This is a genomic window from Rubrimonas cliftonensis, from assembly GCF_900107585.1.
Classification (GTDB): Bacteria; Pseudomonadota; Alphaproteobacteria; order Rhodobacterales; family Rhodobacteraceae; genus Rubrimonas; species Rubrimonas cliftonensis.
Map to the genome: position 1 here is coordinate 1 of NZ_FNQM01000009.1, position 55358 is coordinate 55358.

At 73.0% G+C, this 55358-nt stretch carries 53 protein-coding genes (1 of these 53 running past the window's edge); 27 read left to right on the forward strand and 26 right to left on the reverse strand.

Annotation, left to right across the window (positions count from 1 at the left end):
• The 4 genes from BLW43_RS13790 to BLW43_RS13805 form a co-directional block, all read right to left on the reverse strand.
• Positions 1–1164 (reverse strand): FecR domain-containing protein (locus BLW43_RS13790; RefSeq protein WP_093254327.1); only part of this gene is annotated, 1164 nt, incomplete at its 3' end.
• A gap of 182 nt (positions 1165–1346) precedes the next feature.
• Positions 1347–1526: a hypothetical protein gene (locus tag BLW43_RS13795; protein WP_093254329.1), complete on the reverse strand. Its 180-nt coding sequence runs from the start codon at positions 1524–1526 to the stop codon at positions 1347–1349.
• 72 nt (positions 1527–1598) lie between these two features.
• The gene (locus tag BLW43_RS13800; RefSeq protein WP_093254331.1) at positions 1599–1841 is read right to left on the reverse strand and encodes a hypothetical protein; all 243 of its coding nucleotides are present in this window, start codon (positions 1839–1841) and stop codon (positions 1599–1601) included.
• 241 nt (positions 1842–2082) lie between these two features.
• A complete protein-coding gene (locus BLW43_RS13805) occupies positions 2083–4116 on the reverse strand; it encodes a 4Fe-4S binding protein (protein WP_093254332.1) in 2034 nt (677 codons plus the stop codon).
• Positions 4117–4208: 92 nt separating this feature from the next.
• Between BLW43_RS13805 and BLW43_RS13810 the strand changes: the two genes are divergently transcribed.
• From BLW43_RS13810 to BLW43_RS24610, 9 genes are all read left to right on the forward strand, one after another.
• The gene (locus tag BLW43_RS13810; protein WP_093254334.1) at positions 4209–4898 is read left to right on the forward strand and encodes a DUF3305 domain-containing protein; all 690 of its coding nucleotides are present in this window, start codon (positions 4209–4211) and stop codon (positions 4896–4898) included.
• Positions 4895–5836, forward strand: a complete 942-nt coding sequence (locus tag BLW43_RS24605) for a DUF3306 domain-containing protein (protein ID WP_093254336.1) — start codon at positions 4895–4897, stop codon at positions 5834–5836. The genes BLW43_RS13810 and BLW43_RS24605 overlap by 4 nt, the downstream gene beginning before the upstream one ends.
• Positions 5837–5974: 138 nt before the next feature.
• Complete coding sequence (locus tag BLW43_RS13820; RefSeq protein ID WP_093254337.1) at positions 5975–6607, forward strand: TorD/DmsD family molecular chaperone; 633 nt, start codon at positions 5975–5977, stop codon at positions 6605–6607.
• A gap of 43 nt (positions 6608–6650) precedes the next feature.
• Positions 6651–6836: a hypothetical protein gene (locus BLW43_RS13825; RefSeq protein ID WP_093254339.1), complete on the forward strand. Its 186-nt coding sequence runs from the start codon at positions 6651–6653 to the stop codon at positions 6834–6836.
• A 141-nt stretch (positions 6837–6977) separates the two neighbouring features.
• Complete coding sequence (locus BLW43_RS13830) at positions 6978–9896, forward strand: formate dehydrogenase subunit alpha (protein ID WP_093254341.1); 2919 nt, start codon at positions 6978–6980, stop codon at positions 9894–9896.
• A gap of 16 nt (positions 9897–9912) precedes the next feature.
• Positions 9913–10506, forward strand: a complete 594-nt coding sequence (gene fdh3B / locus BLW43_RS13835) for a formate dehydrogenase FDH3 subunit beta (protein WP_093254343.1) — start codon at positions 9913–9915, stop codon at positions 10504–10506.
• Between the two features lie 121 nt (positions 10507–10627).
• Positions 10628–11851: a formate dehydrogenase subunit gamma gene (locus BLW43_RS13840; protein ID WP_093254345.1), complete on the forward strand. Its 1224-nt coding sequence runs from the start codon at positions 10628–10630 to the stop codon at positions 11849–11851.
• Entirely contained in the window at positions 11848–13158 is a 1311-nt protein-coding gene (locus BLW43_RS13845) for a c-type cytochrome (protein ID WP_093254346.1), read from the forward strand. The genes BLW43_RS13840 and BLW43_RS13845 overlap by 4 nt, the downstream gene beginning before the upstream one ends.
• A 45-nt stretch (positions 13159–13203) precedes the next feature.
• Complete coding sequence (locus BLW43_RS24610) at positions 13204–13332, forward strand: hypothetical protein (protein WP_281243531.1); 129 nt, start codon at positions 13204–13206, stop codon at positions 13330–13332.
• Between the two features lie 30 nt (positions 13333–13362).
• Here the strand turns inward: BLW43_RS24610 and BLW43_RS13850 are convergent, their stop codons facing one another.
• From BLW43_RS13850 to BLW43_RS13860, 3 genes are read right to left on the reverse strand one after another with little or no spacing between them, the layout of a single operon-like run.
• Positions 13363–14556 carry an osmoprotectant NAGGN system M42 family peptidase gene (locus tag BLW43_RS13850; protein ID WP_093254348.1) on the reverse strand — a complete coding sequence of 398 codons (1194 nt, stop codon included), beginning with the start codon at positions 14554–14556 and terminating at the stop codon, positions 13363–13365.
• Positions 14557–14585: 29 nt separating this feature from the next.
• Positions 14586–16388: an N-acetylglutaminylglutamine synthetase gene (gene ngg, locus BLW43_RS13855; RefSeq protein ID WP_093254349.1), complete on the reverse strand. Its 1803-nt coding sequence runs from the start codon at positions 16386–16388 to the stop codon at positions 14586–14588.
• A gap of 4 nt (positions 16389–16392) precedes the next feature.
• Positions 16393–18168, reverse strand: a complete 1776-nt coding sequence (locus BLW43_RS13860; RefSeq protein ID WP_093254351.1) for an N-acetylglutaminylglutamine amidotransferase — start codon at positions 18166–18168, stop codon at positions 16393–16395.
• 66 nt (positions 18169–18234) lie between these two features.
• Here BLW43_RS13860 and BLW43_RS13865 point away from each other — a divergent pair, with 66 nt between their 5' ends.
• The 9 genes from BLW43_RS13865 (at position 18235) to BLW43_RS13905 (ending at position 25308) form a co-directional block, all read left to right on the forward strand.
• Positions 18235–18780: a MarR family winged helix-turn-helix transcriptional regulator gene (locus BLW43_RS13865; RefSeq protein ID WP_217632184.1), complete on the forward strand. Its 546-nt coding sequence runs from the start codon at positions 18235–18237 to the stop codon at positions 18778–18780.
• A 137-nt stretch (positions 18781–18917) separates the two neighbouring features.
• Positions 18918–21170, forward strand: coding sequence for a hydrogen gas-evolving membrane-bound hydrogenase subunit E (mbhE, locus tag BLW43_RS13870; protein ID WP_093254354.1), 2253 nt, complete (start codon positions 18918–18920; stop codon positions 21168–21170).
• Positions 21167–21580 carry an MnhB domain-containing protein gene (locus tag BLW43_RS13875; protein WP_093254356.1) on the forward strand — a complete coding sequence of 138 codons (414 nt, stop codon included), beginning with the start codon at positions 21167–21169 and terminating at the stop codon, positions 21578–21580. The genes mbhE and BLW43_RS13875 overlap by 4 nt, the downstream gene beginning before the upstream one ends.
• Positions 21580–21960, forward strand: a complete 381-nt coding sequence (locus BLW43_RS13880) for an NADH-quinone oxidoreductase subunit K (protein WP_093254358.1) — start codon at positions 21580–21582, stop codon at positions 21958–21960. Before BLW43_RS13875 ends, BLW43_RS13880 begins: the two co-directional genes overlap by 1 nt.
• Positions 21957–23450, forward strand: coding sequence for a proton-conducting transporter transmembrane domain-containing protein (locus tag BLW43_RS13885; RefSeq protein ID WP_093254359.1), 1494 nt, complete (start codon positions 21957–21959; stop codon positions 23448–23450). The genes BLW43_RS13880 and BLW43_RS13885 overlap by 4 nt, the downstream gene beginning before the upstream one ends.
• Before the next feature lie 16 nt (positions 23451–23466).
• On the forward strand, positions 23467–23940 hold the full coding sequence (locus tag BLW43_RS13890) for a Na+/H+ antiporter subunit E (RefSeq protein WP_175478913.1): 474 nt from the start codon (positions 23467–23469) through the stop codon (positions 23938–23940).
• Positions 23937–24242 carry a monovalent cation/H+ antiporter complex subunit F gene (locus tag BLW43_RS13895; protein WP_093254362.1) on the forward strand — a complete coding sequence of 102 codons (306 nt, stop codon included), beginning with the start codon at positions 23937–23939 and terminating at the stop codon, positions 24240–24242. Before BLW43_RS13890 ends, BLW43_RS13895 begins: the two co-directional genes overlap by 4 nt.
• The gene (gene mnhG / locus BLW43_RS13900; RefSeq protein ID WP_093254364.1) at positions 24239–24640 is read left to right on the forward strand and encodes a monovalent cation/H(+) antiporter subunit G; all 402 of its coding nucleotides are present in this window, start codon (positions 24239–24241) and stop codon (positions 24638–24640) included. The genes BLW43_RS13895 and mnhG overlap by 4 nt, the downstream gene beginning before the upstream one ends.
• Entirely contained in the window at positions 24637–25308 is a 672-nt protein-coding gene (locus BLW43_RS13905) for a cupin domain-containing protein (RefSeq protein ID WP_093254366.1), read from the forward strand. The genes mnhG and BLW43_RS13905 overlap by 4 nt, the downstream gene beginning before the upstream one ends.
• Positions 25309–25450: 142 nt before the next feature.
• On the opposite strand, the gene BLW43_RS13910 is transcribed toward BLW43_RS13905, so the two are convergent.
• Complete coding sequence (locus BLW43_RS13910; RefSeq protein WP_093254368.1) at positions 25451–28225, reverse strand: ATP-binding protein; 2775 nt, start codon at positions 28223–28225, stop codon at positions 25451–25453.
• Between the two features lie 222 nt (positions 28226–28447).
• Between BLW43_RS13910 and BLW43_RS13915 the strand changes: the two genes are divergently transcribed.
• Genes BLW43_RS13915 through BLW43_RS13925 form a run of 3 tightly spaced genes read left to right on the forward strand, consistent with a single transcriptional unit; the run spans position 28448 to position 31406 of the window.
• A complete protein-coding gene (locus BLW43_RS13915; RefSeq protein ID WP_093254369.1) occupies positions 28448–30091 on the forward strand; it encodes an OpgC family protein in 1644 nt (547 codons plus the stop codon).
• A complete protein-coding gene (locus BLW43_RS13920) occupies positions 30088–30795 on the forward strand; it encodes a RibD family protein (RefSeq protein ID WP_093254371.1) in 708 nt (235 codons plus the stop codon). Before BLW43_RS13915 ends, BLW43_RS13920 begins: the two co-directional genes overlap by 4 nt.
• Positions 30792–31406 carry a cytochrome b gene (locus BLW43_RS13925; RefSeq protein WP_093254372.1) on the forward strand — a complete coding sequence of 205 codons (615 nt, stop codon included), beginning with the start codon at positions 30792–30794 and terminating at the stop codon, positions 31404–31406. Before BLW43_RS13920 ends, BLW43_RS13925 begins: the two co-directional genes overlap by 4 nt.
• A gap of 51 nt (positions 31407–31457) precedes the next feature.
• Here the strand turns inward: BLW43_RS13925 and purD are convergent, their stop codons facing one another.
• Entirely contained in the window at positions 31458–32714 is a 1257-nt protein-coding gene (gene purD, locus BLW43_RS13930) for a phosphoribosylamine--glycine ligase (RefSeq protein ID WP_093254518.1), read from the reverse strand.
• A gap of 113 nt (positions 32715–32827) precedes the next feature.
• Between purD and xseA the strand changes: the two genes are divergently transcribed.
• The gene (gene xseA / locus BLW43_RS13935) at positions 32828–34438 is read left to right on the forward strand and encodes an exodeoxyribonuclease VII large subunit (RefSeq protein WP_093254374.1); all 1611 of its coding nucleotides are present in this window, start codon (positions 32828–32830) and stop codon (positions 34436–34438) included.
• 119 nt (positions 34439–34557) lie between these two features.
• Here the strand turns inward: xseA and folK are convergent, their stop codons facing one another.
• The 7 genes from folK to BLW43_RS13970 all read right to left on the reverse strand — a co-directional run bounded on the left by folK (position 34558) and on the right by BLW43_RS13970 (position 38978).
• Positions 34558–35049, reverse strand: coding sequence for a 2-amino-4-hydroxy-6-hydroxymethyldihydropteridine diphosphokinase (folK, locus tag BLW43_RS13940; protein ID WP_093254376.1), 492 nt, complete (start codon positions 35047–35049; stop codon positions 34558–34560).
• On the reverse strand, positions 35039–35407 hold the full coding sequence (folB, locus tag BLW43_RS13945) for a dihydroneopterin aldolase (protein WP_093254377.1): 369 nt from the start codon (positions 35405–35407) through the stop codon (positions 35039–35041). Before folB ends, folK begins: the two co-directional genes overlap by 11 nt.
• A complete protein-coding gene (gene folP / locus BLW43_RS13950; RefSeq protein WP_245731050.1) occupies positions 35404–36255 on the reverse strand; it encodes a dihydropteroate synthase in 852 nt (283 codons plus the stop codon). Before folP ends, folB begins: the two co-directional genes overlap by 4 nt.
• Positions 36252–37247: an adenosine kinase gene (locus BLW43_RS13955; RefSeq protein ID WP_093254379.1), complete on the reverse strand. Its 996-nt coding sequence runs from the start codon at positions 37245–37247 to the stop codon at positions 36252–36254. The genes folP and BLW43_RS13955 overlap by 4 nt, the downstream gene beginning before the upstream one ends.
• Before the next feature lie 19 nt (positions 37248–37266).
• Entirely contained in the window at positions 37267–37911 is a 645-nt protein-coding gene (gene nth, locus BLW43_RS13960) for an endonuclease III (protein WP_093254381.1), read from the reverse strand.
• A 67-nt stretch (positions 37912–37978) separates the two neighbouring features.
• On the reverse strand, positions 37979–38341 hold the full coding sequence (locus BLW43_RS13965) for a cupin domain-containing protein (protein WP_175478916.1): 363 nt from the start codon (positions 38339–38341) through the stop codon (positions 37979–37981).
• A 121-nt stretch (positions 38342–38462) separates the two neighbouring features.
• Positions 38463–38978: an FxsA family protein gene (locus BLW43_RS13970; protein WP_093254383.1), complete on the reverse strand. Its 516-nt coding sequence runs from the start codon at positions 38976–38978 to the stop codon at positions 38463–38465.
• A gap of 152 nt (positions 38979–39130) precedes the next feature.
• On the opposite strand from BLW43_RS13970, the gene BLW43_RS13975 reads away from it, so the two are divergent.
• A complete protein-coding gene (locus BLW43_RS13975) occupies positions 39131–39805 on the forward strand; it encodes a Tim44/TimA family putative adaptor protein (RefSeq protein ID WP_093254521.1) in 675 nt (224 codons plus the stop codon).
• Between the two features lie 267 nt (positions 39806–40072).
• The gene (locus tag BLW43_RS23600; protein WP_175478917.1) at positions 40073–40525 is read left to right on the forward strand and encodes a Smr/MutS family protein; all 453 of its coding nucleotides are present in this window, start codon (positions 40073–40075) and stop codon (positions 40523–40525) included.
• A 228-nt stretch (positions 40526–40753) separates the two neighbouring features.
• Here the strand turns inward: BLW43_RS23600 and yghX are convergent, their stop codons facing one another.
• Both yghX and dapB read right to left on the reverse strand, forming a co-directional pair.
• Positions 40754–41644, reverse strand: coding sequence for a YghX family hydrolase (gene yghX / locus BLW43_RS13985; protein WP_093254386.1), 891 nt, complete (start codon positions 41642–41644; stop codon positions 40754–40756).
• 103 nt (positions 41645–41747) lie between these two features.
• Positions 41748–42587, reverse strand: coding sequence for a 4-hydroxy-tetrahydrodipicolinate reductase (gene dapB / locus BLW43_RS13990; protein ID WP_093254387.1), 840 nt, complete (start codon positions 42585–42587; stop codon positions 41748–41750).
• A 263-nt stretch (positions 42588–42850) separates the two neighbouring features.
• Between dapB and BLW43_RS13995 the strand changes: the two genes are divergently transcribed.
• Complete coding sequence (locus tag BLW43_RS13995; protein WP_093254389.1) at positions 42851–44242, forward strand: aminotransferase; 1392 nt, start codon at positions 42851–42853, stop codon at positions 44240–44242.
• A 262-nt stretch (positions 44243–44504) separates the two neighbouring features.
• Here the strand turns inward: BLW43_RS13995 and BLW43_RS14000 are convergent, their stop codons facing one another.
• The 7 genes from BLW43_RS14000 to BLW43_RS14030 form a co-directional block, all read right to left on the reverse strand.
• On the reverse strand, positions 44505–45251 hold the full coding sequence (locus BLW43_RS14000) for a HugZ family pyridoxamine 5'-phosphate oxidase (protein ID WP_093254391.1): 747 nt from the start codon (positions 45249–45251) through the stop codon (positions 44505–44507).
• A 67-nt stretch (positions 45252–45318) separates the two neighbouring features.
• Positions 45319–46308 carry a glutathione S-transferase family protein gene (locus BLW43_RS14005; protein WP_093254392.1) on the reverse strand — a complete coding sequence of 330 codons (990 nt, stop codon included), beginning with the start codon at positions 46306–46308 and terminating at the stop codon, positions 45319–45321.
• A 96-nt stretch (positions 46309–46404) separates the two neighbouring features.
• Positions 46405–47514, reverse strand: coding sequence for a hypothetical protein (locus BLW43_RS14010; protein WP_093254394.1), 1110 nt, complete (start codon positions 47512–47514; stop codon positions 46405–46407).
• Between the two features lie 66 nt (positions 47515–47580).
• On the reverse strand, positions 47581–48255 hold the full coding sequence (locus BLW43_RS14015) for a histidine phosphatase family protein (RefSeq protein ID WP_093254396.1): 675 nt from the start codon (positions 48253–48255) through the stop codon (positions 47581–47583).
• Positions 48252–49349 carry a glycosyltransferase family 4 protein gene (locus BLW43_RS14020; protein ID WP_245731051.1) on the reverse strand — a complete coding sequence of 366 codons (1098 nt, stop codon included), beginning with the start codon at positions 49347–49349 and terminating at the stop codon, positions 48252–48254. Before BLW43_RS14020 ends, BLW43_RS14015 begins: the two co-directional genes overlap by 4 nt.
• 3 nt (positions 49350–49352) lie before the next feature.
• The gene (locus BLW43_RS14025; RefSeq protein ID WP_425441184.1) at positions 49353–50606 is read right to left on the reverse strand and encodes a glycosyltransferase; all 1254 of its coding nucleotides are present in this window, start codon (positions 50604–50606) and stop codon (positions 49353–49355) included.
• A gap of 113 nt (positions 50607–50719) precedes the next feature.
• Positions 50720–51940, reverse strand: a complete 1221-nt coding sequence (locus BLW43_RS14030) for a glycosyltransferase family protein (protein ID WP_093254400.1) — start codon at positions 51938–51940, stop codon at positions 50720–50722.
• A 171-nt stretch (positions 51941–52111) separates the two neighbouring features.
• Between BLW43_RS14030 and BLW43_RS14035 the strand changes: the two genes are divergently transcribed.
• Complete coding sequence (locus tag BLW43_RS14035; protein WP_245731052.1) at positions 52112–54565, forward strand: mechanosensitive ion channel family protein; 2454 nt, start codon at positions 52112–52114, stop codon at positions 54563–54565.
• 133 nt (positions 54566–54698) lie between these two features.
• Here the strand turns inward: BLW43_RS14035 and BLW43_RS14040 are convergent, their stop codons facing one another.
• Complete coding sequence (locus tag BLW43_RS14040; RefSeq protein WP_093254401.1) at positions 54699–55013, reverse strand: hypothetical protein; 315 nt, start codon at positions 55011–55013, stop codon at positions 54699–54701.
• A gap of 187 nt (positions 55014–55200) precedes the next feature.
• On the opposite strand from BLW43_RS14040, the gene BLW43_RS14045 reads away from it, so the two are divergent.
• Positions 55201–55358 carry the start of a helix-turn-helix transcriptional regulator gene (locus tag BLW43_RS14045; RefSeq protein WP_093254402.1) on the forward strand. It continues 712 nt past the right edge of the window, so only the first 158 of its 870 coding nucleotides appear in the window; the start codon lies at positions 55201–55203; its stop codon lies off the right edge, out of view.

Below are 55358 nucleotides of genomic sequence, written 5' to 3' on the forward strand. Positions count from 1 at the left end.
GCCTGCGTCGCCTTTGCCGCCCGCGTTGCTGGCGCCGCCTGCGTCGCCTTTGCCGCCCGCGTTGCTGGCGCCGCCCGCGTCGCCTTTGCCGCCCGCGTTGCTGGCGCCGCCTGCGTCGCCTTTGCCGCCCGAGTTGCCTTTGCCGCCCGCGTTGCTGGCGCCGCCCGCGTCGCCTTTGCCGCCCGCGTTGCTGGCGCCGCCCGCGTCGCCTTTGCCGCCCGCGTTGCTGGCGCCGCCGTTGCTGCTGGCGGGGCCGCCCGTGCCCGCGCTGCTGCGGCTGGCGCCTCCGGCGTATCCGCCCTCGACTGCGGAGCTTCGATCGCCGGCGGAATCAGAGCGGTCGGATGATTGCGAATCCCCGTCGCCGGACCCGCCGCCATATCCCGAACCCGAGCCGCCGCCGGACGCCCCCGCCGTCGATCCGCCGCCGGTGGCGGCCGAGCCGGACGCGGCCGCTCCCGAGGAGGACGCGGCGTCGGCGCTTGCGGCGCTTGCCGCGCTCCGGCCGGCGGCCGCCGCCGCAGTCGCCGCGGCGGCCCGACCCGACGGGGCCGAGCTTGCGCCCGCATAGGAGCCGGGCTGCGCGCGACCCTCGCTGACCGACACGCCTCGGCCGCCGTCGACGCTCTCCGCCCGATTCCCCTCCGCCACGTCCCGCGAGGCGCCGGAAGGCGTCGAGACCGAGACGACGCCCGAGAAGACGTCGACGCGCGCGCTCTCCGCCGTCGCATCGACCGTGAAGCCGGTGCCCTTCACGACCGTCGTCAGGCTGGGCGTCACGACGGTGAAGCGCCCGGCCGCGCGCTTGCCGACCTCGAAGGTGACGCGGCCGACCGGCTGCTCCACCACCTCGTCCACCGCCCCGCCCGTCAGCTCCACGCGTGTGTCGGCTGCGATCTCCATGGCGTCGAAGCCTTTGGCGAGCAGCGCGAAGCCGCCCGGACCGGTGCGCACCTGCGCGCCCACGGGCAGAACCTTCAGCGCCGCCACGGGCGCCCATCGCGCATTCGGACCGGGCGCCAGAACCTCGACCGGCCCCTCGGCCTTCAGCACCGCCCAGCCATCCTCCGCCGGCGCCGGCAGCGACGACAGCAGGAGGAACCCGACCGCGAGCGCGCTCCGGCGCAGGCCGCGCAACGCCGGCCGGTGACGCGTCACGTTCATGAAGTGCCTCGCAGTCGGTGTCATCTCGACCACCATTCTTCGGACTGCGGGGCTTCGATTCGGTGAACGCTGGGTCCAGCCGCGCGCCTCGGCCGGATGCGGCTCCTGCGCCCGGTCCGATGGCCCTGATACGTGGGAGAATGCGGAGACGTCCGCCGGAGCCGGCGATCAGCGCGGTCGGATCAACCGTCGCGCCGCTCGCGAAGCGACTTCAGCAGGGCATGTTTTTTCTTCTGCAAATCGGCGCCGGACTTCGCCATGACCTCTGACATCGAGTATCTTCTGTTGTCGCATCGCTCCATCAGCGCCTTTATCTGGCTGAATTCGATGTCAAGGTCGATCAGTATGCCGAGTTCGTCCACATGGTTTGTGATGTTGACGATGTCGGATTGTCTGCCTGCTGAATGCCCATGTCTGTAGTCTCGTATACTAATTTACAACGAGTATTCGTCATGTCTGCCGATTGCGTCCTTCCCCAGTTTGTTCCAGTAGAAGAGGGGCGGTCGCGCCGTCGCCACGAGGACGTCGATCAGGTGCTGGGTGTTATATTTGACGAAAGTGCCGTATCCGAAGGTGATCGGGGCATTCCGCGGTTTCCGGTTCATCTGTGATACGAAGCTGGGCGGCGGCGGCGTGTCCACGATCTCGAAGTCGTCCAGGTCGGAGTCGTCTGGCATGGTTCGGGTTCCTGGGGCTGGCGCGCGCCTGCGCGACGGCCGCGCGGGAGATCTCGCGGCGCCGCAGCGCCGACGGGCGTTCGAGGCGATCGGCGACCGCGGCGCACGCGGTCGGCCCGTCCCGACTGGCGGACGCCGGGATCGTGCGCGATCAGGGTTAACGAGATGCCGTCGCGCCGCGGGCCCCTCCCGCGGACCGGCGGCGGCGGCCGCCGCCCTCCGGCTCGGGCCGCAGGCCGCGTCAGTCGTCCAGCTTGCGTTCCGCCTCCCGCGCGGCGCGTTCCGCGAGGTCGTCGTCGGTGGTGCGCATCCGGGGCCGGTCGGCGAGGCGGAAGGGCGAGTTCTCGCTGTGATACTGCGCGCGAACGCGGCAGTCGTCGCACATCCGGATCAGCCGCGCATTGTCGGACTGCGTGAACATCCAATGCTTGCCGGAGAGCTTCTCGGTGATGCGCTCGATCGTCGACTTCACGCCGAACAGCGCCCCGCATTCGATGCAGGCGAAGGGCTCCTCCTCATGGAGCGTCCGCGGCGACAGCGCGGCGTTGGAGAGGTCCATGCGCGGCTCCAGCGTGATCGCGCGTTCCGGGCAGGCGGCGGCGCATATGCCGCACTGGACGCAGGCCTCCTCCTGGAAGCGCAGCTCGGGTCGGTCGGGGTTGTCCATCAGCGCGCCCGTGGGGCAGAGCGAGACGCAGGCGAGGCACAGCGTGCAGGCGTCGGTGTTCACGAGCACCGCGCCATAGGGGGCGCCCTGAGGCAGGGGGATGACGCGGTCGGGCTCCGGGCTGAGCCCCTTGGCGACGAGGCGCGCGACCTGGCGGCGCCCGCCCATCGGCAGGACGGGTTCGACGCCGAGCGCGGCGGGCGCGGCGGCCCAGAGTTCGGCCTCCAGCGCGTCGGGCTCGGCAGGCCGGATGCGGCGGATGCGGCCGGGCGCGCCGGCGCCGGCGGCGATGGCCTCGGCCAGCGCGGTCTGCGGGGCGAGGGCGGAGAGATCGGTGCGTGGGCCCTCCGCGACGATCGCCTCGCGAAAACCCACGCCGAGCGCGGCGAGCGCCTCGGCGTGCCCGAACCCCTCGACCTCGGCGACCTCCAGCGGAATGACGTCCGCCGGCAGGCCGCGCCCGAAGCGCGCCGAGAGGCGCAGGAGCTCCGCGCCGTGCTCGGCGTCGACCACCAGCAGGCGCGGCGCTTCGCCGCCCCCTGCGCGGAAGGCGTCTGCGAGGGTGCGCAGCCGGCGGTGCAGGTGCTCCAGCGGCGGGTCGTCGTAGGCGACCGCCCCGGTGGGGCAGACGGCGGCGCAGGCGCCGCAGCCGGCGCACACCATCGGGTCGATCTTCACGCTGTCGCCGTCCGGCGCGATGGCGCTGGTGGGGCAGACGTCGAGACAGCGGGTGCAGCCGGTCTTGCGCGCCCGCGAATGCGCGCAGATCTCGGGCGTGAGCCGCACATGGAGCGTCTTCTCGAAGGCGCCGACGAGCTGGGCCGCGTCGAACAGCGCGCGCGCCACCGCCGCGGGGTCGCGCGGGTCGGCCCTCAGATAGCCGTCGCGCTTGTGGGCGGCGGGAAAGAGCGGCGCCGCCCCCGACAGATCCACGATCACGTCGCAGGTCGAGCGCGCGCCGTCCTTCGCCGGCTCGAAGCCGAGCGCGCCGCGACCGCCCGGAACCGCCGGGGCGTAGCCGTCGACGGTGACGGAAAAGCCGGCGAAGGCGCCGCTGGCGGCGACGACGCGGCCGAGCGCGAGGTCGACGCCGGCCTTCGGCGGCGAGATCGCCTCCGCCGCGCAGAGCAGGCAGGTGACGGAGAGCGTCTCGGAGAGCCTCTCGGCCGCTTCCACGGCTTCGAGGCCGCTTCCAAGCACGAGGCACACGCCCTCGGAGGCGACGTCCAGGGCGGGGGCGGGCGGCCTGGCGAGCATTCCCTCCGCCAGCAGCGCCGCCATCTTCGGCCCGGCGTCGGCGGCCGCGTCGGACCATCCCGCCCGGTCCCGGATGTCGATGCAGGAAAGCGCCGGCGCGGCCCCGGCCTCCGCGGCGACGTCCTCGGCGAGCGCGGCGAAGGTCTCTGCCTCCTGCCCGCAGGCGACGACGACGCGACGGCCCGACGTCGGCGCTTCCGCGAGCGCAGCGCGCGCGACATGGGCCTCGCCCCGGCAGAGCGCCGTGCAGCGCGGCCGCGCCTCGGCCCCGACCGCCGCGCCGAGCGCCGCGGCGTCGGGGTCCATCGACCCGAGGCAGTCGCAGGACAGCAACAGCGGCGCGTCGGCCATGGCGAAACCTCCCGGCTGCGCCCGGTCAAGCGGGCGTCTTGCGTTTCGACGCGGGACCATATGAGTTTGTCGGGGAATTGCGAGAGGGCTGCATGACGGTCGAGCGAGAAAGCGGCGGGAGGCCGGAGGGCGCGGCGGGCGAGGCGCCGGGCGAGGGTTTCGACGAGCGGCTGGTCGCGATTCCGGTCGGTGTCGTCGTGCGCCGCACGCCCGGCGTCACGCGCTGGGCGCGCTGGAGCTGGCGCGCGGTGGCGGTGCTGCCCGGCGCGGCGCCGGCGGACTGGCGGGAGCTCAGGCGCGAAGGCGAGGCCGTCGAGTATCACGCCGCCACGGTCGAGCTGGAGCTGCACCGCGCCCTGACCGAGGGCTACCGCATCTCGCTCGCGATGACGCCGCCGAAGGTGCATGTCGTGCTGCACCCGGAGCCGGTGGGGGACGGCGGGTTCCCGTGGCGCGTCCACGGCGTGACGGCCTCCGCCCATGAGGCGCTCGACCGCCACGAGAGCGGCGAGGAGATGCTGGAGCCGGTGCCGATGCCGCCCGGGCTGGAGGCGTGGATCCGCGCCTTCTGCGACCGGCATCACCGGGAGCAGCCGTTCCTCAAGCGCCAGCGCGTCCCGCACGCGCCGCTGGCGGAGGACGGCGTGGGCGACGCGCGGGTGCGGCAGCTGGCCGACGTCTATCGCGCTCCCGGGACGGTCAAGGCCGGCGCGCTGAAGCCCGCCCCCTTGAAGCCGGGGCCGCTCGGGCCGCGGCGGGGCGACGGGGAGACGACGCATTGAGCAGGGACGGCGCGAAGGACGGCGGCGCGGTCGCCGAGGGCGGCGGGCTCTCCCGCTGGTCGCGACTGAAGGCGGAGGCGCGCGCCCGCGAGCGCTCGCGTGAGCCGTCGCCCGATGAGCAGGTCGGCCGCGTCGTCGAGGCGCCGCCGGCCGATGCGCCGGACTACGAGGCGATGCCCGACGCGGAGGCGCTGGAGGCGCTCGGCCTGCCAGACCCCGACAGCATCCGGCGCGGCGACGACGTGAAGGCCTTTCTGGCGGCGCGCGTGCCGGCGCGGCTCAGGGCGCGGGCGCTGCGGTCGATGTGGCGGTCCGACCCGGTGTTCGCGGTGCTCGACGGGCTGAACGACTACGACGAGGACTTCACGTCGATGGGGGCCGGGCCGGTCTCGACGCTCTACCAGGTCGGCCGCGGGTTCCTCCGCGAAGAGGAGACCGGCCGGGGCCGAAAGGCCGCCGAGGCGGAGGCGGAGGCGGCGGCCGGGGCGGACGCGGATGCCGGGGCGGGCCCCGAAACGCCGCCGGATCGCTCGGAGGAGGCCGCCCGCGAGGAGGGCGCGGTCGAGGGCCCGACCGCGACCGTCGGCCGCGCTCCGGCCGCCGGAGAGGAGGCCGGAGCCGCGGCGGACGCGCCGTCCTTTGGCGCGGGCGCGACTGCCGGGCTCGTCCGCGACGATGACGGCGAGGGGCGCCCGAGCGACGCGCCCGGGCGCGGCGGGACGCTGGGGGCCGGGATGTCCCGAACCGCGGCCGCGGGGCCGGCGGCGCCTGTCGCCGACGCCGAAACCCAGTCCGACGCCGCGATGCGCGCGCCGCCCGAGGGGAAGACTCCGCCCGGTGTGGCGGGCCGGGAGGCGTCGCCGGCGGGCGGGCCGGGGGGCGTCGCCGGCGGGCCTGCGGGGCCGCCCCGCCGCCGCCGCATGGTGTTTACAGCCTGAGACGCGGCCCGAGGCCGGACGGTCTCGCGGGATGTTCGGCATCCGCGCCATTTTTTTCTTCTCGCGCGCGCCGTTCTGCCGCAATGTTCGGATCGCAACGAACGCCGTAAAAAAGGGCGTCGCATCTGGGAGGTGAATTTGACCGAGGCTGCTGCGCGGGCTCAGTCGCAGGACGTCGAGGCGGACGTGTCGCCGGAAGACGTTCTTCGCGCGGATCTCTACGACTTTCTCGCCGCCCTGCTTGCGCGCCCGCCGTCTCGCGCGCTGATCGATCAGGCCGCCGCGCTCAGGGGAGAGGGCGGCGATCTCGGCGCGGCCGTCGATGCGCTGGCGCGGGTGGCGCGGGCGACGACCGAGCACGCCGCGAAGTCGGAGTTCGACGCGCTGTTCATCGGCGTCGTGCGCGGCGAGTTGCTGCCCTACGCCAGCTACTACCTCACGGGGTTCCTCAACGAGAAGCCGCTCGCGAAGCTGCGCGCCGACATGGCGCGCTTCGGCATGGAGCGCGCCGGGAACGTCCATGAGCCCGAGGACAACATCGCCTCTCTGTGCGAGATGATGGCGGGGCTGATCCGCGGCCGCTTCGGCCCGCCGGCGTCGCTCGCCGCGCAGCGCGACTTCTTCGCGACCCATCTCGGGCCCTGGGCGCGGCATTTCTTCACCGATCTGGAGGGCGCGCAGGCGTCGGTGCTCTATGCGCCGGTCGGCGCGATCGGCAAGCAGTTCATGGACATCGAGCGCGAGGCGTTCCGCATGGAGCGCGGGAGCTGAGCGCATGACGAGACCCGAAGACGCATCACGAAAGGAGCGCGCGATGAGCAAGGGCGAGACCGGCGAGAGCCGGCGCAACTTCCTGAAGCTGGCGGCGACGGCCCCGGCGGCGGCTGGCGCGATGGCGCTCGGCGGCGCGGCGGAGGCGGCTCAGCCGGCTGCGGCGGCCGGCGAGGGCCTTCGGGACACCGAGCACACCCGCAAGTACTTCGAGACCGCCCGCTTCTGAGCGGGCCGCACTGCAGGAAGGGGACGCGCCACGAACCGGCGCGGACCGAAGGCGGACGAAGCGGGCGACGGTTGCGCAAGGCCCTGACCCCGTGAAGATCAACCAAGCTGGAGCCTCGCGCTCCAAGCCAGGGAGAGCGCAATGCTCAGAAAGAAGACCGGCGGGGTTGCGAAAGGCCCCCGCGAGATCCTCGGCGCCTCGGGCGCCGTCGCCGCGGCGGCATCCCAGACCATGGACCGGCGCGGCTTCCTGCGCCGTTCGGGGCTGGCCATCGGGGGCCTCGCCGCAGTCGCGGCCGCCGGCGCGACCGTGCGCCCGGCGAGCGCGCAGACCGTGGCCGCCAGGGGCGCCGAACTCGTCAAGTCCGTCTGCACCCACTGCTCCGTGGGCTGCACGGTCATCGCGGAGGTCGAGAACGGCGTCTGGACGGGGCAGGAGCCCGGCTGGGACAGCCCGTTCAACCTCGGCTCGCACTGCGCGAAGGGCGCCGCGGTCCGTGAGATCACCCACGGCGAGCGCCGGCTGAAATACCCGATGAAGCTCGTCAACGGCAAGTACGAGCGCATCTCCTGGGAGACGGCGATCAACGAGATCGGCGACCAGATGCTGCAGATCCGCGAGACCAGCGGGCCGGACAGCGTCTACTGGCTCGGCTCCGCCAAGCACAACAACGAGCAGGCCTACCTGTTCCGCAAGTTCGCCGCCTACTGGGGCACGAACAACGTCGATCACCAGGCGCGTATCTGCCACTCCACCACGGTCGCGGGCGTCGCGAACACGTGGGGGTATGGCGCGATGACCAACTCCTACAACGACATCCACAATTCGCGCGCGATCTTCATCATCGGCGGCAACCCCGCCGAGGCGCATCCGGTGTCGCTGCTCCATGTCCTGAAGGCCAAGGAGGAGAACAACGCGCCCCTCATCGTCTGCGACCCGCGCTTCACCCGCACCGCGGCGCATGCCGACGAGTACGTGCGGTTCCGTCCGGGCTCGGACGTCGCGCTGGTCTGGGGCATCCTCTGGCACATCTTCGAGAACGGGTGGGAGGACAAGGAGTTCATCCGCACCCGCGTCTGGGGCATGGACCAGATCCGGACTGAGGTCGCGAAGTGGACGCCCGAGGAGGTCGAGCGCGTCACCGGCGCGCCGGGTTCGCAGCTTGAGCGCGTCGCGCGCACGCTGGCCAACAACCGTCCCGGCACCGTGATCTGGTGCATGGGCGGCACCCAGCACACCAACGGCAACAACAACACCCGCGCCTACTGCATCCTGCAGCTTGCGCTGGGCAACATGGGGACCGCCGGCGGCGGCACCAACATCTTCCGCGGCCATGACAACGTGCAGGGCGCGACCGACCTCGGCGTGCTCGCCGACACGCTGCCGGGCTACTACGGTCTCGCCGCCGGCTCCTGGGCGCACTGGGCGCGGGTGTGGGAGGAAGACCTCGACTGGCTGAAGGGCCGCTTCGCGACGCTCAAGACCAAGAGCGGCGAGAACAAGCCGATGATGAACGAAACCGGCATCACGGTGTCGCGCTGGATCGACGGCGTGCTCGAGGCGCGCGAGAACCTGGGCCAGCCCGACAACACCAAGGCCATGGTGCTGTGGGGCCACGCGCCGAACTCGCAGACCCGCCTGCCCGAGATGAAGAAGGCGATGGAGCAGCTCGACCTGCTCGTGGTGGTCGACCCGCACCCGACTGTCAGCGCCGTGCTGCACGACCGCCAGAACGGGGCCTACCTGCTGCCGGCCTGCACCCAGTTCGAGACCTACGGCTCGGTGACCGCCTCCAACCGCTCCATCCAGTGGCGCGAGCGCGTCACGGCGCCGATCTTCGAGAGCAAGACGGACCACGAGATCATCAAGCTCTTTGCGGACAAGTTCGGGTTCACCGACCGGATGTTCCGCAACATCGCCATCAACGGCGACGAGCCGCTGATCGAGGACATCACCCGCGAGTTCAACCGCGGCATGTGGACCATCGGCTACACCGGCCAGTCGCCGGAGCGCCTCCGGCTGCACATGGCCAACCAGCACACCTTCGACAGGACGACGCTGCGCGCAAATGGCGGGCCGGCCGACGGCGACTATTATGGGATGCCGTGGCCGTGCTGGGGCACGCCCGAGATGAATCACCCCGGCACCGCCAACCTCTACGACCTGTCGCTGCCGGTCTCGAAGGGCGGCCTCACCTTCCGCGCCCGCTTCGGCGTGGAGCGGGACGGGCAGAACCTGCTGGCGGAGGGCGTCGCGTCGGCGGGCTCGGAGATCCAGGACGGCTACCCCGAGTTCACGATGGCGATGCTGCAGGAGCTCGGCTGGGACGCCGACCTCACCGCCGACGAGCGGGCGTCCATCGAAATGGTCGCCGGCGCGCCGGACAAGGTCGGCGGCGTGAACTGGAAGACCGACCTCTCCGGCGGCATCCAGCGCGTGGCGATCAAGCATGAGTGCGCGCCCTTCGGCAACGCCAAGGCCCGCGCGGTGGTGTGGACCTTCCCCGACCCGATCCCGACCCACCGCGAGCCGCTCTACTCCAGCCGACGCGATCTCGTGGCCGACTACCCGACCTACGAGGACAAGACCTTCTGGCGCGTGCCCACGCTCTACGCGTCGATCCAAGCGAAGGACTTCTCGCAGGACTATCCGATCATCCTCACCTCCGGCCGTCTGGTGGAGTACGAGGGCGGCGGCGACGAGACCCGGTCGAACCCGTGGCTCGCCGAGCTGCAGCAGGAGATGTTCATCGAGATCAACCCGCGCGACGCCAACAACCTGGGCGTCCGCGACGGCTCCAGCGTCTGGGTCGAGGGCCCTGAGGGCGGGCGCGTTAAGGTCGCCGCGATGGTGACCGAGCGCGTCGGCGCGGGCGTCGCCTTCATGCCGTTCCACTTCGGCGGCATGTTCCAGGGCGAGGATCAGCGGTCGAAGTACCCCGACGGCGCCGACCCCTACGTTCTCGGCGAGAGCACCAACACCGCCCAGACCTACGGCTACGACTCGGTCACCCAGATGCAGGAGACCAAGGCGACGCTGTGCAAGATCGTCGCGGCCTGAGAGAGGAACAAAGAACATGGCACGAGCGAAATTCCTCTGTGACGCCGAGCGCTGCATCGAGTGCAACGCCTGCGTGACGGCCTGCAAGAACGAGCATGAGGTGCCCTGGGGCATCAACCGCCGGCGGGTCGTGACCATCAACGACGGCAAGCCCGGCGAGCGGTCGATCTCGGTCGCCTGCATGCACTGCTCCGACGCGCCCTGCATGGCCGTCTGCCCGGTGGACTGCTTCTACCAGACCTCCGACGGCGTGGTGCTGCACTCGAAGGATCTGTGCATCGGCTGCGGCTACTGCTTCTACGCGTGCCCGTTCGGCGCGCCGCAGTATCCGCAGGCGGGCAACTTCGGCTCGCGCGGCAAGATGGACAAGTGCACCTTCTGCAACGGCGGCCCCGAGGAGACCGGCAGCCAGGCCGAGTTCTCCAAGTACGGGCGCAACCGCATCGCCGAGGGCAAGCTGCCGATCTGCGCCGAGATGTGCTCGACCAAGGCGCTTCTCGCCGGCAATGGCGACGACGTCGCCAACGTCTACCGCGAGCGCGTCGTGGCGCGCGGTTTCGGCTCCGGCGCCTGGGGCTGGGGCACGGCCTACGATCAGAAGGGCATCTGACCGGCCGCGCGCCGGATCGGACCGACCCTGCGGGGGCGGCGCGGGCCGCCCCCGATCTCATCAAGAATTGACGGTTCGCCCGGCGCGCAAGGCGCGTCCGGGAAAGGCTGGAGGCTGAGACATGCGGTTTGGGCGTAACGGCTCATGGGCGGGGGCGCTGGCCCTCGCGCTCGCGCTCGCGACAGCGGCGCTGTGGACGGCCCCGGAGGCGTCGGCGCAAAGCTCGGTGCGGCCGCCGTCGAACGCCGTCACCAACACGCCCTCCGAGCCGGGCTCGGCGATCCCCTTCGACGGCCTGCCCTCGGGCGGCGCGGACCCGGCGGCGCGCTACGAGGGCGCCCTGGCGCCGCGCGGCGCCGCTTCCGACAGCGAGATGTGGCGCGCCGTGCGCCAGGGCGAGACCTTCACCAGCCAGAAGGGCGGCGCCATGGGCGCGCGCCTGATCCAGACCGAAGCCGCGGGCTGGGACATCCTGCGCAACCGCCTTCTGCCGAAGTGGAGCCTCTGGGCCATCGGCGGCGTCCTGGCGCTGCTGGCGGTCTTCTACCTCGTGCGCGGGAAGATCCGCGTCGACGCCGGCATGTCGGGGCGCGAGATCGAGCGGTTCAAGGCGATCGAGCGATTCGGGCACTGGCTGCTCGCAGGCAGCTTCATCATCCTCGCGCTGAGCGGCCTCAACATTCTCGTCGGGCGCGACCTGCTGCTGCCGCTGATTGGCAAGGAGGCGTTCACGACGCTGACCATCGCCGGGAAATGGGCGCACAACAACGTCGCCTGGGCCTTCATGCTGGCGCTCGCGATGACCTTCGTGCTGTGGGTCGCGCACAACATTCCCGGCAAGACCGACCTCAAATGGATCGCGGTCGGCGGCGGCCTGCTGGTGAAGGGCGTCCACCCGCCGGCGCGCAAGTTCAACTTCGGCCAGAAGCTGATCTTCTGGTCGGTGATGATCCTGGGCGCCTCGGTCTCCGCGTCCGGCGTCGCGCTGCTGTTCCCGTTCGAGACGTCGATGTTCGGCTCGACCTTCGCGAAGGTGCACGCCTTCGGCCTCGCCGAGCCGCTCGCCTCCATAGGGCTGGTGGTGCCGGCCAGCGTCACGCCGATGGCCGAGCAGCAGTTCGCGCTGGTCTGGCACGCCATCGTCGCGATCGCGATGATCGTCATAATCATCGCCCACATCTACATCGGCTCCATCGGGATGCAGGGCGCCTTCGCGGCGATGGGCTCCGGCTGGGTCGACGAGAACTGGGCGAGGGAACACCACGGCCTCTGGGTCGAGGAGGAGCGCGAAAAGGCGCGCGAAGGCCGCGGGGCCCGCGGCGCGGCGGGCGTTCCGGCAGAATGAGGCTGGCGGCCGCGGCGATCGCGCTGGCGCTGTCCGCCGGCGCCGCCAGCGCGGAGCTCGCCCGCCTCGCCGGCCATGGCGGCCCGATCCGCGACGTCGCGGCGACCCAGGGCGGCGCGCTGAGCGCGAGCTTCGACAACGCGGTGGGCGTGTGGACGCTGGGCGCCGACGGCCCGCTCCTCGCGCGCTGGCTCGACGGGCATGAGGCCGCGGTGAACCGGGTCGTCCCGGCGCCGGGCGGCCGCGCATTCTCGGTGGCCGACGACTTCACCGCGATCCTGTGGGACGTCGAGACCGGGGCCGCGCTGCGGCGCTTCGAGGGGCACAGGGGCAAGGTGATGGGCGCCGCGATCTCGCCGGACGGACGGCTCGCGGCGACCGCCTCCTGGGACGGGACGGCGGCGCTCTGGCCGCTCGACGGGGACGGTCCGCCGCGCTGGATCGGGGAGCGGCTCGGGGCGCTGAACGACGTGGCGTTCTCCGGCGACGGGCGGACGCTCTACCTCGCCTCCGGCGACGGGACGATCCGCGAGGTGGACGCAGCCAGCGGCGAGGTCACCCGCACGCTCGTCTCGCACGGCTTCGGCGTGAACCGTATCGCGCTCAACGAGGCCGAGGGATGGCTCGCCTACGGCGCCGTCGACGGCGGCACGCGCGCGGTCGACCTCGTGACCGGCGAGACGCTGGCCGACCTGACGCTCGACCGTCGGCCGATCCTGGCGCTGGCGCTCAGCCCCGACGGCGAGACGCTCGCGGTGGGCGACGGCGACGGCTACATCATGCTGGTGGATGCGCGGGACTGGTCGATCGCGCGCGACTTCCGCGCCGCGGCGCGCGGGCCGGTCTGGGCGCTGGCCTTCACCGACGACGGCGCGGCGATCATCGCCGGCGGCCTCGACGACGCCGCCGCGATCTGGCCGCTGGCGACGGCGGGCGCGCCGCGCGGGGCGCTGGCCGCCGGCGCCGCGCCCCGCTTCCACCGCGACCCGGCGACGATGGGCAACGGCGAGCGCCAGTTCTTCCGGAAATGCTCGATCTGCCACAGCCTCGACACCGAAGGCGACCGCCGCGCCGGGCCGACGCTGAAGGGCGTTTTCGGTCGCCGGGCGGGCACGGTGGCGGGCTACGCCTATTCCGACGCGCTGGACGGCTCGCCCATCGTCTGGGACGAGACGACCATCAGCGCGCTGTTCGACATCGGCCCCGACCACTATGTTCCGGGGACCAAGATGCCGATGCAGCGCATCACCGGCGCGAAGGACCGCGCCGACCTCATCGCCTTTCTGAAGGAGGCGACGCGGCCCTGAAGGGCGCGCCGCCACAAGGACCGGACAGCCTGGGAGATCGAACCGATGAAGGCCTTTATCGCCGCCTGCCTCGCCATGGCGCTCATTTCGGTCGGTGCCTGGGCGGGGCTCAACAGCCTCGACTGGTCGACGGCGGAACGGTTCTCCTCCGACAGCGTGCGCCTCGGCGAGTGAGCCGGCCGGCCGCGGACCGGGGCCGACTCCCTACTCCGCGGCGTCCTCGGGCCGCGGCGTGGCGGCGGTCATCTGCTGCTCGGCGTCGGCGGTGGGCTGGCTGGTGAAGCCGGCGAGGTCGCCGATGGGCTCGGCGTCGCGGGCGATCTCCACGGGGCTCAGCGCATAGACCGTCACGAGTTCCGCCAGCGAGCGCAGGGCGTGCATGTGGATGCGCTCGTAGCCGTGGCTCGCATCGACCCCGAAAGTCACCAGCGCGGTGCGCACGTCGGCGCCCGCCTCGATGGCGGAGGCGCTGTCGGAGCGGTAGGCGCGGAACACGTCCTTCTGGTGGCGGATGTCGTGGTCGCGGCAGAGCTCGACCAGCTTGCGGGTGAGGTGGAAGTCGAACGGGCCGGTCTGGTCCGCCATCGCCACCGTCACGCCGAACTCGTCGGAGTTCTGGCCCGGCGCCGAGGTGCCGTTGTCGACCGCGACCATCGCGGCGATGTCGGGCAGCAGGATCGAGGCGGCGCCATGGCCGACCTCCTCGGCGATGGTGAACAGGAAGAACACGTCGACCGGCGGCGGCGGCGCGTCGCGCAGCGCCCGCAGCGCCGCCAGCATCACCGCCGCGCCCGCCTTGTTGTCGAGATGGCGCGAGACGATGAAGCCGTTGTCGAGAAACTCCGGCTGCGGGTCGATGGCGACGATGTCGCCGATCTCCACGCCCAGCCGGTCGAGGTCGTCGCGGTTGCGCGAATAGGCGTCGATGCGCATTTCGACATGCTCCCAGCCGACGGGCTGCGTGTCGATCTCGTCATTGAAGGTATGGCCGGAGGCCTTCATCGGCAGGATGGTGCCGCGATAGCCGCCGCGTTCGGAGAAGATGGTCGCGCGGGCGCCCTCCGCGAAGCGGGCCGACCAGGTGCCGATCGGCACGAGGCTCACGCGGCCGTTGTCCTTCAGGTTCTTCACCTGCGCGCCGAGCGTGTCGAGGTGCGAGACGATGGCGCGGGCGCCGTGCGGCGAGCCGCCGGGCAGCCTGGCGCGGATCGCGCCGCGGCGGGTCAGGTCGTAGTGCAGGCCGATGCTGTCGAGCACGCCGCAGACATGGCGCACCACGGTGTCGGTGTAGCCGGTGGGGGAGGGGATCGCGAGCATGTCCTCGAGCCGCTCGCGCAGGTAGTCGGTGTCGATGGTCAGCCGGCCGGGCTCGACCGCGCTGGGCGGGGTGGGGCGCATGGGGCCTCCGTTCGCGGTTGCGGCGCCGGTCAGCGCCGGGGGGTCACTGGTAGTCGCTGGCGGGCCTGACGCGCGGCTTCCGGCATCGAGAGCGGAAACAGCAGGTCGATGAAGCGCTCCGCCGTGGGCTGCGGCTCATGATTGGCGAGGCCGGGGCGTTCGTTGGCCTCGATGAACACATACTCCGGCTCGCGCGGGGATTTCACCATCAGATCGATCCCCGTCACGGGAATGTCGATGGCGCGCGCGGCGGCGATGGCGGCGTCGATCAGCACGGGATGAGTTTCGCCGGTCACGTCGTGGATGGTGCCGCCGGTGTGCAGGTTGGCGGTGCGGCGCACGGCGATCTCGGCGCCTTCCCGGGCGACGTCCTCCAGCCCGAAGCCGCCGGCGCGCAGGCAGCGCTCGGTCTCGGCGTCGAGCGGGATGCGGCTCTCGCCGCCGGTGGCGGCGGCGCGGCGGCGGCTCTGGCTCTCGATCAGCGCGCGGATCGTGGAGCGGCCGTCGCCGACGACGCGCGCCGGGCGGCGCAGGGCGGCGGCCACCACGCGCCCGTCGATCACGATGAGGCGCAGATCCTCGCCCTCGAAGAACTGCTCCACCAGCACGTCGGGGCACAGCGCGCGCGCCGCGGCGACGGCGGCCTCCATCTCGCCCGGCTCGGTGAGGCCGACCGCCACGCCGCGCCCCTGCTCGCCGCGGGCGGGCTTGACGACCACCGCGCCCTGCTCGGCGAGAAACGCCGCGCGCGCGGGGGCGTCGCCGCCGATCATCTGGGCCGGCACGCGCACGCCGGCCGCCTCGACCATGCGGCGCGTCACGGTCTTGTCGTCGCAGATCGACATGGCGACGGCGGAGGTGAACTCGCTGAGGCTCTCGCGGCAGCGCACCGCCCGCCCGCCATGGCGCAGGCGGAAGAAGCCGCCCTCGGCGTCGAGGATCTCCACGCCGATGCCGCGGCGGCGCGCCTCGTCCACGATGATGCGGGCGTAGGGGTTCAGCGCGGCCTCGGGCGGCTGGCCGATGTAGAGCTTCTCGTTGATGGTGTTCTTGCGCTTGATGGTGAACACCGGCACGCGGCGGAAGCCGAGCTTGTCGTAGAGCGCGATCGCCTGCGTGTTGTCGTGCATCACGCTGAGGTCGAGGAAGGACGCGCCGCGCGAGGCGAAATGCTCCGCGACATGGCGCACCAGCGTCTCGCCGAGACCGCGATGGGGCGCCTGCGGGTCAACCGCGAGGCACCAGAGCGAGCAGCCGCTCTCGGGGTCGTCGAAGGCGCGGGCGTGGTCGACGCCCATCACGCCGCCGAGGATCTCGCCGCTCTCGGCGTCCTCGGCCACGAAGGCGACGATGGCGCGGGCGTCGCGGTCCGACCAGAAGAAGTCGGGCGCGATGGGGTTCATGCCGCAGGCGTCGAGGATGGTGTTCAGCGCCTCGGCGTCGCGCCGGGTCGCGAGCCGCCGCACGACGAAGCCGCGCCGGCCCCGGCGCGCGGGGCGGTAGGTCGAGAGGTCGAGCCGATAGGCGTGGGACGGATCGAGGAACAGCTCCTGCGGCGCCGCCGCCAGCGCGACATGCGGATCGCGGACGTAGAAGGCGATGTCGCGCTCGCCGGGCCGCTCCTGCCGCAGCTCCTCTGCGAGGCTCTCGGCGTCGGGATAGGTGTTGGCGAAGATCAGCCGACCCCAGCCGCAGCCGACCCAGGCGCGCGGGCGCGGCTCTGCGGCGTTGCCGGGCGGGGGCTTGAGGCCGTGCATCCGCATGCGGGCGAGGCGGTGCGACTGCGCCTTCTGCGCGCCGCGACCTTGGCTGCGCGCGTCCTTCTCGGCCATGGGTTCAAACCCCCTGCGTCTGCAGCCACATCTCCAGCAACGCGACCTGCCACAGTTCCGACCCGCGCAGCGGCGTGATGTGCTCGGCCGGCGCGGCGAACAGGCTGTCGAGATAATCCCGCCTGAACAACCCCCGCTCGCGGGCGGCCGGCGCGTTAAGCGCGTCGCGGGCCATCTCCAGATACGGGCCGTCGAGATATTTGAGCGCCGGCACCGGGAAATATCCCTTGGGCCGGTCGATGACGTCGGCCGGGATCACTTTCCGCGCGGCCTCCTTCAGAACGCCCTTTCCGCCATAGCTGAGCTTGTGGCGGGCGGGGATGCGGGCGGCGAGCTCGACGAGCTCATGGTCGAGGAACGGCACGCGCGCCTCCAGCCCCCAGGCCATCGTCATGTTGTCGACCCGCTTCACGGGGTCGTCCACCAGCATCACGTTGGTGTCGATGCGCAGCGCCTTGTCCACCGGGTCGTCGGCGCCGGGCGCGTCGAAATGGGCCTGCACGAAGGCGAGGCTCTCGTCGCGGTCGGCGAGATGCTCGGGGTTGAGGTGCCCGGCGAGGCGGGTGTGGGAGCGGTCGAAGAAGGCCGCCGCGTAGTCGCTGACGGGGTCGTTGCTGTCGGTCATCTTCGGATACCAGTGGTAGCCGGCGAACACCTCGTCTGCGCCCTGGCCCGACTGCACGACCTTGATGGTCTTTGCGACCTCGCGGCTGAGCAGGAAGAAGCCGATGTTGTCGTAGCTGACCATCGGCTCCGACATCGCGGCGATGGCGTGGGGCAGGTTCTCGCGCATCTCCGACGACGGGATCATCATCTTCGTGTGGTTCGTGGCGTAGTGCTGCGCGATGAGGTCGGAGTAAACGAACTCGTCGCCCTTCTCGCCATGGGCGGCCTCGAAGCCGATGGAGTAGGTGGCCAGCCCCTGCTGGCCTTCCTCCGCCAGCAGGCCGACGATCAGCGAGCTGTCGACGCCGCCCGAGAGCAGCACGCCCACCGGCACGTCGGCGACCATGCGGCGGCGCACGGCGGTGCGCAGGCTTTCGAGCGTCATGTCGCGCCACTCCTCGAAGGGGCGCGCGGCGTCCTCGGGCGAGCGGGAGAAGTCGGGTTTCCAGTAGACGCGCTCGGAGGTCGCGCCGTCGGCCTCCACGGTGCGGATGGTGGCCGGCGGCAGCTTGCGCACGCCCTTGAGCAGGGTGCGCGGCGCGGGCACGACGGCGTGCCACGTCATGTAGTGGTGCAGCGCCACCGGATCGATCGAGGTGTCGAGATCGCCCGCCGCGACGAGGGCCGGCAAGGTCGAGGCGAAACGGATGCTGCTCGGGCTCGCCGCGAGATAGAGCGGCTTGACGCCGAAGCGGTCGCGCACGAACGCGGTGCGGCCGGTGTTTACGTCATGCAGCGCGAAGGCGAACATGCCGAGCAGCCGGTCGACCGAAGCCTCGCCCCAGACCGACCAGGCCTTGAGGATCACCTCGGTGTCGCCGGTGGAGGCGAAGCGGCAGCCCTCCGCCTCCAGCTCCGTGCGCAGCTCCGGGTAGTTGTAGATGCAGCCGTTGAAGGCGATGGTCAGGCCAAGCGCGGTGTCGACGAAGGGCTGCGCCGCCTTTTCGGACAGATCGATGATCTTCAGGCGGCGGTGGCCGAAAGCCATCGGCCCGCGCGCCACGACGCCGGCGCCGTCCGGTCCGCGGGCGGCCATCGCGTCCGCCATCCGCTCCACCGTCGCCGCCGAGGCGCGCGCGCCGTCGACCCTGATCTCTCCGCAAACGCCGCACATGTCCGGGCTCATCCTCCATTGATTTGACGGCAGATCATTAGCCTTCTAATCATTCGAGTTCAACCCATGGCGGGCGGTCGCCGGGGAGCCGACGACGACGGCGGGGAGGACCGGATGGAAGGCGCGCTGGAGACGAGGGCGCTGGTCAAGGCGCTCAGGCGCATCGCGCGGGCTGTCGAACTCCAGTCGCGGCGCATCGGGCGCGAGACGGGCCTGACGCTGCCGCAGCTTGCGGTGCTCGCCTGCGCCCGCGACCTCGGCGAGAGCGCGACGACGCGGGCGATCGCGGCGGAGGCGGACGTCAGCGGCGCGACGGTGGTGGCCATCCTCGACAAGCTGGAGGCCAAGCGCCTGATCGTGCGCAACCGCTCGACCGTGGACAGGCGCGTGGTGCATACGCGCCTGACGGAGACCGGCCTCTGCGCCCTCGCCGCAGCGCCGCCGGTGCTCGGCGACCGCTTCGCGGCGCGATTCGCGGCGCTTCCGGCCGAGCAGCGCCGCGCGATGGCGGAGTCCTTCGCGACGGTGGCGGACATGGCGGCGCCGCAGGGCGAGCAGGCGACCGCCGACGACGCGCCGCCCGAGCTCGGCGGGCCGTTCGACCCGCTCTGAAACGATTTATCAACGGATGTCGGTTGCAACGCGCGGGCAAGGCCAGATATGCCAACCCGGCGACATGGCGCAGGGGGAACGATGGGCGTGGACGACGGCGCGCGGATCAGGGCGCATTTCGCCGAGCGCCTGACGGCATGAGCGCCGCCGACGCCCGCTCCAGCCCCGCCGGCGTGGCCTCGGGGCTCGTTCTGGCTGCGCTCGCCGGTCTCGCGGCGGCGTTCTTCGCCTCTCATATCGGCGCGGTGGACGGCGACCGCGCCGTTGCGGTCAGCTACGACTGGGTTCCCTCGCTCGGGGTGAGCCTCGCGTTCAGGCTCGACGGGCTCTCGCTGCTGTTCGCGGTTCTCATCAGCGGTTTCGGCGCGGTGATCTCGCTCTATGCGCTCTCCTACCTGCGCGGCCATCCGCAGCTGGTGCGGTTCTTCCTCTATCTCGGGCTGTTCATGGCCGGGATGCTCGGGCTCGTGCTGGCGGACGACGTGATCGCGCTGTTCGTGTTCTGGGAGGCGACGACGATCTCCTCCTTCCTGCTGGTCGGCTTCGACCACGGGGCGGCCAAGGCGCGGCGCTCGGCATGGCAGGCGCTTCTCGTCACCGGCGCCGGCGGGCTGGCGCTGCTGGCGGGGCTGGTGATCCTCGCCATAGCGGCTGGAACCACCCGGCTCTCCGAGATTTCGGCGATGAGCGGCCTGACGGAGCATGCGCTCTACCCGGTGATCCTCGCGCTGGTGCTGATCGGGGCGTTCACGAAGTCCGCCCAGATCCCGTTCCATTTCTGGCTGCCGAACGCGATGGCGGCGCCGACGCCGGTCAGCGCCTACCTGCACTCGGCGACCATGGTGAAGGCGGGCGTCTATCTGCTGGCGCGGCTGCACCCCGCGCTCAGCGGTACGGACGGCTGGACGGCCTCGCTCTCGTTCGCCGGCGGCGCGACGATGCTCGTCACCGCGTTCCTCGCGCTGCGCCAGAGCGACCTGAAGACGGCGCTCGCCTACACCTCGCTGATGGCGCTGGGCGCGCTGGTCATGTTCCTCGGCGCGACGGCGACGGTGGCGATCGCCGCCGCGATGACGCTGCTGGTCGTCCATGCGCTCTACAAGGCGTCGCTGTTCATGGTGGTGGGCGCCATCGACCACCAGACCGGCACGCGCGAGATCGCCCGCCTCGGCGGCCTCTGGCGTCTGATGCCGATGACCTCGATCGCCGCGGTCCTGGCGGCGGGCTCCATGGCGGGCTTTCCTCCCTTCCTCGGCTTCATCGGCAAGGAGCTGAAATACGAGGGCGCGCTGGCGGTGGCGGAGGAGCCGGCGCTGCTCGCCGCCTCGGCGATGGTCGCCAACGCGCTGATGGTGGCACTGGCGCTGACCATCACCCTGCGCGTGGTCTTCGGTCAGCCGGGCGAGACGCCGGTTAAGCCGCGCGAGGCCGGGCCGATGCTGTGGGCGCCGCCGCTGCTTCTGGCGCTGTTCGGGCTGGCCTTCGGCATCGCGCCCGATCTGGTCGGATCCAATCTCATCCAGCCGGCGGTGACGGCGATCCTGGGCCGCCCAGAGAGCGTTCAGCTCAAGATGTGGCACGGGGTGAACGTGCCGCTGGCGCTGAGCGTGATGACGATGATCCTCGGCGCGATCTTCTTTCTCGCCCATCGCCGGATGGCGCGCCTGCTCGCCCGCGCGCCGCTGGTCTTCGACCCCGGCTGGGACCGGCTGCTCGCCAATATCGCCGCGGGCTTCAAGGCGATCACCGCCGTCATGCAGCCGGGTTCGCTGCGCGTCTACATGAGCGTGTCGCTGGTGGCGGCGGCGCTGCCGGCGCTGGCGGTGCTCGTCTGGCGCGGGGGGCTTCGGTTGCCGCCGCCCGAGGCGTTCGCGGCGATGACGGTGTCGGGGCTGAGCGCCTGCGCGCTGGTCGCGGCCGGCGCGCTGACCGCCGCGCTGTCGCAGCGGCGGATGGCGGCGATCGGCGGCGTCGGCGCGGCGGGCACCGGGATCGCGGCGCTGTTCGTGCTCTACGGCGCGCCTGACGTCGCGATCACCCAGCTTCTGACGGACGTGCTGCTGGTGGCGCTGATCGCCTCGGCGATGGCCCGCCTGCCTGAGATGACGCCGCGGCGCGAGGGAAGGGCGCGCGATGCTGCGGTCGCCGTCGTCGTCGGCGTCGCGATGGGCGCGCTGACGCTTGCGGCCGCGTCCGGCGGCTTCGACCGCTCGGTGGCCGACGCGATGGAGGCGCTGAGCTGGCCGGCGGCGCATGGGCGCAACGTCGTCAACGTCATCCTCGTGGATTTCCGCGCCATCGACACCTTCGGCGAGATCGTGGTGGTCGCGGCGGCGGCGATCGGCGCGGCGGCGCTGATCGGCCTCCGGGCGGGGAGGGGCCGGGCGTGACCTCTCCCATCGTCAGGGCCGCCGCGCGCATCGTCGTCGCGCTGATGCTGGTCTACGCGCTCTATGCGCTGGCGCGCGGCCACAACGCGCCTGGCGGCGGCTTCATCGGCGGCCTGATCGCGGCCTGCGCCTATGCGGTGCTGGCGATGACCCATGGCGTCTCCGTCGCCCGCGCGGCGCTGCGCTTCCCGCCCGAGGCGGTGGCCGCGGCGGGCTTCGGGCTGGCGCTGCTGTCGGGGCTGATCGCCGGCGCGACGGGCGCGGCGCCCTTCACCGGGCTTTGGCCGTTCATCGGCGAGGGCGAAAAGGGCCTGCCGATCTCGACGGTGCTGCTGTTCGACGTCGGCGTGTGGCTGACGGTGCTGGGCGGCGCGCTGACCATCGTGTTCGCGCTCGAGGAGGATGAGTGATGGAGCCGGTTCTGGCGCTGACCGTGGGCGTGCTGGCGGCGTGCGGCGTCTGGCTGATGCTGGCGCGGCACCTGCTGCGCTTCGTGCTGGGGCTGACCCTGCTGGGCGCGGCGGCGAACCTCTCCGTCTTCACCGCCGGGCGCGTCACGGCCGACGCCGCGCCGCTGATCCCCGAGGGGGCGATCGCGCTGGAGGGGGCCGCGGCGAACCCGCTGCCGCAGGCGCTGGTGCTGACGGCCATCGTGATCGGCTTCGGCCTCTCGGCTTTCGCGCTGGCGCTGGCGCTGGCGGCGCAGAAGCGGCTCGGCGGCGTCGACCCCGAGACGATGCGCGTCGCCGAGCCTGTGAAGGGATCCTCGGGCAGGGGCGACGCCGCGTGAGCTGGAGCCTTTTCCTGCCGCTGATGATCCCCTTCGCAGCGGCGGCCCTGGCGGTGCTGGGGCCGCGCGCCGGTTTCGAGGCGCGGTGGATCAGCGTCGGCGGCTCGGCGCTCCATCTGGCGGCGGCGATCAACCTCGCCGTCGTCGTGGCCGGCGAGGGCGTCGTGGCGGCGCAGATGGGCGGCTGGGCGGCGCCGGTGGGCGTGACCCTGGCGGCCGACGCGCTGGCGGCCATCATGGTGCTGGCGGTGGCGTTCATGGGCCTCGCGGTCGCGGTCTACGCGCTCGCCGACATCGACCGGCGGCGCGCCTCGGCGCACTGGCACGCGCTCTACCAGCTCCTGCTGGCGGGGGCGTCCGGCGCCTTCCTGACGGGCGACCTCTTCAATCTCTACGTCTGGTTCGAGGTGATGCTGATCGCCTCCTTCGGGCTGCTGGTGATCGGCGGCGACCGGGCGCAGATCGACGGCGGAGTGAAATACGTCGCGCTCAACCTCGTGGCGACGCTGTGCTTCCTCGTCGCGGTCGGGCTTATCCATGGCCAGACCGGCACGCTGAACATGGCCGACCTCTCGGTGAAGATCGCCGAGCGGCCCTCCGCGGCGCTGGACGCGGCGTCCGTCCTGCTGTTCGCGGCCTTCGCGGCGAAGGCGGGCTTCTTTCCGCTGTTCTTCTGGCTGCCGGCGGCCTATCACACGCCGCCGATGGCGGTGACCGCGATCTTCGCGGCGGTGCTGACCAAGGCTGGCGTCTACGCGATCTTCCGCGTGTTCACGCTGATCTTTCCCGAGAGCCCCGCCCTCGACGCGCTGCTGTGGATCGCAATCGCCACCATGGTGACGGGCGTGATAGGGGCCGGCGCGCACACCGACGCGCGGCGCATCCTGTCGTTTCACATCGTGAGCCAGATCGGCTACATGGCCCTGGGGCTCGCGCTGGCGACGCCGCTTGCGATCGCGGGCGCCATCGTCTACATGGTGCACAACATCGTGGTGAAGGCGAACCTGATCCTGATCGCCGGGGTGCAGCGGCGGATGACCGGCGCGCATGACCTGGTGAAGGCCGGCGGCCTTTACGCCGCCGCGCCGCTGCTCGCGTTCCTGTTCTTCGTCTCGGCGATGGCGATGGCGGGCGTCCCGCCGCTCTCGGGCTTCTGGGGCAAGCTGGCGCTGGCGCAGGCGAGCGTGTCGGCGGAGGCGTGGGCGGCGCTGGCGGCGACGCTCGGCGTCGGACTGTTCACGCTCTACTCGATGACCAAGATCTGGCTTCTGGGCTATCTTTCCCCCCACGCCTCGGGCCGAGCCCATGCGGTGAAGGCGCTGCCGCGGGGCGCGCGGCTGGCGCTGATGGGGCCGGTGGCGGCGCTGGCCGCGACGTCGGCGGCGCTCGGGCTGAACCCCGGGCCGCTGCTGGAGGCGGCCGGGACGGCGGCGGCGCAGCTGCTCGACCCGACGGCCTATGTGGCGGCGGTTCTGGGGGCGCACGGATGACGACGGGAGCGGGCGCATGAACATCTACGCCATCAACCTGCTGCTCGCGGGGCTCTGGGCGGCGCTCGCGGGCGCCTTCACGCCGGCGAACCTCGTGATGGGCTTCGCCGTCGGCTTCGTGGCGCTCTGGGCGGCCAAGCCGCTGTTCGCGCGCGAGGACGGCTATTTCCTGCGCGCCCCCCGCCTCACCTGGCTCGCGGCGGTGTTTCTCTACGATCTTGTGGTCTCATCGCTGGCGGTGGCCGCGGAGGTGCTGCGCGTGCGCCCGCGCAACCGCCCCGGCATCGTGGCGACGCCGCTTGACGCCCGCTCGGGCGCCGAACTCCTCACCGTGTCGAGCCTCGTGACGCTGACGCCCGGCACGCTCAGCCTCGACGTGTCGGACGACGGCGGGACGCTGTACGTCCACGGCATGTTCGTCGAGGACGCAGAGGAGCTGCGCGGCAGCGTCGCCGCGCTCAAGGCGCCGGTTCGGAGGGCCTTCGCATGAGCCTTCTCGCCCTGACCGCCGAGCTGGGAAGCTGGATCGTGATCGCCGCGATGGCGCTGACGCTGCTGCGGCTGGCGCTTGGCCCGACCATCGCCGACCGGGCCGTGGCGCTGGAGCTGCTCAGCGCGCTGATGGTCAGCTTCGCCGCGCTGCGGGCCGCCGCCTCGGGCGTCTCGGCCTATCTGGACGTCGCCACGGCGCTCGCGATCACCGGTTTTCTCGCGACGCTGGCCTTCGCGCGCTATGTCGCCCGCCGGGGGCGGCTCGCCGCCCGGCCTGCCGGCGAGGGAGGCGGCGCATGACCTGGGCGGCGTGGCGGGAGGCGTTCGCGGCGGCCACGCTCGGGGAGGTCGCCGCCGCGGCGGCCCTGCTGATCGGGGCGGCCTTCAGCCTGATCGCGGCCATCGGCGTGGTGCGCTTCAAGGACGTGTTCATGCGGATGCACGCCAGCACGAAGGCGGGAACGCTCGGCCCCGGGCTCGCGCTGCTGGGCGCGGCGGTGGGCTTCTACGAGGCGGGGGCGGCGGCGCGCGCCGCAGGCGCCTTCGCGCTGCTGCTGCTGACCGCGCCGGTGGCGGCGCACGCGATCGGTCGGGCGGCCTATGTCGCCGGCGCGCGGCTCTCGGCGCGGACATGGATCGACGAACGCAAGGGCGCCGACGGCGTCATCGCCAAGCGGCGTACGGAGGAAAGCCGATGAAGATCAACGCGGATTTCACGCAGCGCGCCAGCGCGCACGCCGCCACGACGCCCTGGGCGGCGTCGCCCATGGCCGGCGTCGAGCGCCGCATGCTCGACAGGGTGGGCGAGGAGGTCGCGCGCGCCACCACCATCGTGCGCTTCGCGCCGAACAGCAGCTTTTCGGCCCACACCCATGGCGGCGGCGAGGAGTATCTCGTTCTGGAGGGCGTGTTCCAGGACGAGGACGGCGACTTCCCGGTTGGCAGCTATGTGCGCAATCCGCCGACGTCGCGGCACACGCCGAGCGCGGCCGAGGGCTGCACGATCTTCGTCAAGCTCTGCCAGTTCGACCCCGACGACCGCTGCGCCGTGCGCATCGAGAGTGCGGCGCAGACCCCGGCGCCGGCCGAGGGCCGGCGGGGCGTCGGCGTCATCCCGCTGCATCGGGACGCGCGCGAGGACGTCCGGATCGAGACCTGGGCGCCGGGCGCGCGCGTCGCGCTCGACGCGCCGGGCGGGCTCGAGGCGCTGACGATTTCGGGCGGATTCTCCGAGAGCGGCGAGGCCTTCGCAGCGCAGTCGTGGCTCCGGCTGCCGCCTGGCGGGCGGCTGGACGCCGTGGCCGGACCCGAGGGCGCGCGCGTCTGGATCAAGACCGGCCACCTCAAGGATCTGGCGGCGGCCTGAGCGCCGCACGCCGCGTTCGGACGTCGAGCGGGCCGGCGCGGCCTCGAGAGGTTCGCGAGCCGACCGGATCAGTCGACGGCGAGCAAACCGCGAGAGGCCGACTGCCTGGCCCGGTGGACGCGACGCGGCCAGGTCCGCCGCTCTAGACGCCGGAGGCGCCGGCCTGCTCCGGCTCCGCAGGCTCGGCGCCGGCGGCCTGGCCGGCCTGATACAGGCTGATCCACCGTTCGAGCTTCTCGGCGAGCTTGTCCACCTTCACCGGGCGCCCGAGATAGTCGGTCATCCCGACGGCCGCGCCGCGCTCGCGGTCGCCCATCCGTCCCTCTGCGACGAGGCCGATCACCGGGGTCTCCGGCAGCTTCATCTCGCGTTCGTGCGACCGTATCGAGCGCGTCGCCTCGACGCCGGACATCACCGGCAGATCGAGCGCGATCAGCACCACGCGCGGCTGCTGCTCGCGGAACAGCCTCACCGCCTCGTAGCCGTTCGGCGCCACGCAGCAGTCGTAGCCCGCCTTGCGCAGATATCCCGTGAGCACGATGCGGTTCACCTCGTTGTCGTCCGCCAGCAGCACCATCGGTCCGTGGCCGCCTGCGGCGCCGGCTTCCGGCGCCTGGCCCTCTCGGGCGGCCGGGCGGCCGCCCGGCGCGCCGGCGACGAGCAGGCCGTCCTTCCGCAGAAAGAATCCCGCCTCGCTGAGAGCGCTCTCCGCCGAATCGGCCAGTTCGATCATGGTGGCGTGGCGCGGCGCAAGCAGCGCGCAGGGGTTGGCTGTCGCGGCTTCGACGTCGCCGCCCAGCGTGACGGAGGCGATCGGCCGCGCAAGGTCGGGCTCGGTCAGCAGGTCGCGCAGTCCGCTTTCCTCCTCGTCGGGCAGGGGACCGGCGCGCACCACGAGATCGGCGCGGCCAGCCCCGGCGAGCAGCGCCACGGCCTCGTCCGCCGTCGCGACCGATGCGACCGCGGCGCCGGCGTGGGTGAGCTGTTCGCCGAGCGCCGCGCGCCAGGCGGGGTCCTGCGCGACGACGAGCGCGCGGGCGCCCTGGAGATTGGCGGGGCCCGGCTCCTCGGGCAGGAGCGGCGCCGAGAACGCGAAGGTGAACGCCGCGCCCTCGCCCGGCGCGCTTTCGAGGGTGAGCTCTCCGCCAAGCGCTTCGGCGAGCTTGCGGCCCAGCGCGAGGCCGAGGCCGGCGCCGCCCTGGGGCCGGCTCGCCGATCCGTCGCCCTGCCGGAAGCTCTCGAAGATGCTCTGGTGCGCGTCGATCGCGACGCCGGGGCCGGTGTCCCGCACGACGATGGACACCCGCGCGTCCTCCCCGTCGACATCCGCCTCGGCGGAGACCTCGACGCGGCCCTGCTCGGTGAACTTGGCGGCGTTGTCGGCCAGGATGGTGACGATCTGCCGGAGCTTCTCGCTGTCGCTGCGGATCGGCGGGAGGCCCGGCTGGACGCGCGTGACCAGCGCGACGCCCTTCGCGTCGGCGGCCTCGGTGGCCGGGCCCACCGCGCTGCGCACGAGCTGGTCGAGGTCGACGGCCCCAGTGGCGAGGGGGTCCGCGCCGCTCTGCATCCGCGAGAAGTCGAGCACGTCGGTGACCATGCGCAGCATCGACTTGCCGCTCTCCTGAACGATGCTGACGAAGCGCCTCTGGGCGGTCGTCAACTCGGTGCCGGCCAGCACGGCGGCGCCGCCCAGCACCCCGTTGAGCGGCGTGCGGAGCTCGTGGCTCATCACCGCGAGGAATTCCTCGCGCGCCTTCTCGGCGGCGTCCGCCCGCATGTTGGCCGCCTTGAGCTGCTTCTCGGCCTCCTGCACGGGGGCGCCGTCGCGCACCATGCCCACAACCTTCTCGTCAGGCGGGACGCCCGCCCTGCGCGCCGAGACCAGCACCGGCGTCAGGCCGCCGTCATGGGTGCGCAGCTCCGTCACCTCGGACGCCGCGGCGGCGAAGGCGGCGGCGTCCTCGGCGGTGGGGATGCCGAGCATCGCATAGGCGTCCTGCCCGAAGAGCGAGAACGCCGGCGCGCCCAGCAACGCGTGCAGGGCGGGGTTGGCGAGGACGATTCGGCCGCCTGGCTGGGCGACGAACAGGCCGTCCTCAAGGTTGTCGGCCACGGGCTGGGCGCGTTCGCGCTCGTCGGCGAGTTTTCCGGCGAGATCCTCGAGCGCGGTCGCGAGCTTCTCCAGTTCCGCGTCGCGAATGTCGACCTTAACTTCCCGGGCGCCGTCGCGCATCGCCTCCAGGGCGCCGACGGCGTTGTCGATGCTCTCCTGAAGCCGCCGGCCGACGAGCCATCCGACCCCCGCCGCCCCGAGTGCGATCAGGGCCAGCGCGAGGAGGCAGAGGACCAGCGCATTGATCCGGAAGCTTGTGCGGGCGTCGGAGAAATCCTCTTCGAGCCGCTCCTGCGCATCCTTGATCTGAGCGCGCCGCACCGTGACCTCGACGGCCCCGAGGCACGCCCCGCCGACGCAGACGGCGCGCCCGGAGGCGTAGCTGTCGTCGTCGCGCCACCGCTGGAGCGCATCTCCGGCGCCGAGGCCCCGCAGCGCCTCCGGCGCCGCGTTGGCGGTCCCGACGCGACCGCCGCCGCTGTCGGCCATCAGCCGGCCCTGATGGTCGAAGATGCGCACCCTCACGCCGGGCGCCATGCCGGCCCCGAGCGCGGCGACCCGCGAGAGCGCCTGCGCGTCGTAATCGAGAAGGCCCGTCGCCGACGTTTCGACGAGCGTCTCCAGCACGATCTCCGCGTCGCTGCGCAGCGTGTCCTCGATCGTGTGGTCGAACGCCCCGCGGAGGTCGTCGCTGATCGACTCCACCCGCCAGCCGAGCAGCGTCAGCGCCGCGACCACGGCCAGGGCCACGCATACCGCCGCGGTCGCCCCGAACTGGATCGAGAACCGGCGGCTCAGCATGGTCGACCGCCTGCCGCGCCGTTCGCCGCGGCGCGCTGCGGCGCGTCTGATGGGTCTTCAGCGTGGCGCATTCTTCGCCTCTGCCAGAGTCTGTCGCCCTCCTGATGCGTTATTTTGGTTGCCGGAGCGTTAGCCGAGACGCGCGCCCCGGCGCTGACGCTTGCGTGAGATCGGGGCTCTTTCCCGAGAACCGGCGCTGTTCCCGCCGCATTGCGCCGTATAATGACCCCGATCGCCCACTGCGGGCGACGACAGACAGGCCGGCGCCGCCCGGAGGCGGCGAAAGACAGGGAGGAGCGCGCCATAGCCGACCACGCGATCCGACGCCGGGAGCGAGACCCGCGCCTCGACTTCTTCCGGGGCGCGGCGATGCTGATCATCCTGTTCGCGCATATCCCGGTGAACGGCTGGACGATGTGGATCCCCGCGCGGTTCGGCTTTTCCGACGCGACGGAGATCTTCGTGTTCTGCTCGGGCCTCGCCTCGGCGCTGGCCTTTGGGACGACCTTCGCGACGCGCGGATGGCCGCTCGGGGCGGCGCGGATCGTGCACCGCGTCTGGCAGGTCTACTGGGCGCATGTCGGGGTGTTCCTCGTCACGGCGGCGCTGCTCGTGGCGATCGCCCGCAGCGGGGTGGGGGTCGACGATGTGAACTATCTGCATCGCCCGCTCATCACGCCGTTTCTCGACCGCACGGGGGAGGCGCTGCTCGGCCTGCTGACGCTGAGCTACGTCCCGGGTCTGTTCGACATCCTGCCCATGTATCTCGTGATCCTCGCGATGATCCCCGTGGTGATGCTGCTCCGGTCGTTCGGGGGCGGCGCGGCCGTCGCGGCGTTCGTGCTTGTCGTCTGGCTCGCCGCCAACCTCGCCGGCTGGGCGCGCATGGCGGAGGAGATCGTGGCGGCGGGCGGCGCGCTCGGCCCGCTGGGCTCTCTCGCCGCGGCGGCGGGCGAGCGCTTCGCGTGGATGAACTTCCCGGCGACGCCGTGGGGCTCGACGATCTGGTATTTCAACCCGTTCGGCTGGCAGATCGTGTTCTTCGCCGGCTTCGCCTTCGGCATGGGCTGGCTGGCCCCGCCGCCCCGCTCGGCGGCGCTGCGGTGCGGCGCGTGGACTGTCCTGCTGCTCAGCGTCCCGCTCGGCTGGTTCCGCATCCATCAGGGTTTCTGGCTGCCGGCGGACTGGGCGCTCACCCAGGCCGTGGCGGGGCTGCGCGACGCGATCGAGCCGCTGTGGTGGAAGACATGGTCAGGCGCCCTGCGGGTCGTCCATTTCCTTGCGCTGGCCTATGTCGCGTGGTCGCTGGTTGGCGAGAAGGGCGCGCGGCTCTCGGCCCCGCTGCCGCTGCCACAGCCCGAAGGCGCGACGCGGCTGCGCCTCGGCCTCGCCGCAGCGGCCCTCGCCGCGGCGCTCGCGCCCTACGGCCTCGCCGCGGAGATCAAGTCGGTCGCCCCGGCGCTCGACGCCTGGGCGCTGCGCAACCTGCCGCTCGCGCCGCCGGAGCTGACCGGATGGATGAGCCTCGCGCTCGCCGTATGCGTCGCGACCGCGCTCTGGTGCGCGGCGCCCGCGCGCGCCGCGGCGTGGCTCGCCCATGACGGCTGGTTCGCGCTGGTCTCGACGCTGCGCCGGGTGGGGTCGCAGTCGCTCGCCGTGTTCATGACGTCGATCCCGCTCTCGGTGCTGTGCGGCCTCGCGCTCGACCATCTGGGGCAGGGACTTGTCGCGTTGGCGCTGGTCAATCTCTGCGGCGTGGCGATTCTGGTCGCAACGGCCTACCTTGTCGCATGGGTGAGGGATCAACCCTGGCGCAAACCCGCGCCCGCCCGTCAGAGCATCGCCGCGAGGGCACCCGCAGAATGAGCGCCAAACCCTACTCCGCAAACGCCGCCCTGCGCGTCGCCGACCTCGCGGCGGGCGAGCCGGTCGTGATCGCCCAACTCGGGCAGACGCTGGACGGCCGCATCGCCACCGTCACCGGGGCCTCGAAGTACATCTCCGGGGCCGAGGCCCTGAAGCATCTCCACCGGCTGCGCGCCTCGGTGGACGCGGTCGTGGTGGGGGTGGGCACGGTGGCGGCGGACGACCCGCAGCTCACCGTGCGGCTCGTCGACGGGCGCAACCCCACGCGGGTCGTGCTCGACCCGTCGGGCAGGGCGCCGGCCGGCGCGCGCATGTTCAACGACGAAGCCGGCCGCGCCCTCGTCATCTGCTCGCCCGACGCCGCGCCGCAGGCCGAGGCGGACCTGCTGCGGCTACCCTGCGACGGCGCGGGGCGGTTCACGCCCCAGCAGGTCGTCACGGCGCTGGCCGAGCGGGGCTGTCGGCGCATCCTCGTGGAGGGCGGCGCGGAGACGCTGGGCTGCTTCCTCGACGCCGGCCGCATCGACGTGCTGCACCTGCTGGTCGCGCCGATGATCCTCGGCTCGGGCAAGTCCGGGCTGACGCTGCGCCCGATCTCGCGCCTCGACGACGCCCTGCGCCCGCGCACCGAGGTGCATGTCTTCGACGATGGCGACGTGCTCTTCACCTGCGACATGAGACCGTGCATGGAGGCCGCCGAATGAGCCAAGCGCCGACGCCGCAAGACGCCGCCCCCCATCGCCCCGCTCATCACCCCGCCCGCCGCGCGCTGCACTGGATCGTTGCGGCGCTGGTGATCGCGACGCTGCCGCTGGGCTTCGTCTTCACCGATTTCGACAACAAGCCATGGACCGAGGCGACCTTCGGCGCCGGCGCCTTCGACGCGCTCTATGATCTGCACAAGAGCATCGGCCTGCTCGTGCTGGCGCTGATGCTGGTCAGGCTCTGGGCATGGCGGCGCTGGGCCAGCCCGCCCTACGCGACGCCCCTGCCGCCGCAGGCCGAGAAGGCCGCGCGGTTCAGCCACGCGGCCTTCTACGCGCTGCTGATCGGCGCGGCGCTGCTGGGCTGGGCGGGCGTCTCGGCCTATCCGGCGCCGCTGCCGGTGTTCGGTCTGTTCGAGGCGCCGAAGATCGTCGCGCCAGACCGCGCGCTCTCGGGCCGGCTGCTCGGCGCCCACGCGCTCTTCACCTTCGCCATCGCGGCGCTCGTGGCCGTGCATGTCGGCGCGGCGCTCTGGCACCGCCAGGCGCGGCGCGACGGGGTGTTCGAGCGCATGGCGCCGGGGGCTCGGCGCGGCGCTTCGCAGGATTGAGGGCCTCTCCCGGCCCAGCGCCAACCGGCGGCGCGCCCGCCGGGCCCGCGCCTACTGGCCGAGCGCGCGCCAGCCGATGTCGCGCCGCGCGAAGCCGCCGGGCCAGTCGATGCGGTCCAGCGCGGCGTAGGCGCGGCGGCGGGCCTCCGCCACCGTCCCGCCCTCGGCGCAGACGCTGAGCACCCTGCCGCCGTCGGACAGCCAGCGGCCGTCCTCGACGCGGGTGCCGGCGTGGAACACCGTGGCGCCGGCGGCCTCGGCGTCGGACAGCCCGTCGATGGCCTCGCCGCGGGCGCAGGCGCCCGGATAGCCCCGCGCCGCCATCACCACCGCCACCACCGCCGCGTCGCGCCATGCCGGCCGCGGCGCCTCGTCGAGCCGCCCGGTCGCCGCCGCCAGCAGCAACGGCAGCAGGTCGCTCTCCAGTCGCAGCATCAGCACCTGCGCCTCGGGGTCGCCGAAGCGGGCGTTGAACTCCACCAGCCGGGGCGCGCCGTCCTTGATCATCAGGCCGGCGTAGAGCACCCCGCGATAGGGCGCGCCGCGCCGGGCCATCTCCGCCAGCGTCGGGCGCACGATGGTCTCCATCGCGCGCAGGGCGACGGCGGGCGTCAGCACCGGCGCCGGCGCATAGGCGCCCATGCCGCCGGTGTTGGGGCCCTTGTCGCCGTCGAAGGCGCGCTTGTGGTCTTGCGCGGCGCCGAACGCGATCGCGCGTCTGCCGTCGCAGAGCGCGAAGAGGCTCGCCTCCTCGCCGGCCATGAACTCCTCGACCACTGCGGTCGCGCCCGGCTCGGCGAAGATGTCGCGCAGGGCGCCGGCGGCCTCGTCCTCGGTGGCGGCGACGGTGACGCCCTTGCCCGCGGCCAGCCCGTCCGCCTTCACGACGATCGGCGCGCCCTGGGTGGCGACGAAGGCGAGCGCGGGCTCCAGCGCGTCGAAGCGCCGCCACGCGGCGGTGGGGGCGCCGCAGGCGTCCGCAATCTCCTTGGCGAAGCTCTTGGAGCTCTCCAGCCGCGCCGCCGCGGCCGAGGGCCCGAAGACGGCGACGCCGGAGGCCGACAGCGCATCCGCCACGCCCGCCGCCAGCGGCGCCTCGGGGCCGACCACGACGAGGTCGACGCCCTGCTCCCGCGCGAACAGCGCCACCGCGGCGGGGTTGCACGGGTCGAGCGCGACGCAGTCGCCCAGCGTCGCCATGCCGGCCGAACCTGGCGCGATCCAGAGCCTTCGCAGCAGCGGCGAGCGCGCGATCTTCCAGGCCAGCGCATGCTCGCGCCCCCCCGAGCCCAGAAGCAGAACGTTCATCGGCGTCGTCATCGGTCGTTCCGCTGTCCGGGAGGCGCCTCGACGCCGGTTGCCGGCGTCTTTAGGCTGGCTGGCGCGGCGGGATCAAGGCGTCGGAAGGGCTGAGGCCGCAGATGGCGACGGACGACATCCTGGAGGAGGACGGCCCCGGCGGCGAGGGCGAGGGCGCCAACGCGCCGCCCTTCACCGTGTCGGAGCTCTCCGGCGCCGTGAAGCGCGCGCTGGAGAGCCGTTTCGGCCGCGTGCGCGTGCGCGGCGAGCTTGGCCGCATCTCCCGCCCGCGCTCGGGGCACATCTACCTCGACCTGAAGGACGACGCAGCGGTGCTGGGCGCGGTCATCTGGCGCGGCGCCGCCGCGAAGCTGGGGATGGACCCGGAGGAAGGCGACGAGGTGATCGCCGAGGGGCGGCTAACCACCTATCCCGGCCAGTCGAAGTACCAGCTCGTGATCGAGCGCATGTCCTACGCCGGCGCCGGCGCGCTGCTGGCGAAGCTGGAGCGGATGAAGGCGGCGCTGGCGGCGGAGGGGCTGTTCGCGCCCGAGCGCAAGCGGCCGATCCCGTTCCTGCCCAACGTCGTGGGCGTCGTGACCTCGCCGACCGGCGCGGTGATCCGCGACATCCTGCACCGGCTGGCGGAGCGCTTCCCGATGCGGGTGCTGGTGTGGCCGGTGGCGGTGCAGGGCGCGGCCTGCGCCGGCGAGGTGGCGGCGGCGATCCGCGGCTTCAACGCGCTCGCCCCAGGCGGCGCCGCGCCGCGCCCCGACGTGCTGATCGTGGCGCGCGGCGGCGGTTCGGTCGAGGATCTGTGGGGCTTCAACGAGGAGGTCGTTGTGCGCGCCGCGGCGGAGAGCGCGATCCCGCTGATCTCCGCCGTGGGCCATGAGACCGACACCACGCTCATCGACTTCGCCGCCGACCGTCGCGCGCCCACGCCGACCGCCGCGGCGGAGATCGCGGCGCCGGTGCGGGCCGAAATCGCCGCGACGCTGGCCGCGCTCGGCGACCGCGGCGCGCGGGCGATGGCGCGCGCCGGGCGGGAACGGGCGCGGCGGCTGCGCGACCTCGCCCGGCTGATCCCGGCGCCGGACGCGCTGCTGGCCGAGCCGCGCCAGCGGCTCGACCGCGCCTCGGAGGCCGCGCCGCGCGCGCTGAAGGCGCTGGCGGACCGTCGGCGGCTGGCGCTGGCGCGGGGGGCCGGGGGCCGTTTCGGCCCGGCGCTGCTGAGCGGCGCGATCGCGCGTCGGCGCGACCGGATGGGGGCCGCGGCCCGGGCGCTCGGCCCCCGGCTCAGGCGCCGCGTCGCCGAGGCGAGAACCGGCCTCGCCCGCGTCGCGGCGCGGCTGGGGCCCGAGAAGGCGGCGCGGGCGCGCAGGCGGAGCGACGAGCGGCTCTCGGCGCTGGCGGCGCGGCTGGAGCGGGCTGGCGCGGCCCCGCTTCCGGCCGCGCAGGCGCGGTTCACGGCGACGGCGCGCCTGCTCGCGGGGCTGAGCCACAGGGCGACGCTGGCGCGCGGCTTCGCACTGGTCCGCGGCGCGGACGGCGCCGTGCTGAAGCGCGCCGCGAACGTCTCCCCCGGCGCGGGGCTGGAGATCGAGTTCGCCGATGGGCGGGTCGCCGCTGCGGCCGGGGGGGCGGGCCCGGCGCCCGCCGGTCCGGCGGAGCCTGCGAAGCCGCGCGCCCCGCGCAAGCGCGCGCCGAAGGAGCAGGGTTCGCTCTTCTGAGGCCCGCCCTGCGTCCGGATTGCATCCGGGCGCGGCGGAGTCGCGCAAGAATCCGCGCGAAGCGCCCCGGCCGCCATGCGGGACCGCCATGTTGGGCGGCGGCGCTGCGCAAGGGAGGCTCAGGGCAGCCGCGTCATCCCGGTCGCGTCCGCGGCCGCCGCCGCCTCGGCGACGGTGCGCCCCGCGATCACCCGCTGCGGCGCGATCTCCGCGAGCGGAACCAGCACGAAGGCGCGCGCCATCATCCGCGGGTGCGGCAGCGTCAGCGCCGCGCCCGCGCGCGTCTCGCCCTCATGGTCGAGCAGGTCGACGTCGATCAGCCTCGGCCCCCAGCGCCGCGTCTTCTCGCGCGCCCGCCCGAGTCCCCGCTCCACCTCGAGGCAGAGCGCAAGCAGCGCCTCTGGCGTCAGCGTCGTCGCGACGAGCGCGCAGGCGTTGATGAAATCCGGCTGGTCGGGGTCGCCCCAGGGCGGGGTCCGGTAGAACGACGAGCGCGCCGTCACGCGCACCCCGTCGCGGGCGTCAAGCGCGTCGAGCGCGGCGGAGATCGCCGCGGCGGGGTCGCCGAGATTGCCGCCGAGCCCCAGCGCAGCCGAGCGCTCAGCGGTCATCGCGGCCCCGGAGTATCGAGACTTCCATGCAGTCGAAGATCGCCTCGACCGGGGCGGCGGGCTTGCGCACCGTCAGCGACACCGTCTCCGCCAGCGGGAAGCGGGCGAGCACGGCCTCGGCGGCGGCGTGGGCGGCGGCCTCGATCAGCCTGCGCCGCGGCGCGAAGGCCTCGATCACGACCGCGGTCAGCGCGCCGTAGTCCACCGTCTCGGCGATGGCGTCCCCGGCGCCGGCGGCCCGCAGGTCGAGCGTCACGCAGACGTCGATCTGGAAGCGCTGGCCAAGCGCGGCCTCGGCGTCGAGCACCCCGTGGCGGGCGAAGACGGCGAGGTTGCGGATGCGGATGGCGTCGCTCATCGCGGCGCCTGCGCGTCGCGCAGCGCCTGCGCCATGCGCAGCGCGTCGACGTGCGGCGCGACGTCATGCGCGCGGATCGCGTCAGCCCCGGCCAGCACGGCGCCGACATGCAGCGCCAGCGTCGCCGGCAGCCGGGCCTCGGGCGAGCGCTCCCCCAGCAGCGCCGCGATCATCCGCTTGCGCGAGGCGCCGATCAGCACCGGAAGGCCGAATTCGCGCCGCAGCGCGCCCGTGGCGGCGATCAGCGCGAGGTTCTGCGCCGGCGTCTTGCCGAAGCCGATCCCCGGATCGATGGTCAGCCGGTCCTCCGCGACGCCGGCGCGCAGCGCGGTCTCGACGGAGCGGGCGAGGCCGGCGGCGACCGTGGACAGGATGTCGGCGTCCGGGTTCTGCTCGTGGCTCTCCCAGTGCATCAGGATCGCGTCGGCCCCGTGCTCCGCGACCACGCGCGCGATGTCGGGGTCGCCGAGAAAGCCGCGCACGTCGTTGACGATGCGCGCGCCGGCCTCCAGCGCCATCGCCGCCGTGGAGGCGCGCCATGTGTCGATGGAGAGCGGCGCGTCGAGCGTCGGGACGAGCGCCTCGACCACCGGCCGGACCCGCGCCTGCTCCTCGGCCGCATCGACCGGCGCGGCGCCGGGCCGGGTGCTCTCGCCGCCGACGTCGATCACGTCGGCGCCCTCGCCGGCCATGCGGCGCGCTTGGGCGACGGCGGCTTCGGGCTCGAACCATTTTCCGCCGTCGGAGAAGCTGTCGGGCGTGACGTTGAGCACGCCCATCAGCGCGACGCCCTGCGCGCCCCAGAGCGGGCCGCGCCGCGCCGGCGCTGCGGCCGGGGCATGCGTCACAGAAGCCCGTCCGCCCGGAACAGCGCCCTGAGATCCTGCTCCGGCCGCGCCCCGATATGACCGATGATCTCGCCGGCGGCGAGGCAGCCCATGCGCCCGCAGCTCTCCAGGTCGCGGCCGTGGGTCAGCCCGTAGAGGAACCCGGCGGCGAAGAGGTCGCCCGCGCCGGTGGCGTCCACCCGCGGCATCGGCGCGGCCGGCACGGTCAGCACCTCCGCCTCGGTCGCGATGTGCACGCCCTTCGGCCCGATGGTGCAGGCGGTCATGGCGACCTCGGCGCGGGCGGCCTCGATCGCGGCCTCCAGCGTGTCGGTCTGGTAGAGGGCGACGAGCTCGTGCTCGTTGGCGAACAGCAGGTCGATGTCCTCGCGCACCATGTCGCGGAACAGGTCGCGGTGGCGCTCGATGCAGAACGGGTCGCTCAGCGTGATCGAGATGCGGCCGCCGGCCCCCTTGCAGGCGGCGATGGCCTTGCGGAACGCCTCCTGGCTCTCGAACCCGTCGAAGCGGTAGCCCTCGAGGTAGATCCATTCGCTGTCGGAGGCGGCGGCCTCGTTCACGTCGTCGGGGCCGAGGTCGGCGGAGACGCCGAGATATGTGTTCATCGAGCGCTCGCCGTCGGGCGTGACCAGGACCATGCAGCGCCCGGTCTCCTCGCCCTCCAGCGCATTCGGCTTCATCGGCGTGTCGAAGCTCACGCCGAGCGAGCGGATGTCGTGGGCGAAGATGCGCCCGAGCTGGTCGTCGCGCACCTTGCCGACATAGGACGCCCGCGCGCCCAGCATCCCCAGCCCCGCGATGGTGTTGGCCGCCGAGCCGCCGGAGACCTCGGTCGCGGGCCCCATGCGGTCGTAGAGCGTCAGTGCGCGTCCGGCGTCGATCAGCTGCATGATCCCCTTTTCGACGCCGTTCTCGGTGAGAAACCCGTCCTCGACGCGGGCGAGAACGTCGACGATGGCGTTGCCGATGCCGGTGACGTGGAAGCTCTTCATGCGGTCTTCTCCTCGCGTTTCACGCGGTCTTTTCCTCGAACGCGCATATGTCGGCGATGGCGCAGTCGGCGCAGCGCGGCTTGCGGGCGAGGCAGGTGTAGCGCCCGTGAAGGATGAGCCAGTGATGGGCGTGCAGCGCGAACTCCGCCGGAATGACGTCCTCCAGGGCCCGCTCCACCGCCACGACGTCCTTACCCGGTGCGAGCCCCGTGCGGTTCGACACGCGGAACACATGCGTGTCAACCGCCATGGCCGGCATCTTCCACCACATGTTGAGCACGACATTGGCGGTCTTGCGCCCCACGCCGGGCAGCGCGGAGAGCGCCGCGCGGCTGGAGGGCACCGCGCCGCCATGCTCATCGACGAGGATGCGGCTCAGCTTCATCACGTTCCTGGCCTTGTTGCGGTAGAGGCCGATGGTGCGGATGTGCTCGACGAGCCTCTCCTCGCCGAGCGCCAGCATCTTCTGCGGCGTGTCGACCTCGGCGAAAAGCGCGCGCGTGGCGCGGTTCACGCCCTTGTCGGTCGCCTGCGCCGACAGCGCCACGGCCACCAGCAGCGTGTAGGCGTTGACGTGCTCCAGCTCGCCCTCCGGCTCGGGGCGCTCGGCGCGGAGCCGGGTGAAAATCTCGGTTACGGCGGCGTAGGGAAGCTGCGCGGGCATGCCGCTTCATGCCCAAGCGCGCGGCCGCGCACAAGCCGGCCGCGCGGTCCTCACCCCGGAAGGCGCGTCAGCCCATCCGGCTCACGACATGGTCGAGCACGGCGTGCATCTCCTCGCGCGGGCTGAACTCGACCTGCTTCGTCGCCTCCTCCATGCGCACGACATGGCCGGGCGGCCAGTAGTAGAAGTCGCCGGCCTCGACGACCTCCTCGCGGCCGTCCTCGTAGGTGACGACGATCCGGCCCTCGATGAGGTAGCCCCAGTGCGGGCGCTGGCAGTGGTCGTTGGGCAGGCCGGCGAGCAGGGGGCAGAAGTCCGTTCCCGCCGGTATCGTGAGGTATGCGCCCTGCATCTCGCCCATATCGGCGCCGTGGAGCAGGCCCGCGAGCTGCGGCCGCGCGGGCGACAAATCGTCCCGACTGATCTTCATGTCGAACCTCCTTCGCAAGAACGTTCGAAGGTTGTTTCGCCAGCGCAACGTGGGAATGGTTCCTTGCGCAAGACTTGATGACGTCGGGCCCCCTGTCGGGGGTCGGTTCCGCGGCGCCGGCTCAGCGGGGCGCATCGCCGTCGCGGCGTCCCGCATCTGCGCCGCCGTCGATCTCGCGATACTCCGCCTCGATCGGCGCGTCGGCCTCGCCGCCGACCGGACCGCGCCATCCGCCTCCGCCCGGCTCCGCGGCGGGCCGGCCCCGCCCCGGCCCCATGCGGACCACCCGCGCGGCCACGCGCGGGCCGGCCCAGCGGATCAGCGCCGCGCGCGCCTGCGGCGCCATCAGCGCCAGCCCCACCGCGTCGGTGAAGAAGCCCGGCGTCAGCAGCAGCGCGCCGGCCAGCAGCAGCAGCGCGCCGTGCGCCAGGGGGCCGGACGGGTCTTCGCCGCGCTCGAGCGAGCTCTGGAGCGCCGAGATCGCCGCGAAGCCCTGGGCGCGCAGGAGAACGGTTCCCGCGACCGCAGTCAGGATCACGAGCCCGATGGTCGACCAGAGGCCGATCGCGCCTCCCACCTGCACGAACAGGGCGATCTCCACCAGCGGCACGACAAGCAGGGCGATGAGCAGCGGCATCAGTGTCCTTTTCCGGCGTCCTCGCGCGCGTCATGTTCGGGCCGCGCAATGGACACGCGGGCGTCGCCGCAATACATAACCAGCGGAGCAGCCGCGCGCCACCATCGCCGGCGGAGGCGCGCAGGACGCCGGACACGAAGGGTTCCGACATCATGCCGACGGGCGTAATCGAGCTACTCATCCTTGCGGGCATCGCGGTGTTCCTGCTCATGCGGCTGCGGGGGGTGCTTGGCGCCCGGACCGGGCTGGAGGAGCAGCAGGCGCCGCGCGCCCCGCGCGCCGAGCCGACGCGCGCCCAGCCCGCGCCTGCGCCGGCGTCGCTTGAGGAAGGCGTGATCGACCCCGACAGCGCGACCGTCGCCGAGGGCGACGAGGCCATCGGCGGCGCGCTCTCGGACATGCGGCGCGCGGAACCCGGCTTCCTGCCCAGCGAATTCCTCAGCGGCGCGCGCCAGGCCTTCGAGATGATCCTCATGGCCTTCGAGAACGGCGATCTGGACACGCTGCGCCGCTTCCTCGCCCCCGACGTCTATGAGGGCTTCGCCGGGGCCATCGAGGCGCGGCGCGAGCAGGGCTACACGGTCGAGGCGCGTTTCGTCGGCGTGCGCGAGGCGCGCGTCGTCGGCGCCCGGTTCGACCGGGGTTCGAGCGAGGCCGAGGTCGCGATCCGCTTCACCGGCGAGATGATCTCCGCGGTGCGCGACGGCGCCGGCCGGGTGGTCGAGGGCGACCCCAACGAGATCCGCCGCGAGACCGACACCTGGACCTTCGGCCGCCGCATGGGCTCTCCAGACCCGAACTGGCTGCTGATCGCCACCGGCGACTGAGCGGCGACGCGCGCGATGGCGGACGGCCGACGACCGCGCGGCCGCCGCCGCAGACTGTCTTCCGAGGAGCGCGACCTTTGGTCGCGCGTTGCTCAGACGGCGACGCCCTTGCGGCCGGTCCCCCAAAAACCCGCCGGCGAACCGCATCCGCCGCTGGCGGAGCAATCCGGCGCGGCTTCCGCGACGCGGCAGGCCTGCGAAGCGGCCCGGAATCGACCGGCGGCCTGGAGCCAGCCTTCCCGGGACGGCGACGACGTCGCAGCCCAGATGCGCGAGGCCGCGCTCGCCGCCGCGACGCAGCCCCTAAGGCCCGGCGGCCGGCCGGCGCCGCGCGTGGCGTGGTCGCCGCAGGCGAGCGACCGCCCCGCACCTGTCGGGCGCAACACGCCCGGCCTCGACGGCGGCACCGCGAAGCGGCTGGCGCGCGGCCGGCTAGAGCCGCAGGGCCGGCTCGACCTGCACGGCATGACGGCCGACCGCGCCCATGGCGCGCTCAGCGGCTTCATCGCCTCCTCCAGCGCGCAGGGCCTGCGCTGCGTGCTGATCGTCACCGGCATGGGGCGGGGCGAGGGCGGCCGCGGCGACGGCGTGCTGCGCCGGCAGACCCCGCGATGGCTGGGCGTCGCGCCGCTGGCCGCCATGGTCGTCGGCGTGTTCGAGGCGCACCCGCGCCATGGCGGCGCCGGCGCCCTCTACGTCTATCTCAAGAAGCGGCGCTGACGCGCGGCGTTCGACCCGACTGAGCCGGACCTGCCGCCCGAGGCTTGTGCTCCGTCGCCGTTTTCTTGTCGCCTTCTGAGCCAGTCAGCTCGGAAAAGCGCTCCGGCGCCGGAGGACCCGCGCCGGCTCGGGCGGTTCGCCGGCCTCCGTGCGACCTGCTGCGGCCGCTGGCCCGCCGGCGCCGGGAGCTCGGCATCCGCCCGCCGCCGAAGTCCGCTCCGGCGCGGCTCACCCCCGCAGATGCGTCTCGAAGAAGGCCAGCGTGCGCCGCCACGCCAACTCCGCCGCCTCGGCGTCGTAGCGGGGCGTCGTGTCGTTGTGGAAGCCGTGGTTCACGTCCGGATAGAAATGCGCGGAGAATTCCTTGCCATGCGCGATCAGCGCCGCCTCATAGGCCGGCCAGCCGGCGTTGATGCGCTCGTCGAGCCCGGCGAAGTGCAGCATCAGCGGGGCCTCGATCGCCGGAACGTCCTCCGCCGCCGCCTGCCGGCCGTAGAACGGAACCGAGCAGCCAAGGCCGGGGTAGGCGACCGCCAGCGCGTTGCACACGCCGCCGCCATAGCAGAAGCCCACCGCGCCGATGCGTCCCGTCGAGCCGTCATGGCCTGCAAGATGCTCGTAGCCGGCGAAGAAGTCGTTCATCAGCTTCACCGGGTCGAGGCTGCGCTGCATCTCGCGGCCCTCCTCGTCCGTGCCCGGATAGCCGCCGAGCGGCGTGAGCCCGTCCGGCCCCAGCGCGAGGTAGCCGGCCTTGGCCGCGCGCCGCACGACGTCCTCGATGTAGGGGTTCAGGCCGCGGTTCTCGTGGATGACCAGCACCGCCGGCAGCGGGCCGTCGGCCCCGGCGGGGCGCGCCATCAGGCCGCGCACCGTCCCGTGGCCGTCGGGCGAGGGGTACTCGATGGTCTCGGTCTCGATGGCGGGGTCGTCGGGCGCAACCTGCCGGGCCAGCGCATAGTCGGGCCTGAGGCTGTCGAGGATCGCCGCCGCGGTCATCCCCCCGACCGCATACTTCGCCGCCTCGTCGAGGAACTGGCGCTTGGTGACGGCGCCGTGAACGTAGCCGTCGAACACTTCGAGGATGCGGGGGTGGAAGTCCGCCGCGGTCTTGCGCTGCATCGTTCTGGCTCCAGTCGTGGCGGCCGCCGCCCGCGACCGCCGCGAGGCTAGGCCGATTCGCGACGGCGGGCGCTCACGATCGGCTGAGGCGCGGCCAGCAGCCTCAGCCGGCCTCGTTGAGCCCCAGCACGTCCAGCATGTCGTACTCTCCAGGCCGCCGCCCCTGGCCCCACAGCGCCGCCTGCACCGCGCCGCGGGCGAAGATCATCCGGTCCGTCGCCACATGGCCGAGCGTCACGCGCTCGCCCATGCCGGCGAAGGTGACGGCGTGCTCGCCCACGACGTCGCCGCCGCGCAGGGAAGCGAAGCCGATGGCGCCTTCGGGCCGCGGCCCGGTGATCCCGTCGCGGCCCCTGACGGCGAGCTCCGCCAGCGTCGCGCCACGGCCCTGCGCCGCCGCCTCTCCCAGCATCAGCGCGGTGCCGGAGGGCGCGTCGGCCTTCCAGCGATGGTGCGTCTCGACGATTTCGACGTCCCACTCCGTCCCCAGCGCGGCGGCGACGCGGCGGGTCATCGCGGTGAGCAGATTGACGCCCAGCGACATGTTGCCCGCGCGCACGATCACCGCGTGGCGGGCGCAGGCGCGCAGCCGGGCGAGATGGGCGGCCTCGAAGCCTGTCACGCCGATCACATGGGTCAGCCGCGCCTGCGCCGCGAGTTCCGCGTGGGCGACCGCCGCCTCGGGCGAGGTGAAGTCCAGCACCGCCTGCGCCCCGGCGAAGAGCGGCAGCGGATCGTCCGACACCGCGAGCCCGATCGGCCGGCCGAGGCCGATCGCCTCGCCGACGTCGCGCCCCGCCCAGTCATGGCCCGGCCGCACGGTGGCGCCGGCCAGCGTCACGCCGTCGTGCTCGATCACGGCGCGGGCGAGCATTCCGCCCATGCGCCCGGCGACGCCGGCGACGACGACATGGATGGTCTGCGGGGCGGGGCGGTCGGGCATCGGGGCGGCTCCTCGGCGTTCGAGCCTCCCTTGTAGGCGCTTCGGCCCCATCCCCGCCAGCGGCCCCGGTCCCAGGACCGGCCCGGTCCCGCTGCGACGCGCGCCCCGGGTCCCCGCCTGCGCCCCCTGCGGCGGGACCGTCCCCTGCGTCGCGCCCTGCCGCGGGACTGTCCCCTGCGTCGCGACCTGCGGCGGGACTGTCCATTGTGCGGCGCGTCCGCGGGCTGATACCCTGCCGCTTTCACCGGTTCGGAGGATGCGCCATGGATGGCGGGCCGCTCAGCAACATGCACGCGCGCGACGTCGAGGCGCTGCTGCATCCCTACACCAACGCCGTCGCGCACCGCAGCGTCGGGCCGCACACCATCGAGCGCGGCGAGGGCGTCTATGTCTATGACAGCGAGGGCCGCAAGCTGCTGGAGGGCATGGCGGGCCTGTGGTGCGCCGGGCTCGGCTTCCACGACGAGGAGCTGATAGAGGCGGCGCGCGAGCAGCTCGGCAGGCTGCCCTACTACCACCTGTTCGCCGGGCGCAGCTTCGAGCCCGCGGTGGAGCTGGCCGAGAAGCTCAAGGAGCTCGCGCCGGTCCCGATGAGCAAGATCTTCTACCAGTCGTCAGGCTCCGAGGCCAACGACACCCAGATCAAGATGGCCTGGTATTACAACAACGCGCTGGGCCGACCCGAGAAGAAGAAGATCATCAGCCGCGTGAAGGGCTATCACGGCGTCACCGTCTTCTCCGCCTCGCTCACCGGGCTGCCCTACAATCACAAGGACTTCGACCTGCCGGTAAGCGATCGGGTGAAGCACGTCGCGACGCCGCACCACTGGCGCGGCGCCCATCCGGGCGAGACCGAGGCCGAGTTCGCCGCGCGCCTCGCCGCCGACCTCGACGCCTTCATCGAGGCCGAGGGCCCCGAGACCGTCGCCGCCTTCATCGCCGAGCCGGTCATGGGCGCCGGCGGCGTCATCGTGCCGCCCGAGGGTTATTTCGAGGCGATCATGCCGGTGCTTAGGAAGCACGACGTGCTGATGATCGATGACGAGGTGATCTGCGGCTTCGGGCGCACCGGGAACTGGTTCGGCGCCACCACCCTCGGCATGACGCCGACCTCGATCTCGATGGCGAAGCAGCTCACTTCCGCCTACGTGCCGCTCTCCGCCGTCGCGATCAACGCCGAGATGGCCGAGGCGATCGAGCAGAACAGCCACAAGATCGGGCTGTTCGGCCACGGCTTCACCTATGGCGGCCATCCGCTCGGCTGCGCGGTGGCGATCAAGACCATCGAGATCTACCAGCGCCGCGACATCGTCGGCCATGTCCGCAAGGTCGCGCCGCTGTTCCAGAAGCGCCTGCGCGACCATGCCGGCCATCCGCTCGTGGGCGAAGCGCGCGGCGTCGGCCTGATGGGCGCGCTGGAGGTCTCGCCCGACCGCGAGAAGGCCGCGACCTTCGCCCAGCCCGGCAAGGTCGGCGCGAAGCTCTCCGCCGAGATGCTGTCGCGCGGCGTCATCGGCCGCGCCATCGGCGACAGCTTCGCCTTCTGCCCGCCGATGGTGATCACCGAGGAGCAGATCGAGGAGATGTTCGCGCCGCTGGAGGCCAGCCTCGACGCCACGCTCGCCTGGGCGAAGGCGGAAGGCTGCCTCGGCTGACGCGCCTCGCCGCGGCGCACCTGCTGGCCCTCGGGACCGGCGGCGGCGCCGCGGTGCAGGTCGCGACGAACCCCGGCGCGCTGGCCGCGCAAAGGTTCACTTTGCGCTGGTCGCGAAGGTCCACGGCGCGGCGCAGAAGGCGGGCGCCCATCTGGCGGGTGCGTGGGCCAGGGGGAGGAATGTCGCGCAGCGCCCCCGAACGTCCGCCTCCCGCCCCAAAACCGTCAGTCGGGCTGCTCCGCCAGAACCGCGGTCTGCGCGCTCACACCGCCCGCCGCGCCAGCGCCACCAGCGCGGCGCGCAGGGCGCCAGGCGTCGCGACCGGCGACATGAACTCCAGGCGTCGCACGTCGTCGCCGCAGGCCAGGTCCGCGCCCTCGGGGTCGATGCCGGTCAGCCGCCAGGGCGGGCCGTGCGGGCCGGCCGGGTCCGCGCCGCAGATGCGCGCGTAGTGCGCCACCGCGTCGCCGTGGTCGGCGTTCATGTGCTCCACCGCCGCAGGCTCGCCCTCCGCAAGCCCGCGCCAGTCCGCGCGCGGGCGCAGGTCGTCGGGCCCGAGTTCATGCGCGGCGCCGAACCCCGCGTTGAAGTCCGCGCGCAGGGGCGACAGCCTGAAGAACGCGAAATCCCCGAAATCGGCGTAGAGCGCGGCTTTGGGGTGCCGGGCGAGGTAGCGCCGGCGGGCGTCGCCGTCCTCGTCGCGCGAGAGCCGGCGCGCCTCGCAGAACAGCGTCAGCCGCGGGTGGGCCAGCGGGTCGCCCTTGCCCGGCTCGCCGATGAGCAGCGACACGCGGGCGTCGGCGTCCATCGCGCCGGTGTGGGCGGAGAGCTGCGAGACGAGGCAGACGGGCGCGCCGTCGATCAGGGTGGCCAGCGCCACCCGGCTCGCCATCGGCCAGCCGCCGCCCGCCAGCGTCGCCAGCGCGCCGAAGCGCGCCAGCCGCACCATGCGCCGGGCCTGCGCCCGGGCCGCGTCGTCAGCGGGTCTCAGCGCCTGTTCGCGCTCCATGCGCCGTCTCCCCCTCACTGCCGGCGACACCCTTAACGGCCCCGCGCGGCCGAGAGAAGGGCGCGGATCAGGCCGCTTTCAGGCGTTCGCGCCCGTGGGGCGCGTCGAAGTCGGGCAGGGGGCCGATGGGGACGATCCGCGTCGGGTTGATGGTCTCGTGGCTCGCGTAATAGTGCGTCGAGATGTGGTCGAAGGCGACCGTTTCGGCCACGCCCGGCTGCTGATACATCTCGCGTAGCCAGCCCGTCAGCGCCGGGTAGTCCGCGATCCGGCGCCGGTTGCACTTGAAATGACCGTGATAGACCGCGTCGAAGCGGATCAGCGTCGTGAACAACCGCCAGTCGGCCTCGGTCGCGCGGTCGCCGGCGAGGTGGCGGCGCGCGGTCAGCAGGCCCTCCAGCCAGTCGAGGCTTTCGAACAGCGGAATCACGGCGGCCTCGTAGGCCTCTTGCGTCGTCGCGAAGCCGGCCTTGTAGACGCCGTTGTTCACCGTGTCGTAGACGCGCGCGTTGATCGTTTCGATCTCCGCGCGCAGCGGCTCGGGGAAGAAATCCTGCGCGTCGCCGGTCAGCGCATCGAAGCCGCTGTTGAACATGCGGATGATCTCGGAGGATTCGTTGGAGACGATGCGCCCCTGCGCCTTGTCCCACAGCAGCGGCACGGTCACGCGGCCCGTCATGTCGGGCGTATCGCGCAGGTAGACGTCGCGCAGGAAGGCCTCGCCGAACAGGTGGTCGTCGGTCACGCCGGGGAAGTTCTTCTCGAAGGTCCAGCCGTCCTCGCCCATGTGCGGAGAGACGACCGAGACCGAGACGATCTCCTCCAGCCCCTTCAGCGCCCGGAAGATCAGCGCCCGGTGCGCCCAGGGGCAGGCCAGCGAGACGTAGAGGTGATAGCGGTCGGCCTCGGCCTTGAAGCCGCCCTCGCCGGACGGGCCGGGCGCGCCGTCCGGGGTGATCCAGTTGCGGAAGCGCGCCGCGTCGCGCCTGAAGGCGCCGCCGGTCTTCCCGGTCTCGTACCACTGATCACGCCATTCGCCGTTGACGAGAAGGCCCATCGGTCGTCTCCTTTTCCTCCGCCGACAAAGGATATGACTTAAGCAACGCGCATAAACCCGCATTCGTTCGGCAGACTGTGTCGATATTCTGGACAATCAGCCGAGTAGCAGCCGCGCCGAGACCACCGCGCCGCGGAGATCGAGCGGCGGCGGCCCGGCGGCCCGGCCCTTGTTCCGCGCCCGGCGCACGGCCGCCAGCAGCGCCGGCCCGTCGTCGGCGTCGAGCGTCTCCACGATGCCCAGCCGCGCGAAGGCGGCCGCGCGCAGCCCCTGCTCGCGCTCGCCGCCATCGCTCAGCGGGCAGGCGACCGCCGGCGCGCCGGCCTGAGCGATCTCGACCGCGGCGTTGTAGCCGAAGCGCGAGACCACCGCGGCGCAGGTCCGCAGCCGCGCGCGGAAATCCGGCGCCGCCGGCTCGGCGATCACCGGTGCGCCGCGGGCGAGGCGCGTCAGCGCCGCCGCCGCCGCCGCCGCGTCCGCCCCGCCGACGCGCAGCCGCCATGTGCGCCCGTCGTCGCGCCGCGCCGCCTCGACCGCCGCCGAGAGCAGCCCGCGCCCGAGCGCGCCGCCGCCCTCGGCGACCAGCACCTCGTCCGGGTCGCCCACAGGTTCCGGCTGCGGCGCGGCGACATAGCCCGTCGCGCGCGTCAGGTCTGCGATCTCCGCCGCGCCCGGCCAGCCGAGCGCAAAGGGCGCGACAGCCGGATCGCCGTGGACCAGCGCGCCGTCGTAGCCCGCGCGCAGCACGGCGTGGGCGGCGGCGACGCGGCCCGGCCTGCGCGGCGGCTCGGGAATGTCGCGCACCGAGGCGAGGACGCGCGCGCCCATGCCGCGCGCCTGAACCACCGCGGCGTCGAACTCGGCCGAGAGGATGCGACGGCCGAACGGGTAGAGCTCGGTGACGAGCACATCGGGCCGCGCCTCCTCCAGCGCCTCGGCCAGCCGCCGCGCCCGCGCCGCCGTCAGCGCGTCGTCCGCCGGGGCGCCGTCGGGCGTCGTCAGCCGCGAATAGTCGAGCCCGGCGACGGCCACGGGCGGAAGCTGCACGAGGCGGGCGGGGCCGGGGTCGAGATGCGGCAGCGGCCGCCCGCCGCTGATCGCCGTCGCCGCCCCGCCGGCCGCCTCGACGGCCTTGGCCAGCGTCAGGGTCCGCGCCAGATGCCCCGAGCCGCTGAGGTGGCAGACGAGGAAGGCGACGCGCGTCACGGGGTTGGTCTCATGGGGCTGGTCTCACGGGGCCGGTCTCACGGGGCTGGTCTCATGGGGCTGCTCTCAAGAACCGGCCGGCGTCGCGCGGCGGGCGAGCGCGACGTCCCCGCCGGGGTCGCACGGGGCGCCGGCCGCGTCGAGCCGGAGGGTGTGGATGCAGCCGCGGCGGATGCGGAACGGCTCCGGCCGGTCGAAGTCCCACCTCCAGGCCTGCGCCAGGATCACCCGGATCAGCCCGCGATGGGCGACGAGCAGCGTCGGCCGCCCGTCCGACGCCCAACCTGCCGCCCCTCCCTGCGCCCCGCCCGCCGGCCCGTCCTGCGCGCAGCCCTCGCGCGCGATCTCCGCCAGCAGCGGGGCGACGCGGGCGCGCGCGTCGCCGGGGCTCTCGCCGCCGGGCGGGCGGCGCTCCCATCCCCAGGCCTCGACATGGGCGTAGCCCGAAGCCGGATCGGCCAGCAGCTCCGCGCCGCGCCGCCCCTCCCAGGCGCCCCAGGCCAGTTCTGTCAGCCGCGCGTCGGTCTCGAAGGCGGGCCAGAGCGCGGCGGCGGTGTCCTGCGCGCGGCTCAGCGGGCTCGCGATCACCCGCGCCCCCTCCCAGCCTGGCGGCGGGGCTAGGCCCGCCAGCGCGGCGCGGGCCTCGGGCGTCAGCGGCCGGTCGACGCGGCCCTGCAGCCGCCCCTCGCGGTTCCAGTCGGTGGGGAAGTGGCGCAGCAGGCCGAGCCGCGCGCCGCTCACGGCAGCGTCTCCAGCGCGGCGCGCAGGCGTTCCGCGGCGGCGCGCACGCCGTGGCGGGCCTCCATGTGCGCCCGCGCCGCGCGCCCCGCCGCCGCCAGCGCGCCCCGGTCCATCGCAAAGCGGCGCAGGGCGGCGGCGAAGGCCTCGGGCTCGCCCGGCTGCGTCAGCGCGCAGGCCGGGGCCACCACGTCGCGCACGCCGGGCCGGTCCTCCGCGATCACCGCCCGCCCCATCGCCTGCGCCTCCAGATAGACCATCCCGAACGCTTCGTTGACGCCGGGCCAGACGAGGAGATCGGCCTCGGCGTAGGCGTCGTGCAGCGCGGGCCGCGCGTCGATGCGGCCGGCGAAGCGCACCCGGCCCGCCAGCGGCGCGAGCGCCTCGCGCACTGCAGGCTCGGCCTCCCCGTCGCCCACCACGGTCAGCGTCCAGTCGACGTCGACCGCCGCCGCCAGCCCCTGCGCCAGCGCGCGGAAGGAGGCGAGCTTGTCCGGCGCCCGCATCATCGCCACGCTCAGCAGCCGCAGCGGCCCGGAGGCCGAGACCGGCCGCGCCGCGACCTCGCCCAGCGCGGTGAAGGGCGGCAGGTGGACGAGGCTCTGGCCCTCGGGCCGCCCCGCCTCCAGCGCCGGCAGGTCTCGACGGGTGAACCAGAACACGACCGCCGCTGCGTCGAGCGCGGCTTCCGACGCCGCCGCGAAGCGCGCCCACGGCCCCGCCAGCCGGCGCGGCGCCCGCGTGCCCTCCACCACGACATAGGGCACGCCGAGCGCCCGCGAGACTGCGGGGCCGATCAGATCCGGCGCCTTGTAGTAGCAGTGATAGGTGAGCCACAGGACGGGCGGGGCGTCGCGCAGGGCCGCGACCAGCCTCGCCGTCTCGGCCTGCGCCGCCGCGACGATGCGCGCCTGCGCCGCCGGGTCGCCGGCGCCGTCCCGCGTGCGCAGCGCGCTGGCCACGAACGGCTCGAAACCGGCCCGGTCTAGCGCCTTGACCGTCAGCCGCGCGATGCGACGGTCGCCCGAGGGCGTCGGGTGGTCCGGCGGCTTCATCGGCGCGTGGAACGCCGCGCGGGGTCTGTCCGGCTGCGGCACGGCTCAGTCTGCGGCGGACGCGCCCGCCGCGCCCCGCGCCGGCGCGAGCGCGACCATCAGCCGCTTCGCGACGGCGTCGCCGGCCGCTCCCGCGCCGAACTCGGCCACCAGCCGCGCATGGGCGGCCCTCGCCATCTGGGACCGCTTGTCCGGCCGCCGCGCCACGATCGCGATCGCGGCCGACAGCGCCCCCGCGTCGCCCGGCTTCACGAGGATGCCCGTGACCTCGTCGGTGACGAACTCGGGGATGGCGGAGAAGCGCGTCGACACCACCGCCGTTCCCTGGCTTGCGGCCTCCATCAGCACGTTGGGCAGGCCGTCGCGGTCGCCGTCCGTCGCCGGGCGCGAGGGCAGCACGAAGATGTCCGCCCAGCGCAGGGCGCCGATGACCTCGTCCTGCGTCTTGGGCCCGCGCCAGCTGATCCGGTCGGAGAGTCCGAGCTCCCGTGCGCGCTTCTTCAGCGCGCCGGCGAGCGGCCCGTCGCCGATATGGGCGAACTGCCAGTGCAGCGCCGGCGGCAGCTCCGCCAGCGCGTCCAGCAGCACGTCATAGCCCTTCTTCTCCACCAGCCGCCCCACCGAGATCAGGCGGACCGGGGCCATCGCCATGGCGCCGTCGCGCCCCTCGCGCTCGGGCGGCGGCGGAAAGCGCGAGAGGTCGAGGCCGTGGTAGACCAGCGAGATCTTGTCGGGGTTCGTGGTCAGCGCCTTCAGCCGGCGCGCACCGACATTGGTGCAGGTCACGCCGAAGCGCGACTCGGCGATCTTCTCGCGCAGCTCCCAGTCGGGCGTGGTCCAGATGTCGCGGGCGTGCGCCGAGAAGCCCCATTCGACGTCACGCATGGCGGCGGCGTAGCGCGCGACCGAGCCCGGCGTGTGCATGAAATGGGCGTAGATGAACCGCAGGTTCGGCGGCGCCTGCGTCGCCAGCACGCAGGCCTGCCCGAAGCGGCGGATGCGGTTGCGCGAGAAGTCGCGGCCGAGGTCGCGCATCCACAGGTTCAGCGCGCGGCCGAAGCCCGGGAGGGCTGCGGCCTTGAACACCGCGTCGAAGATCGTCAGCGGCGCCTCATGGGTGTATTCCGGCAGGTATCGCACCTTCGCGCGCACCTTGGCGTGGATGGCGTGGCGCAGGCGGTCAGTCGGTCGGCGCAGCGACCAGATGTCGAAGCGCAGTCCCCGGTCCTCCAGCGCCTTGAGCTCCTGCGCGACGAAGGTCTCCGACAGCCTCGGCCAGCCCTTCACCACGATCGCCAGCGGCGGCGGCGGAGGCTCCGGCTTCGCCGTCGGCTTGCCTGTCGGCCCGGATGGCGCCGCCGCGCCGCCGGCCGCGGGGGCGTCGGCGTCCTGAGCGTCTTCGTCGGCCAAATTCAGCTCCCGGTGCTTCGGGCGAGTTGCGCGGGCGCGCCGGCGCGCTGCGCTATGGTGTCCAGGCCGTCGAGCAGCCCGGCGATCCGGCCGGAGGAGGGCGGCGCCTGGGTCAGAAGCGCCGTGATCGCCTCCGCCATGACCTCCGGCGCGCCGCCGTCGCGCGGCGCATGCAGCATCCGCACGAGGCCGAGGCGCTCGGCGCGCTCCGCGCGGATGTACTGCTCCAGCCGCGGCCGCGTCCTTGGTGCGATCAGGGCGGGTATGTCCATGGAGAGTATCTCGCAGAAGGTGTTGTAGCCGCCCATCGCGACCACTCCGGCGGCGCTCCGGAGCAGCCACTCGATCCGGCTGTCGAAGGCGAGCGTGAGGATCCGGTCTCCGAGAGCGGCGGCGCGCCGGTCGAACTCTGCGCGCTGCTCGGCGGGCAGGAACGGCCCGTAGACCAGAACCGCGGGGCACGGGGGCGCCGCGTCGGACTCGTAGGCCGACAGCGCCCATTCGACCAGATCGGCGCCGTCGCCGCCGCCGCCGGTCGTCACGAGGACATAGGGCTCCTCGAACGGCCGGGCGACGTGGTCCGGAGGCTCCGGCGCGTCGCGGCGCAGGAAACCGGTGTAGATCGTGCGCGCCCGCACCCGCGCCGAGAGCGACAGGCCCGCAAGCGGGTCGTGGAACGCTCGCGGCCCGTAGACCCAGATCTCGTCGTAGAACCGCTCCACGAGGTCGACCGCGCCCTTGCGGCCCCATTCCTCGCGCAGCGACGCCACGTCGTCGAGCACGTCGCGCAACCCCAGCACCAGCCGCGCGCCGCGGGCCTTCGCCGCGGGCAGCATGTCCTGCAGCTCGTTGCGGAAGCCTCCCGGCTCCTTGTCCACGATCACGAGTTCGGGGGCGAAGGCGCGGTCGGCGGCGGCGATCAGCGCCGCCCGCAGGTGCACCGTCTCGTCGATGTCGACCCCTAGATTGTGCGAGCGGTAGGAGCCGTCGGCGAGCTTCACGACGCCGGGCAGGCGCACATGGTCCACCCGGTCGGGAAAGTCGAAGCGCCCGGCGAGCGGCGAACCGGTCAGCAGCAGCGCGGAAAGCTCCGGGTCGGCGGCCGCCAGCGCCTGCGCGATCGTCCGGCTGCGGCGCAGATGGCCGAGCCCGAAAGTGTCATGGCTGTAGAGCATGACGCGACGGCCGGTGCGGTGTCGCGGCGACTGGCTGCGGTTCAGCATGCTTCCTGCGCCCGTGGCTGCCCGATCTGCTCCCCGCGCGCCAGACCGATCATCTGCGACCGGCGCGACCGCGTTGCGCTTTCGCGCACGCGGCTCCATTGTCCTATCCGAGGCGCCGGGGTGAACGCCAGCGAAAGCCGCGACCGCCGCGAGACGCGCAGGGAAACCTTCATGACCCCATCGCCGCAATTGCTGCCGGCGCAGGCGGCCGCACCCTCGCCCGCGCCGCCCGGCGCGCGCGGCGCGGGGCCGCCGCGGGCGAGGGTCGCGCGCCGCGCGCTCGCGGCCTTGGCGGCCTTGGCGTTCCTGTGGCTTGCGGGCGCGGCCGCCGGACTGACCGGCGCGGCCGTCGCGCAGACCTTCGGCGACTACGGCATGGTCGGCGGCGCGCCGGCGGATGCTGGGCCGCGGCTCGAGGACTATGGCCGCCTGGCGGAGACCTACCCTTCCGACAGCGCGCTCGACATGACCCAGCGCGGCGTGTCGGCGTTCCGCGCCCGTCTCATGGCGCTCGCCGCGCAGGCGCCGCAGGCGCCGGGCGTCGTCTGGCGGGCGCTCGTGGCGGCGAGCCCCGGGGGCAATCCGTCCTACTTCCTCGGCCTGCTCGTCTTTCTGGTGTTCCTGCTCGGGATCGGCAGGGCGGTCGCGGTGCTGTTCGCGGTCTATGTCGCGCGGCCCGCCTTCGTCAGGATGCAGCGGCCAACGCCTCAGGGGCTGGCCGAGAAGTTGCCCGTGCTGGCGACGCGCGTCGTCTTCACCGTCGCCGGGCTCGCGATCACGCTCGCCGTCGCCGTGCTGGTCGGGGCCGGCTTCTACCCGGAGAACAACGCCGCCGCCGTGGGCACCGCCATCGCCGTCTTCGCGGGCTACGGGGCCGCGCGGATCGTGCAGATCGTCTGGCGCATGACGCTGGCGCCCTACCTGCCCGAGTACCGCGTGCCGCGGCTGAGCGACCGGGACGCGCGCAGGCTCTATCGCTGGCTCTACGGGCTCGCGCTGCCGATGATCGTGGCGACCGCGGCGCTTGAGTGGTTCAGGCTGCTCGGCGCGCCGCTGGAGGTCGTCCGGCTCGGCCGCCTCCTCGTCGAGGCGCTGGCCGCCGTCGTCGTCGCGGCGGGGGCCTGGGCGAACCGCGCGGCGATCGCCGGGGCGATCCTCGGCGGGCGGGCGCCGCGCGACGCGACATGGCTCGCGCGCATCTTCTGCCTGCTGTGGGGGCCGGCGCTGCTCGTCTATCTCGGCGCCTCGCTGGCCGCCTCGGGCTGGCGCGCGGTGATGGGCGAGCCGCTCGGCCCGCCGGCGCTGGCGGTGGCCTTCGCGGTGCTGGTCGCCGCGCTCTGCGTCTATGCCGCCACCATGTTCGTCGTGGAGCGAATCGGCCGTGCGCCGGCGGCTTCGCTGCGCGCGGGCCGCGTCGAGATCGGCGACGGCGCCGAGTCCGAGCGCGCCGCGGGCCTCGCGGCGCGCGACCCCCGGGCCGACGGCGGCGTGATGGGCGGCGACGACGACGAGGGCGGCGGCCCGGCCCCGCCGCCCCGCGCCGCGCCGGCGCCGCGGGGCGGATGGATGCGCAGCTTCGAGGATCTTGCGCGCCGGGTCGCGACGCTGCTCGCGCTCGGCGCCGCGATCTGGGCGCTGACCTGGCTCTGGGGCGGGCGCGACGCCTTCGCCGACGGCCAGCCGCTCGACGTCGCGCAGGACGTGATCGACATCCTGCTGATCGGCTACGTCGCCTACCACGCGATGCGGATCTGGATCGACCGGCGCATCGAGGCCGAGGGCGGCTTCGAGGTCGAGACCGAGCCCGGCGACGAGGGAGGGGCGTCGGCCGCCTCGCGCCTCGCCACGCTGCTGCCGCTGGTGCGCAACTTCGTGCTGGTGATGATCATGGCCGCCACAGTGCTCTTCATCGCCATGGAGCTCGGCGTGAACGTCGCGCCGCTGCTCGGCGGCGCCGGCGTCATCGGGCTCGCGATCGGCTTCGGCAGCCAGGCGCTGATCCGCGACATCCTGTCGGGCGCCTTCTTCCTGATCGACGACGCATTCCGCAAGGGCGAGTACATCGACGTGGGCGAGGTGAAGGGCACGGTCGAGCAGATCTCGGTGCGCAGCTTCCAGCTCCGCCACCATCTCGGCGCGCTGCACACCATCCCGTTCGGGGAGATCAAGCACCTCACCAACTTCAGCCGCGACTGGGTGATGATGAAGCTGCCCCTGCGGCTGACCTATGACACCGACCCGGAGAAGGTCCGTAAGCTCATCAAGAAGCTCGGCCAGCAGCTGCTCGAACATCCCGAGGAAGGCCACAAGTTCATGCAGCCGCTCAAGAGCCAGGGCGTCTACATGATGGAGGACAGCGCGATGATCATTCGGGTCAAGTACATGACCCGGCCGGGCGACCAGTGGACGACGCGCAAGCTCGTCTACGCCAGCATCCGCGAGCTTTTCGAGCGCGAGGGCGTGCGGTTCGCCCATCGCGAGGTGACGGTGCGCATCCCCGGTCATGAGGCCGGCGCGCCGCTCTCCCGTGAGGAGGCTCACGCGGCCGGCGCGGCGGCGCGGCGGGCCGTGGACGACGCCGAGGCGGCGGCCGTGACGCCGCGCCTCGTCGGGGACGACCGCTAGAGCGGCGTTCGACCCGACTGCGTCAGCCCTGCCGCTGTCGCCCTGTCGCGCCCTTCCCGTCGCTGACCGGTCCGGCCAACTCGGAAGGCGCTCAAGGGCGGCGCGCGCCCAGGCCGCAGTTCCCGCGCGGCCCTCATCCGGCGTCGGCGTCCCCCATCAGGGCTGCACGCGCCTCGTCGAGCGCGTCGCGGCTGGGCGCGCTCTCCCGCTCCGCCTCCCGCAGGAGGCGGTCCAGCGCGATCGACAGCGCCACCGCGCGCCGCGCCACGCTGTCGCGCTGGGCGAGGATCACCGGAGCGTCGGCGATAAGCTGCGCGTCGACCTCGCGGATCTCGCCTTCGAGCTGGAAGGCGCCGGAAAAGACCCGGCGTCGCCTCGCGCGGCCGTCGACGCGCACGACCCGCCACGGCGGCGGCGTGTGTCCTGTATACACCATCGGCTCATCCATCCCGCTTCTCCGGAAACATGCCGGGCGCTACGCAACGCGCCCGAAAAGGGCGCTTTTTCGCCCACTAATCAACTCACAGATAAACGTTATGACGATCAAAATGAGCAATTCAACGATTCTCTCCGCCCTTGCAAGATGATCCTCTTTTGTTCATAGTCCGTCCCGCGAGGCCGTTGGAGAGGGCGCAATGCTGGAAGAGGTCGGGCAGGCCCAGCGCGAGAGGCTGTTCCACATCGATTTCCGAACCTGGTTCCTTGGCAGCGTCAGCCGGGGCGCGCTGATCGGGCGGTTCGGCATCAAGGAGGCTGCGGCGACGCGCGACCTCGCGCTCTACCGCAAGCTTGC

Coding starts and splice junctions, on each gene's coding strand:
- BLW43_RS13810 (WP_093254334.1), top strand. CDS start 4,209: ATGACGGTCGAGCGAGAAAGCGGCGGGAGGCCGGAGGGCGCGGCGGGC.
- mbhE (WP_093254354.1), top strand. CDS start 18,918: ATGAGCGCCGCCGACGCCCGCTCCAGCCCCGCCGGCGTGGCCTCGGGG.
- BLW43_RS13800 (WP_093254331.1), bottom strand. CDS start 1,841: ATGCCAGACGACTCCGACCTGGACGACTTCGAGATCGTGGACACGCCG.
- BLW43_RS13995 (WP_093254389.1), top strand. CDS start 42,851: ATGGATGGCGGGCCGCTCAGCAACATGCACGCGCGCGACGTCGAGGCG.
- BLW43_RS13925 (WP_093254372.1), top strand. CDS start 30,792: ATGAGCCAAGCGCCGACGCCGCAAGACGCCGCCCCCCATCGCCCCGCT.
- BLW43_RS13895 (WP_093254362.1), top strand. CDS start 23,937: ATGAGCCTTCTCGCCCTGACCGCCGAGCTGGGAAGCTGGATCGTGATC.
- BLW43_RS13860 (WP_093254351.1), bottom strand. CDS start 18,168: ATGTGCGGCGTTTGCGGAGAGATCAGGGTCGACGGCGCGCGCGCCTCG.
- BLW43_RS23600 (WP_175478917.1), top strand. CDS start 40,073: ATGCGCGAGGCCGCGCTCGCCGCCGCGACGCAGCCCCTAAGGCCCGGC.
- BLW43_RS14030 (WP_093254400.1), bottom strand. CDS start 51,940: ATGCTGAACCGCAGCCAGTCGCCGCGACACCGCACCGGCCGTCGCGTC.
- BLW43_RS14035 (WP_245731052.1), top strand. CDS start 52,112: ATGACCCCATCGCCGCAATTGCTGCCGGCGCAGGCGGCCGCACCCTCG.
- BLW43_RS13905 (WP_093254366.1), top strand. CDS start 24,637: ATGAAGATCAACGCGGATTTCACGCAGCGCGCCAGCGCGCACGCCGCC.
- fdh3B (WP_093254343.1), top strand. CDS start 9,913: ATGGCACGAGCGAAATTCCTCTGTGACGCCGAGCGCTGCATCGAGTGC.
- dapB (WP_093254387.1), bottom strand. CDS start 42,587: ATGCCCGACCGCCCCGCCCCGCAGACCATCCATGTCGTCGTCGCCGGC.
- BLW43_RS13965 (WP_175478916.1), bottom strand. CDS start 38,341: ATGAAGATCAGTCGGGACGATTTGTCGCCCGCGCGGCCGCAGCTCGCG.
- BLW43_RS14005 (WP_093254392.1), bottom strand. CDS start 46,308: ATGGGCCTTCTCGTCAACGGCGAATGGCGTGATCAGTGGTACGAGACC.
- BLW43_RS13975 (WP_093254521.1), top strand. CDS start 39,131: ATGCCGACGGGCGTAATCGAGCTACTCATCCTTGCGGGCATCGCGGTG.
- purD (WP_093254518.1), bottom strand. CDS start 32,714: ATGAACGTTCTGCTTCTGGGCTCGGGGGGGCGCGAGCATGCGCTGGCC.
- BLW43_RS13840 (WP_093254345.1), top strand. CDS start 10,628: ATGCGGTTTGGGCGTAACGGCTCATGGGCGGGGGCGCTGGCCCTCGCG.
- BLW43_RS13865 (WP_217632184.1), top strand. CDS start 18,235: ATGGCGGGCGGTCGCCGGGGAGCCGACGACGACGGCGGGGAGGACCGG.
- folB (WP_093254377.1), bottom strand. CDS start 35,407: ATGAGCGACGCCATCCGCATCCGCAACCTCGCCGTCTTCGCCCGCCAC.
- ngg (WP_093254349.1), bottom strand. CDS start 16,388: ATGGCCGAGAAGGACGCGCGCAGCCAAGGTCGCGGCGCGCAGAAGGCG.
- yghX (WP_093254386.1), bottom strand. CDS start 41,644: ATGCAGCGCAAGACCGCGGCGGACTTCCACCCCCGCATCCTCGAAGTG.
- BLW43_RS14040 (WP_093254401.1), bottom strand. CDS start 55,013: ATGGATGAGCCGATGGTGTATACAGGACACACGCCGCCGCCGTGGCGG.
- BLW43_RS13970 (WP_093254383.1), bottom strand. CDS start 38,978: ATGCCGCTGCTCATCGCCCTGCTTGTCGTGCCGCTGGTGGAGATCGCC.
- BLW43_RS13890 (WP_175478913.1), top strand. CDS start 23,467: ATGAACATCTACGCCATCAACCTGCTGCTCGCGGGGCTCTGGGCGGCG.
- BLW43_RS14000 (WP_093254391.1), bottom strand. CDS start 45,251: ATGGAGCGCGAACAGGCGCTGAGACCCGCTGACGACGCGGCCCGGGCG.
- BLW43_RS13805 (WP_093254332.1), bottom strand. CDS start 4,116: ATGGCCGACGCGCCGCTGTTGCTGTCCTGCGACTGCCTCGGGTCGATG.
- BLW43_RS13830 (WP_093254341.1), top strand. CDS start 6,978: ATGCTCAGAAAGAAGACCGGCGGGGTTGCGAAAGGCCCCCGCGAGATC.
- BLW43_RS13915 (WP_093254369.1), top strand. CDS start 28,448: ATGACCCCGATCGCCCACTGCGGGCGACGACAGACAGGCCGGCGCCGC.
- BLW43_RS13850 (WP_093254348.1), bottom strand. CDS start 14,556: ATGCGCCCCACCCCGCCCAGCGCGGTCGAGCCCGGCCGGCTGACCATC.
- folK (WP_093254376.1), bottom strand. CDS start 35,049: ATGACCGCTGAGCGCTCGGCTGCGCTGGGGCTCGGCGGCAATCTCGGC.
- BLW43_RS13825 (WP_093254339.1), top strand. CDS start 6,651: ATGAGCAAGGGCGAGACCGGCGAGAGCCGGCGCAACTTCCTGAAGCTG.
- mnhG (WP_093254364.1), top strand. CDS start 24,239: ATGACCTGGGCGGCGTGGCGGGAGGCGTTCGCGGCGGCCACGCTCGGG.
- BLW43_RS24610 (WP_281243531.1), top strand. CDS start 13,204: ATGAAGGCCTTTATCGCCGCCTGCCTCGCCATGGCGCTCATTTCGGTC.
- BLW43_RS13910 (WP_093254368.1), bottom strand. CDS start 28,225: ATGCTGAGCCGCCGGTTCTCGATCCAGTTCGGGGCGACCGCGGCGGTA.
- BLW43_RS13880 (WP_093254358.1), top strand. CDS start 21,580: ATGGAGCCGGTTCTGGCGCTGACCGTGGGCGTGCTGGCGGCGTGCGGC.
- BLW43_RS13845 (WP_093254346.1), top strand. CDS start 11,848: ATGAGGCTGGCGGCCGCGGCGATCGCGCTGGCGCTGTCCGCCGGCGCC.
- BLW43_RS13955 (WP_093254379.1), bottom strand. CDS start 37,247: ATGAAGAGCTTCCACGTCACCGGCATCGGCAACGCCATCGTCGACGTT.
- nth (WP_093254381.1), bottom strand. CDS start 37,911: ATGCCCGCGCAGCTTCCCTACGCCGCCGTAACCGAGATTTTCACCCGG.
- xseA (WP_093254374.1), top strand. CDS start 32,828: ATGGCGACGGACGACATCCTGGAGGAGGACGGCCCCGGCGGCGAGGGC.
- BLW43_RS13920 (WP_093254371.1), top strand. CDS start 30,088: ATGAGCGCCAAACCCTACTCCGCAAACGCCGCCCTGCGCGTCGCCGAC.